We start from the raw sequence: 55,281 nt of genomic DNA on the forward strand, positions 1-55,281 counted from the left end.
CGGCGGCCAGCGGTTCGAGCCGGCCGTGGTGGGCCACCGCGTTCTGCGACACCTGGAGCACGGCGGGCGCCTCGGCCGCGGCGGCCCCGGCGGCGACCGCCTGGGCGTGCTCCAGGGTGATCACGTTGAACGCGGCGACCGCCCGGCCGCCGCCGTGCGCCTCGGCCAGCAGGTCGGCACAGCGCACCAGGGTCACGGGCGCACCAGCCAGTCGCCCTTGCGCATGACGCCCCTGACCTCGAAGTCGCGGTCGAGCACGACCAGATCCGCGTCCTTGCCCTCCTCGATGGACCCGACGCGGTCGTCGATGCCCAGCAGCCGCGCCGGGGTCGAGGACAGCGCCCGCGCCGCGTCGGCGACCGGCAGCCCGTCCACCGTGACCGCGCGCCGCAGGGCGCGGTCCTGGGTCAGCGTGGAACCGGCGATGGCGCCGCCCTCGGCCAGCCGCGCGACGCCGCCCGTCACCTCGACCTCCAGCGGGCCGAGCGGGTAGCGCCCGTCGCCCATGCCCGCCGCACCCATCGCGTCCGTGATGAACGCCACCCGGTCAGGGCCCGCCGTGCGGAAGGCGAGCCTGAGCACCGAGGGGTGCAGGTGGTGACCGTCGTTGACCAGTTCGACTGCGATCCGTTCGTCTTCGAGCAGCGCCGCGATCGGCCCGGGCGAGCGGTGCGCCAGCGGCGGCATCGCGTTGAACAGGTGGGTGGCGACGGTCGCGCCCGCGTCGATGGCGCGGCGCGTCGTCTCGTACGTCGCGTCGGTGTGCCCGACCGCGGCGATGACCCCGCTGTCGCGCAGCAGCCGCACCGCGTCGATGCCGCCGGGGCGTTCCGGCGCGAGCGTCAGCATCCGCGCGGTGCCGCGGGCCGCGTCGATCAGCTTGCGCACGTCCGCCGGGTCCGGGTCGCGCAGCAGGGTCGGGTCGTGCGCGCCGCAGCGGTTCTCGGCGATGAACGGGCCCTCGAAGTGGATGCCGGCCAGGTCGCCCTGTTCCACCAGCTCCGACAGCGCCGCCGCCTGCCTGGCCAGGTCGCCCAGGTCGCCGGTGACGGTGGAGGCGACCATGGTGGTGGTGCCGCGGGCGCGGTGGGTGGCGATGACGGCCAGCGCCTCCTCGGCGGTACCGGCGGAGAACGATGCCCCGCCGCCGCCGTGCAGGTGGAGGTCCACGAAGCCGGGCAGAATCCAGTGCCCCGGCAGGTCGGTCACCACCGCCCCGTCCGTCTCGCCCCTGCGGCCCGCGGCGAACCGCGTGCCCTCGACCGTGACGCGGCCGCTGTCGACGACCCCGGCGGGCCGCACCACCTTTGCTCCGGTGAGCACGGTGCACTTCATGATCGGGAAACCTCCGCAGACGTGGGGAGCTGGCAGTGGTCCCAGGCGAGCAGGCCCGCGCCCAGGCAGCTGGCGGCGTCTCCGAGCGCCGCCGGAAGGATCGGTGGGATGCGCTGGAAGGTGGCCTTCGCCGCGAGGGCGGCGCGCAGCGGGACGAGCAGCGTCTCGCCCGCCTCGGCCAGGCCGCCGCCCACGATGACGACGGCCGGGTCGAGCAGGCAGATGCCGGTGAGCAGGCCGTCGGCCAGGCCGGCCACCGCGTCCCGCCACAGCGATTCGGCCCGTGGGTCGCCCGCGGCCACGGCCCTGGCGGCGTCCGCGGCGGTCGCGCCCGGCAGGCCGGCCGCGGCGGCCCAGGCGCGGCCGACGGCGGCGGCCGAGGCGACCGTCTCCAGACAGCCGTACTGCCCGCAGCCGCACCGGGCGCCGCCGGGGCGCACGACGATGTGGCCGATCTCGCCCGCGCCGCCGTGCGCGCCGGGCTCCATGCGCCCGTCGATGCCGATGGCCCCGGCGATGCCGGTGCCGAGCGCGACGAAGAGGAACCGGCCGTGTCCCGCTCCGGCCCCGACGCGTCCCTCGGCCAGGCCGCCGGCGCGCACGTCGTGGCTGACGCCGACGGGGACGCCGCCGAGCCGATCGCTCAGCAGCCGCCGCAGCGGAACGTCGCGCCAGCCGAGGTTGGCCGACCAGACGGCCGTGCCCGTCCGTTCGTCCACGATGCCGGGCACGACGACGCCCGCGGCGGCGGGCGGGCCGCCGAAGCGGTCGATGCCGGTGGCCCGCAACTCCTCGGCGAAGTCCAGGATTCCGGCCACCACGGCATCGGGTCCGCCGGTGCCCGCGGTGGGCCGGCGTGCCTGGTGCAGCGGCTCGTTGTCCCGCCCCGTCAGTGCGGCTTTCAGCACGGTGCCGCCCACGTCGAGGGCGAGCACGTAATTCTCCTGGAGACTCACAGGCGCAAGTCTCGCCCGAGACGGGGGAAGAGGTCTAGTCCACTACTGGGGTCACTGTGAAAGGATGACCGAGCGGGTGAGGTTCCGCGGCCGGTCCGGGTCGAGGCCGCGGGCCCGCGCGACCGCCACCGCGAGGCGCTGCGCCCGCACCAGATCCGCCATCGGGTCCGTGCCCTCCGGGGTCGCCACCAGCAGCCCGCCCGCCGCCGCCACATCCGCCCGCAGGCCCTCCGGCGGCGCGCCGAACACCCATACCGCGCGCCCCGGTTCCGCGATGGACACCGGCCCGTGCCGGTACTCCATCGCCGGGTAGCCCTCCGTCCAGGCGCCGGCCGACTCCCGCAGCTTGAGCGCCGCTTCGAGCGCCAGGCCACAGGTCCAGCCCCGGCCGAGGAACGTCCACTGGCCGGCCCCCGTCACCTCCGCGGGCAGCGGGTCCGCCACCGCCGCCTCGGCGTCGTGCGCCGCCTCTGCCACCGTTCGCACGCCCGCGGGCAGCGGCCCCGCGGCTTCGAGCCCGGCCCGCAGGAACGCCAGCGCGCTGGTCGCGAACCGCGTCTGCACGACCGACTCCTCGTCCGCGTAGTCGAGCACCGCCACGTGCGCCGCGGCCCGGAGCACCGGCGCCGCCGGGTCCGCGGTGACCGCGAGCACCGGCACCTCCGGGCGGCCCGCCCGCAACGCGCCCAGCAGGTCCAGGACTTCCGTCGTCGTTCCCGACCTGGTGAGCGCCACGACCCGGTCGTAGCGCCGCCCGGCGGGGAACTCGGAGGCGGCGAACGCGTCCGTCTCGCCCTGCCCCGCGGCCTCGCGCAGCGCCGCGTACGCCTGCGCCATGAACCACGACGTGCCGCAGCCGGTCACGGCGACCCGCTCGCCTGGCCGCGGCAGCGCGCCGGCGAAGCCGGCCGGGCGCGTCCGGGCCACGTCCTGCGCGGCGCGCCGCCAGCACGCGGGCTGCGTGGCGATCTCCCGTGCGGTGCGGGAGGTTCCGGGGGTTTCGAGGCTTTCGAAGCGTTCGGAGGATTCGGGGGATTCAGGAGACATGGGGGCGACTCCTCGCTCGTCGAAGGGAGGCGGTGCTCGGATCGATACTCACCGAAGGCTGTCCGAGCCGGCGAATAAAATGTCCGGATGAACGGGGCGAGCGGTGAGCGGGGGCGGGCGGGCGAAATGAGCGGCGAGCCGGGCGTTCCCGGGCGGGCCGGTCTCTCCGACCGCGACCGCGCGGTCCTCGCCGTCGAGCGCAGGTCGTGGCCGGGGCCCGGCGCCAAGGAGCGCGCGATCCGCGAGCGCCTCGGCATGTCCCCCACGCGCTACTACCAGCTGCTCAACGCCCTGCTGGACGACCCGCAGGCCCTCGCCCACGACCCGGTGACCGTCAACCGCCTCAGGAGGCTGCGCGAGGCGCGCCGCGGGCGCCGGTAAAGTCATGTACATGGGCAGCCTTCCCGTACCCACGACGGACGCCGGCCGCGCCGGCCTCGCCACCCTCCTCGACCGCCCCGACCGGGCCCTGATCGCCGCCGACTTCGACGGCACCCTGGCCCCCATCGTCCCCGACCCCGAGCAGGCAAAGCCGCACCCCGACGCCCTGCCCGCGCTCGCCGCGCTCGCCGGGCGGGTCGCGGTCCTCGCCATCATCACCGGCCGCCCCGCGGACGTGGCCGTCCGCCTCGGCGGCTTCGCCGACCACCCCGGCCTCGCCGGGATGGTCGTCCTCGGCGCGTACGGCGCGGAGCGCTGGGAGGCCGCCACCGGCCGTCTGACCACGCCGCCCCCGCACGCGGGCGTCGCCGCCGCGCGCGCCGAGCTGCCGGGTCTTGTCGCGGAGAGCGGCGCGTTCATCGAGGACAAGGGCAACGCGCTGGCCGTCCACACCCGCCGCGCCGCCGACCCGGCCGGGGCGTTCGCCGCGCTGCGCGGGCCGGTCGGGGAGCTGGCCGCCCGGCACGGTCTTGCCCTGGAGCCGGGCCGCCTCGTGCTGGAGATGCGCCCGCCCGGTATGGACAAGGGCGCCGCGCTGACCGCCCTGGCCCGCGAGAAGGACGCCGCGTCCGTGCTGTACGCGGGGGACGACCTCGGCGACCTGGCCGCGTTCGGGGCGGTCGCGGAGCTGCGCGACTCGGGCGTCGCGGGGCTGCGGGTGTGCAGCGGCAGCGCGGAGGTCACCGAGCTGGCCGCGGCCACGGACCTCACGGTCGACGGGCCGCACGGCGTCGCGGCCCTGTTCGCGGAGCTGGCCGCCCGCCTGCCCGCTGCCTCCTGAACGGGCGCACGACGGCGCGGGGCCCGGCGGCTCAGGCCGGGTCGAGCGCCGCCAGCTGTTCGAGGAACCAGGTCTGCGGCGGCAGCGCGGTGGCCGCCGCGGACAGGCGCTTGGTGCGCCGGTCCCGTTCGTCCGCGTCCATCGACAGCGCCCGGTGCAGGGCCTCGGCGGTGCCCGCGATGTCGTACGGGTTGACCAGCAGGGCGTCCTCGCCCAGCTCGGCGGCGGCGCCCGCCTCCGTGGACAGCACCAGGGCGCAGCCCCGCTCGGAGACCACCGGGATCTCCTTGGCCACCAGATTCATCCCGTCCTTGATCGGGTTGACCAGGGCCACGTCCGCCATCCGGTAGGCGGCGAGTGAACGCGCGAAGTCGTCCTTGACGTGCAGCACCACGGGCGTCCAGCCGTCCGTCGCGAACGCCGCGTTGATCTCCTCGGCGACCCGGGAGACCTCGGCGGTGTAGTCGCGGTAGACGGCCAGGTCCTGCCGGGAGGGGTAGGCGAACGCCACGTGCGTGACCTGCCCGCGCCACTGCGGCCGGTCGGTCAGCAGGCGGCGGAAGGCGAACAGGCCGCGCACGATGTTTTTCGACAGCTCGGTGCGGTCCACCCGCACGATCGTCCGCGCGTCCCCGACCTGCGCACGCAGCGCCGCGAGCCGCTCGTCGACGTCAGGACGCGACGCCCGCTCGCGCAGGAACTCGGCATCGGCGCCGAGGCCGTGTACGCCCAGTCGGGTGATGCGGCCCTCGTGGTGGATGTCCTGCCCGTCGATCCGGGCGCCCAGCAGGTCGGCACAGCAGTCGGCGAACGCGCGCGCCCAGCGCGGGGTGTGGAACGCGGCCCGGTCGGCGCCCAGGATGCCGAGCAGCAGGCGGCGGGCGACGGCGTCGGGGAGCACGCGGAACAGGTCGGGCGGCGCCCACGGGGTGTGCGTGAAGTGCCCGATGCGCAGGTCGGGCCGCCGGTCCCGCAGCAGCGCGGGGACCAGCGACAGGTGGTAGTCCTGCACGAGGACGGCCGCGCCCGGCGCCGCCTCGGCGGCCAGCGCCTCGGCGAAGGCCGCGTTGTACGTCTCGTAGTCGGCCCACTGCGCCTCGAAGGCGGCGTCGAAGACCGGCTCGAACGGCGTCTGGTACAGCAGGTGATGGATGAACCACAGCACGGAGTTGGCGATGCCGTTGTACGCGGCGTCGAACGTGTCGGCCGGAATGTCCAGCATCCGCACCGCCTGGCCCCCGGTGTCCGCCGGGTCGAGGCGTGCGCCGGAGCGCGCCACGGCGGCGCGGTCGCCCTCGCCGAGCGCGGCGCACACCCACGTGCCCGTGCCCGGGGTGAGCGTGCTGAGCCCGGACACCAGGCCCCCGCCGCCGCGCTTCGCGGTCAGGGCGCCGTCGGCGCCGAGGCTGAAGCTCACCGGGCCGCGGTTGGACGCGACCAGGACCTGCCCCGGGCGGCCGGGGGACTGTGCTCGGTGCTCGTCGTGAGTCACGCGCGGTAACTAGCCATTCGGATCACTTCCCAAACGTGTGCCCTGCCACAGGAGTCCGGAGGCTATGCGGCCTGGCGGGCGGCGTACTCGGGGATGGTGGCCATCGGGGGGCGTTCCTCCGCGTTGATCGGGTGCGTCAGCGGCCTGAAGCCGCCGTCGTCGGTGCGTTCGAACTGGGTCAGGCCGAGACGGATCGGCATGACGGAGCCCGGCAGACGGCTCTGCGCCGTCCGCATGATCGCGGTGGCCATGCGGCCGAGCGCCTGCCCGTCCTGGTGCCGGTGCTTGCGCACGCCCACGTCGACCTGGCCGAGTGCGTCGAGGCCCGCCAGGTTCAGCGTGTCGATGAGCATGCCCAGCTCCACGCCGTACCCGACGGGGAACGGCAGCTGTTCGAGCAGGGAACGGCGCGCCGCGTACTCGCCGCCGAGCGGCTGGACCACGCCGGCCAGCAGGGGCCAGTGCAGGTTGAGCAGGGGGCGGGCGACCAGCTCGGTCACCCGGCCGCCCTGGCGGGCGCCGGACGGGTTGTCGCCGAGCGGGCGGTCGTACATGGCCTTGACCAGCTGGACGTCCGGCTCGGTGAGCAGGGGGCCGAGAATGCCGGAGACGAACCGGGAGTCGAAGTCCCGCAGGTCGGCATCGACGAAACAGATGATCTCGCCGCTGGCGGCCAGCAGGGACCGCCACAGCACCTCGCCCTTACCGGGAACGGTCGGGACCCGCGGCAGTATCTCGTCGCGGTGCACGACCTTCGCCCCGGCCGCCGCGGCGACCTCCGAGGTGCGGTCGGTGGACCCGGAGTCCACCACCATCAGCTCGTCGATCAGTGGCACGTCCTCCATCAGGTCGCGCCGGAGCGCCTCGACGATGGCCCCGACGGTCGCCTCCTCGTTCAGCGCGGGGAGTACCACGCTGATACTGCCTGCCGCCCCTGCTGCCCGCTTCGCGTGCAACAGCTGCGCCAGCGGGCGGTCAGCAGCGTCCCACGACCGGCGGGTCAGCCACTCCTCTGCCTCTTCCAGCACGAATGTCGCTCCTGTCGCGTTCGGCCACATTTAACCTGTATGGCCGTATCTGCCCCTTCCTGGCGGGGTCCGAACCCGCCGGAACAGGTTTCTTGGGAGATTCTCCCGGTCTCCCGTCGTGTCTCGCGGATCGGACGGCCCGGGCCATTGTCGGGGCCGTCCGTTACAGTCTCGAACAGCGCAGGTGTCCTCCGCATATCGGGAGCCTGTTGCCGACAACTGCATACCGCTCATCCAGAGGGGCAGAGGGAACGGCCCGTAGAAGCCCCGGCAACCCTTCCGCCGGTCTCGCGACGATGCGAGGACCCGGTGGGGAAGGTGCCAATTCCGGCCTGTGGCGAGAGGCGCCGCAGGGAAGATGAGGAGGAGGGCCTCGTACCCATGTCTGTGCCGACTGCAACCGGCTCCGCGCACCACGTCACCACGACCGCCGATCTCGGCCCCGCCGCCGCGCTCTCCTGCCGGGAGTGCGGAGAGCGTTTCCCGCTCACCCCGGCGTTCGCTTGTGCATCCTGTTTCGGTCCCCTGGAGATCGCCTACGATCTGCCGCTCGGCGACGCCGAAGGGCTGCGCCGCCGGATCGCCTCGGGGCCCGCGAGTATCTGGCGTTACGCCCCGCTGCTCCCCGTGCCCGCCGACGTGGCGGACAAGCCGAATCTGAATCCGGGCTGGACCCCGCTGGTCAGGGCCGACCGGCTCGCGGCCGAGCTGGGCGTCACCGGCGGCCTGTACGTGAAGGACGACTCGGGCAACCCGACCCACTCGTTCAAGGACCGGGTCGTCGCGAACGCCGTCGAGGCCGCGCGCGCCTTCGGCTTCACCACGCTCTCCTGCTCCTCCACCGGCAATCTGGCCGGTGCCGTCGGCGCCGCCGCCGCGCGCGCCGGGCTGCGTTCCTGCGTCTTCATCCCGCACGACCTGGAGCAGGGCAAAATCGTCATGGCCTCCGTCTACGGCGGCGACGTCGTCGGCATCGAGGGCACCTACGACGACGTGAACCGTTTCTGTAGCGAGCTGATCGGCGACCCGGCGGGCGAGGGCTGGGGATTTGTGAACGTGAACCTCCGCCCGTACTACGCGGAGGGCTCCAAGACCCTGGCCTATGAGATCTGCGAGCAGCTCGGCTGGCGGCTGCCGGACCAGCTGGTCGTCCCGATCGCCTCCGGCTCCCAGCTCACCAAGATCGACAAGGGTCTGAAGGAGCTGATCGCGACCGGCCTGGTCGAGGACCGGCCCTACCGGATCTTCGGCGCCCAGGCCACCGGCTGCTCGCCGGTCTCGCAGGCGTACAAGGCGGGCCACGACGTGGTCAGGCCGGTGCGCCCGGACACGATCGCCAAATCGCTGGCCATCGGAAACCCGGCGGACGGCCCGTATGTGCTGGACATCGCGCGGCGCACCGGCGGGGCGGTGGAGGACGTCTCCGACGAGCAGGTCGTCGACGCGATCAAGCTGCTGGCCCGCACGGAAGGGATCTTCGCCGAGACCGCGGGCGGGGTCACCGTGGGCGTGACCGGGAAGCTGATCGAGGCGGGCGTCCTCGACCCGTCGCTGACGACGGTCGTCCTGAACACGGGCGACGGCCTGAAGACCTTGGACGCGGTGGCGCCGACCACCGGTCCGTCCGCGATCATCCGTCCCAACCTGGACTCGTTCCGAGAGGCTGGCCTCGCATCATGAGCGTTACTGTCCGAATCCCGACCATCCTGCGCACGTACACCGGCGGTCAGGCCGAGGTCGCCGCCGAGGGCGGAACGCTCCAAGAGGTCCTGGACGACCTTGAGCGCAACCATCAGGGCATAGCCGCCCGGGTGCTCGACGACGACGGAAAGCTGCGCCGTTTCGTGAACGTCTACGTGAACGACGACGACGTCCGTTTCGCCGATGGCCTGGGCACGGCGACGCCCGACGGCGCGGGTATCTCGATCATTCCGGCCGTCGCCGGCGGCTGACGGCGCACCTCCGAGCTCCGTCCGCCGCGACCGCCCCGCGCCCTACGGGTTCGGGGCGGTCGCGTGTGTTCCTGGACGCTAAAGTGGCGGTGTCCCCCCGGTCGTCCATGCCACTCGCATGTGAATTCACGACACTTCGCGCAAACAATGTGCGAAAAATCGGTGCACCAATTGTCGGGTTGGCACTTTTGGCGCCGGATGAAACGTTCAACTTTCAAGCGGTATGCGGTATTTGCCCGTTCTGGGTTGCCGAGAAATCTCTGCCCAATGGCCTGTTGCACTGGGCGTCCGTCCAGATACATTCAGCGGCGGTCGACGCGTTCCGGCGCACACCCCCCGACCGCCCGGGGGTGGGGTCTGAGAGGTCTGACCCGGGTCCGTGAAGTGCGGTCTCGTGAAAGGGCCGGCAAAATGGGGAGTTAGGAATGGCTCAGGGCACCGTCAAGTGGTTCAACGCGGAGAAGGGCTACGGCTTCATCGCGGTAGACGGTGGTGCGGACGTGTTCGTCCACTACAGCGCGATCCAAATGGACGGCTACCGCACTCTGGAAGAGGGACAGCGGGTCGAGTTCGAGATCTCGCAGGGACAGAAAGGTCCACAGGCCGACATGGTCCGAGTGTCCGCCTGAACAGCCGACCGTACCGCGGCCTAGCGCAAGGGCCCGCACCCGATCCGGGTGCGGGCCCTTACTCGTGCCCGCTTCACGCTCCGCCCGCCCACCCGTCTCACGCCCGCCGCGCGTTCCGCGTGCCCGTTCCCCCGCCCGGTCCGTGACCGTCTCCGTGTCCGCTTCCGCGGCGCTCTGCGCCCGTCTCACGCCCGTATCGGGCGGTGCGCGCCCCATTCCCGCCCCGGCGCTCCGCGCGGCTCCTGTGCGCCTCTGTGGCGCGCCACCACCGGCGCGGCGCTGACCTGGTTCGCTCCCCTGTCTGCTTGCACTCTCATGGCCAGAGTGCTAATCATGGCGTTAGCACTCTGAAGGTGAGAGTGACAAGCAAGGACCGGTTCGGTGAGGTCCACGGGTCGGGCGGCGCAAGGAGCCGCCGGTCCCGAGGCCGTCCGTCGCGGGCGCCAGCGCGGTCCGGAGCAATCCACCCCAGTCCTGGGAGGACCACTTCACATGGCCAAGATCATCGCGTTCAACGAGGAGGCGCGGCGCGGCCTTGAGCGCGGGATGAACCAGCTCGCCGACGCCGTCAAGGTCACGCTCGGCCCCAAGGGCCGGAACGTCGTGCTGGAGAAGAAGTGGGGCGCCCCCACGATCACCAACGACGGTGTGTCGATCGCCAAGGAGATCGAGCTCGAGGACTCCTACGAGAAGATCGGCGCCGAGCTCGTCAAGGAAGTAGCCAAGAAGACGGACGACGTGGCCGGTGACGGCACGACCACGGCGACCGTGCTGGCCCAGGCGCTCGTGCGCGAGGGGCTGCGCAACGTGGCCGCCGGCGCCAACCCGATGGCCCTGAAGCGGGGCATCGAGGCGGCCGTCGAGAAGGTCTCCGAGGCCCTGCTGAACCAGGCCAAGGAGGTCGAGACCAAGGAGCAGATCGCCTCCACCGCCTCCATCTCGGCCGGGGACACCCAGATCGGCGAGCTGATCGCCGAGGCCATGGACAAGGTCGGCAAGGAAGGCGTCATCACCGTCGAGGAGTCGCAGACCTTCGGGCTCGAGCTCGAGCTGACCGAGGGCATGCGCTTCGACAAGGGCTACATCTCCGCCTACTTCGCCACCGACATGGAGCGCATGGAGGCGGAGCTCGAGGACCCCTACGTCCTCATCGTCAACTCCAAGATCAGCAACGTGAAGGACCTCCTTCCGCTGCTGGAGAAGGTCATGCAGTCCGGCAAGCCGCTGCTGATCATCGCCGAGGACGTGGAGGGCGAGGCGCTGTCCACCCTCGTCGTCAACAAGATCCGCGGCACCTTCAAGTCCGTCGCCGTCAAGGCTCCGGGCTTCGGGGACCGCCGCAAGGCCATGCTGGGCGACATCGCGATCCTCACCGGCGGCCAGGTCATCTCCGAGGAGGTCGGCCTCAAGCTGGAGAACGCGACCCTCGACCTGCTGGGCCGCGCCCGCAAGGTCGTCATCACCAAGGACGAGACGACCATCGTCGACGGTGCGGGCGACAGCGACCAGGTCCAGGGCCGGGTCAACCAGATCCGTGCCGAGATCGACGCCTCGGACTCGGACTACGACCGCGAGAAGCTCCAGGAGCGCCTGGCGAAGCTGGCCGGCGGCGTGGCCGTCATCAAGGCCGGTGCCGCCACCGAGGTGGAGCTGAAGGAGCGCAAGCACCGCATCGAGGACGCGGTGCGCAACGCCAAGGCCGCCGTCGAGGAGGGCATCGTCGCCGGTGGTGGCGTGGCCCTGCTCCAGGCCGGCTCGGCGCTGGAGAAGCTGGACCTGGAGGGTGACGAGGCCACCGGCGCTGCCGCGGTCCGTCTCGCCCTTGAGGCCCCGCTGAAGCAGATCGCGGTGAACGCCGGCCTCGAGGGCGGTGTCGTGGTGGAGAAGGTGCGCAACCTTCCCCAGGGCCACGGGCTGAACGCGGCGACCGGCGAGTACGTCGACCTGCTGGCCGCGGGCATCCCCGACCCGACCAAGGTCACCCGCTCCGCCCTGCAGAACGCGGCGTCCATCGCGGCGCTGTTCCTCACCACCGAGGCCGTCATCGCCGACAAGCCGGAGAAGGCTTCCGCCGGCGCCGGCGACGCGGCCGGTGGTATGGGCGGTGGCATGGACTTCTGAGCCGAGTGCTCAGAAGCCACTGCCGGGCGCACCACGCACGGCGCACAGGGCGGCTCCCTCCGGGGCGCCGCCCTTCGCCGTGCGTGCGCGTGGCACGGTCCGTCGCGGGTACTCCGGGGAGCGGAAGCGGAACGCGGAACGCGGGCGGATGGACGCGGGAGGAGCACCGATGCATGCACTCACCAAGGGGCTGCTGGCCGGGACGGCCGGCACGGTCGCGCTGAACGTCGCGACGTACGGCGACATGCTGATCCGCGGGCGGCCCGCGAGCAGCACGCCGGACCAGGTCGCCGATGAACTGGCCGTGCGGACCGGGGTGAACCCGGGCGACGAGGAGCATGCGCCGGCGCGCGAGCAGGCTGCGGGAGCCCTTCTCGGGTATGTGACGGGCCTCGGCGTGGGCGCGGCCTACGCGCTGTTCCGCTCGGCCGGCGGCCGGCTTCCCGGCTGGCTGTCGGGACCGGCGCTCGGCGCGGCGGCCATGGCGGGCAGCGATGTGCCCGCCACCGCGCTCGGCGTGACGAAGCCGGGCACGTGGCGCGCGCGGGACTGGGTCTCCGACGTGGTTCCGCACCTGGTCTACGGCGCCACGACGGCAACGGTCCACCGCGCCCTCCGACGGGCCTGACCCCGGGACCCGGACCGCCGGGACCCGGCGCGGAATCAGGGGGCGAGGCGGGCCAGGGCGGTGTGCAGGGCCGGTTTCACCCGGGCGTCGAGCATCGCGTGCCGGTCGGCGCCGTAGCCGCGGGGGGCCGCTTCGATCAGCATGATCAGGTACAGGTAGCAGCGGTAGAGCGCCATGCGCAGGTGCGCCGCCTCGTCGAACGCGGTCCTGCCGCCGCCCGCCGCGTAGCCGGCGAGCAGGGCCGCGTCGTCCTCGGGCCCGCCCAGCAGGTTCAGCGAGGTCAGCTCGGCCAGGGGGTCGCCCCACATCATGCGTTCGCCGTCGATCAGCGCGCTGATCTCCCCGCCGTCGATCAGCACGTTGCCATCCCACAGGTCGAAGTGCACCAGCACGGGGACCGTGACCTCATCAAGCGCGGGCGCCGCGGCCGAAGCCAGCGCGCGTATCCGTCCGGCCGGCACGGGCAGGGGGACGGCGTACCGTTCGGCGTCGTCCAGCAGGGCCGACAGCATCGCCAGGAACGTGCCGCGCCATCCGTCCGCGGCCGGGATCGCCCCGCTCGGGTAGCCGAACCGCGGGCCCGTCACCGTGTGCAGGCGCCCGGCCAGCTCGCCCAGTGCCCGGCGCAGCCGGTCGCGGTCCGCCGCGGGCGGCGGCGCCTCGTGCCAACCGGTGCCCGCGCACTCCGTCATCAGCACGAAGTCGTCGCCCGCGGCCACCACTTCGGGCACCGGCACGCCGACGCCCGCCGCCGCGCGGTAGAACGTGACCTCGCCGCGCAGCAGGTCCCGTTCGTAGGCGAGGGCGGGCACCTCGGAGGGCGGCGGCAGCTTGAGCACCAGGCGGGTGCCCGCCCGCAGCCGGACGCGCAGCAGCGTGTTGTACGTGCCGCCGGTCAGCGGCTCGCACCCGGCCAGCTCGGCGGCCGGTATCCCGGCCGCTTCGAGGAACGGCGTGACCGTGGCCGCGGCCGTCATCCGCGGGCCGCCGTCAGGGCCGCGCGCAGGTGGCCGTGCGACTGGCTCAGCAGCCGGCCGGCCGTCGGCGCGTCCACGCCGCCGAGGATCGTGAGGATCGCGTGCTTCACCTCGCCGCCGGTCGCCGTCAGCGCGGTCTCGATGACCTCGGCGGGCGCGCCGGTGGCGAGGTGGACGATGCGCCGCGACCTGGCGCGGAGCTTGTCGTTGGAGGCCCGGACGTCGACCATCAGGTTCCCGTAGGTCTTGCCGAGCCGGATCATGCTGATGGTCGAGATCATGTTGAGCACCAGCTTCTGCGCCGTGCCCGCCTTCAGCCGCGTGGAGCCGGTGATCAGCTCCGGGCCCACGACGACCTCGATGCCGTGCTCGGCCGCCGCCGCGAGCGGCGAGCCCGCGTTGCAGGACACCCCGATGGTGAGCGCGCCCCTGGCGCGGGCGTGCTCGACGGCGCCGACCGCGTACGGGGTGCGGCCGGAGGCCGAGATGCCGACGACCACGTCGTCGGCGGTGACGTGCCGCCCGTCGAGGTCGGCCGCGGCCAGCTGTTTGCTGTCCTCGGCGCCCTCCACGGCCGACACCAGCGCGTCGGGGCCGCCGGCGATGAGGCCGATCACCTCGTTCGGCCCGGTGTTGAACGTGGGCGGGCACTCGCTCGCGTCCAGCACGCCGAGCCGCCCCGCGGTCCCGGCGCCCAGGTAAAGCAGCCGCCCGCCGCGCGCCATGCGCGCCGCCGCCGCGTCGATGGCGGCGGCGATGCGCGGCAGCTCGGCGGCCACGGCGCCGGGGACGCCCGCGTCCTCGGCGTTCATGAGGCGGGCGATCTCCAGCGTGGGGCGTTGGTCGATCTCGGCAAGCTCGGGGCGGTACGCCTCGGTCGTCAGCGCATCGAACTCGGTGGCCATCGGGAGCGGCTCTCTCCGGTCTGGTGGTATCAGCGATCGCGTGGCGAATGGCGGTGGGCCAGCGCCTCGTAACTGGCGTGCAGCGCGGGCGCCGCCGACTCGTACGTGCGCTGTGCCACGCCGATGAACAGGCAGTCGACGACGAGCAGCTGGCTGGTCCTGCTGGACATGGCGGCCGGGCGCAGCTCGCTCTCCCGCGCGGTGGAGGTGGTCAGCACGTGGTCCGCGTACTGGGTGACCTCCCCGTCCGGGCGGCCCGTGACGGCTATCGTCGTCGCCCCGTGGTCGAACGCGGCCTGGAGCGGCTCGATCACATCCACGGTCCTGCCGGAGTGGGTGATGGCGATGGCGACGTCGCCGGTGCGCAGCTGCACGGCGTTGGTGACCGCGAGGTGCGGGTCGGCGTGGGCGTGCGCGACCAGGCCGATGCGCAGCAGTTTCTGGGCCAGGTCCTGCGCGACGAGGGAGGACGCGCCGATGCCGTACACGTCGATGCGGCGGGCCGAGGCCAGGGCGCCGACGGACGCCTCGAGCTGGGCCAGGTCGAGGGCCCCCGCGGTGTCGGTGAGGGTCTGCCGCTCGTCCGCCGTGAGCTTGGCGACCACCTCGCTCATCGGGTCGTCCACGGAGATGTCCGCCGTGACGGCGGGCGCGGCCCCCGATGCCTGCTGCGCGGCGAGCCCGGCCAGGGCGAGCCGCAGGTCGCGGTACCCGGGGTAGCCGAGCAGGCGCGCGGTGCGGACGACGGTGGCCTCACTGGTGCCGGTGCGCTCGGCGAGGCCGGTCACGGTGAGCGCGGCGCAGCCGGCCGGGTCCCCGGCGACGGTTTCCGCGACGCGCTGCATGGAACGGGTCATGGAGGGTGCCATGGTCCGCACCTTGGCGGCGAGCGCCCCCGGCTCCGGGGGTGCGGGGCGGGGAGCGACGGCGACGGGGCGGGGTCTTCCGGCCCGGCGGGCGAAATTTTCCTTCATCGCGTTCCTCACAGACGAAACGTATTTTCGGCGGAGATGGTCCGTCAAGCCCTCCGGGTCACGGGACGGGTCGGAAAATGGCCGGGACTCTGGTGCAATGGTCGGTATGGAACAGCCGACTTCGGAGGAGGCCCTGCACCGGGGCAGGGCCCTGGTGCTGGCCGATCTGGCGGCGGACGGGGTAGCCGGGCCGGCGGAAGTTTCCATGCTGGAGAAGGCAGTTTCCCACCGCCGCTGGTGGTGCGACCAGTGGCCGGCGGGGGCAGTTTTCGTCACCGGGCTGCTGGCACAGGACATTCAGGACGAGTTGCTTGAGCGGCACGGCCGGTGGCCGCTGTGCCCGCTGTGCGTGGAGCTGGAGCCGCACGCGCTGGACGTGGAGCCGGAGCTGGGCGAGCACCCGCACTGGGTGTGCGGGGTGACCGGCCGGCCGGTGGCGGCGGTGGGCTCCCTCGCGGGGGCGCGGCAGTGACCGTTTTCATCGATCCGCCCAGCTGGCCGGGACACGGCCGGATGTGGTCGCACCTGGTCAGCGACGAGTCCTTCGCCGAACTGCACGCCTTCGCCGCACGGCTCGGCTCGCCGCCCCGTGCGTTCGAACGTGACCACTACGACGTACCGGCGGAGCGGTACCGAGCGGCGGTGGCGCTCGGCGCGGTGGAAGTCGGCAGCAAGGAGCTGGTCCGCCGCCTCCACGAAGCCGGTCTCCGCCGCCGCAAACACGGCTGACGCCCGGACCCGGGCGCGCTTCCCGGCGGCCGGGTGTCGGTGGCCCGGGCCCGGCGGGTGGGCGCGGCATGCTGGGGGCATGACTGCACCCCCGCCCGCCTCGCCGCTGCCCCCGCACCATGCCGCCGCCCTGCTGCGCCATTTCGCCGACCTCCGGGAGGGAACGCACGGCGGCGCGGCGACGACGCGGGAGGCGAAGGAGGAACTGTTCGCCGAGGCCGCCGCGCTGCTCGATCCGCCCGCGCGGCAGGCACTCGGCGAGATCGACGCCCACCTGCTGCTCGGCACCGGCGACCTCGTCGCGACCGGCGTGCGGCAGACCCCGGACGGCGTCGAGGCGCGCTGGACGCTCACCTGGCCAGAGCAGCGCGAGGCCGATGTGCCGCCGCTCGCGCTGCTCGCGCACTACGGCACCGCGTTCCACCACCCGCACCTGCGGGGCGTCACGGTCGGCGAGTGGCCGCTCAACGTGTTCACCGCGGAGCAGGCCGCCGCCGAGCTCCCGACCCTGCGCGCCATCGTCGCGGCCGACCTGCACAACCTCGTCTTCCGCCGCGACTACCGCATCGTTCCGGCGAGCCGATAACCGGTTGGCGGCCGGAGACAGCGGCTGCCAGCATGCGCGGATGACCGGGACGACGGACGACGGCGAGGGCGACGGCAGGGACGGGATACTGCAAAACGATCCGCACCGGCGGGTCGTGCGGGTCGGGGACACCGTCCGCAGACCCGCCGCGCCGTGGACGCCGGCCGTGCACGCGCTGCTGGCCCACCTGGCCGCGGCCGGCTTCCCGTACGCCCCGCGGCCGCTCGGTTTCGACGAGCGGGGCCGCGAGGTCCTCACCCATATCGAGGGCGAGGCGGGACCGGCCGGGTGGGCGAGGATCGTCGACGACGCGGGCCTGGCCGCGTTCGCCCGGCTGCTGCGCGAGTACCACGAGGCGGTGGCGGATTTCACACCGCCGCCCGGCGCGGTGTGGTCCGCGGGGCCGCGGCCCCGCGCGGCCGGTGAGATCGTCTGCCACGGCGACTTCGGTCCCTGGAACGTGGTGTGGCGGGAAGGGCGTCCCGTCGGTCTCATCGACTGGGACCACGCCCGCCCCGCGCCGGCGCGCCATGACGTGGCGTACGCCTTGGAGTACGCCGCCCCGTTCCGCGACGACGCCGAGGCCGTGCGGTGGCTGGCCCACCCGGGCCCGCCCGACAGGCCCCGCCGCATCGCGCACTTCTGCGCCGCCTACGGCCTGCCCTCGGCCGACGGCATGGTGGACGCGGTCGCGCGCGCCCAGCGGGAGACGACCGAGGTGGTGCGGCGCCTCGCGGCGGCCGGCCACGAGCCGCAGGCCACGTGGGCGGCGGAGGGGCACCTGCGGGAACTGGACGACCGGGTCGCTTGGACGCTGGCCCACCGGCACCTGTGCGAGCCGGGTGACCGGGAATGAGGCCGGGCGCCGCGTCCGTTGTCCGACGCGTGTCCGCTCACCCCACGACCCCGACCGGGTCGACCGCACCGCCCGCCCGCCTGCCCCTCGCCGTGTACGTGATCGGCGCGGCGATCTTCGCGCTCGGGACCTCCGAATTCATGCTGTCGGGGCTGCTGCCCGAGGTCGCCGACGATCTGGACGTCTCCATACCCACCGCGGGGCTGCTGATATCGGCCTTCGCCATCGGCATGGTCGTCGGCGCCCCGGTGCTGGCCGCCGCGACGCAGCGGCTGCCGCGGCGCACGACGCTCGTCGGGCTGCTCGCCGTCTTCGCCCTGGGGCACGTGGTGGGGGCGCTCGCGCCCGGATACGCGGTGCTCTTCGTCTGCCGGGTGGTGAGCGCGCTGGCGTGCGCCGGATTCTGGGCCGTGGGCGCCGCCGTCGCAATCTCCCTGGTGCCTGCGCACGCCCGCGCGCGCACCATGGCGGTGATGATCGGCGGGCTGAGCATCGCGAACATCGCGGGCGTGCCAGGCGGCGCGGCGCTGGGGCAGAGCCTCGGCTGGCGGTCCGCGTTCTGGGCGGTGGCGCTGATGACCGCCGTCGGCCTGGTCGGCGTCCTGCTCTTCGTGCCCCGCACCTCGCCCAGGGACGACGCGTCCGAACGGCCCGCCCTGCGCACCGAGCTGCGCGTCTACCGCAACCCGCAGGTGTGGCTCGCGATGGCCACGACCGCGCTGTTCGCGGCCGGCACGTTCTGCTTCTTCTCCTACCTCGCGCCGCTCCTGACCGACGTCACCGGCCTCGGCGAGGGCTGGGTGCCCGTGGTGCTGGTGCTCTACGGCGTCGGCGCGCTCATCGGAACGGCGCTCGGCGGCCGGCTCGCCGACGCGCACATGTTCGGCACGCTCTACAGCGGGCTCACCGCGGCCGTCGTGGTGCTCGCGCTGGTCGCCATGACCGCGCAGTACGCGGTCGCCGTCGTCCTGCTGTCGGCGCTGCTCGGCCTGGCCGCGTTCCTGTGCGCGCCCGGCCTGAACGCCCGCATCTTCGATGTCGCGTCCGGCGCCCCGACCCTGGCCGGGGCCACCGCCACCTCCTCGTTCAACGCCGGGAACACCGTGGGTCCCTGGGCCGGTGGGCTGGTCATCAGCGGCGGGCTCGGCTACGCCTGGACCGCGTGGCTCGGCGCGCTGCTCGTGCTCGGGGCGCTGGCCGGCGCCTGGCTCCAGTCGCGCGGCACGCGCCCCGCCCGCGTGATCGCGACCGGCGAGCGGCGCGCCGCGGCACCGAGCACCGTCGAGGCTGCCCACAAGCCGTAGGGGTCAGGTGGTCAGCTGGTCAGGTGGTCAGCAGGTCGAGTTCGGTGTGCAGGTTGAATCGGGCCGTGGCCTCCCAGTGCGCCCGGCCGTGCGGGGTGCGGAACAGGCGGGGCAGCGCCAGCAGGCGGCGCAGCACGTCGGCGCGGCCCGCACGGAACGCGTCGTCGGCCACGAAGCCGTACTCCTGCCGTACGGCCGCGGCGTACGCCGCGTACGCGGCCGGCGCGCCGGCCAGGACGCCGAGGTCGGCGTCGCACAGCGCGGCGCCGTTCGCGTCGCCGTCCGCCGGATCGTGGTCCGCGGTCAGCCGCACCAGCCTGGCCACCTCGCCGCCGCGCGGGTCGCCGGCCAGCAGCCGTTCCGCGAGGCGCGCCGACTGCTCCTCGTTGTCCGCCGCCCGCGGGTCGTACACCGCGTCGTGGAACCAGGCCGCGAGCACCACGGCCGCCGGATCGTCCGCGTACTCCCGCAGCGGCGTCAGCCGTTCCAGCACGTCCCGCAGGTGTGTCGTCGTGTGGTAGTGCCGGTGCGGCTCGTCCCAGCGCGCCAGCAGCTCCTCCTGCACCCGCGGCGCGAGCAGCGGCTCGCGCCCGGTCGGTTCCGATGCCATGCCGCCATTGTCACCAGGAGCGCAGCGGTGCGCGCAGCGGCTCGGGCAGCTCGGCCGCGTGCACGATCGCCAGGCCGGAGACCGCCCTGGTCAGGGCCACGTACAGGCGGCGCAGGCCGGTGCGTTCGTCCGGCTCGCCGTCCACCACGGCCGCCGGTTCGTCCAGCACCACGTAGTCGTATTCGAGGCCCTTGGCGAGCGAGGCGGGCACCAGCGTCAGCCGGGCCCCGGCGGAGGTCTCCTCGCCGGGCGTCAGGTGGGCGAGACCGGCGTCGGCCAGTGCCCGCGCCAGCACGGGAACGCGGGCGTCGGCCGCGATCAGGCCGACCGAGCCCTCGTGCTCCAGGGCCTGCGCGCAGGCCGCGGCCACCGCGCCGGCCAGCTCCCCGGCCGGAACGTTCCGCACGTCGAGCGAGCCGGGGGAGTCGCGGATCGAGGTGGCCTCGGACAGTTCCGGCGCGATGGCGGGCAGCAGCCGCGAGGCGTACGCGATGACCTTCCGCGGCACGCGGAAGCCCTGCGTCAGCTCCTCCACGGCCGCCTCCGGCTTGCCGAGGTGCGCGAGCGCCGCCGCCCAGCTCGGCGTGGCCCACGGGGTGGTGCCCTGCGCGATGTCGCCCAGGATCGTCACGGAACCGGTGCTGCACCGGCGGCCGACCGCCCGGTACTGCATCGGCGAGAGGTCCTGCGCCTCGTCCAGCACGACGTGCCCGAGCGAGCCGGTGCGCTCCACCAGGTCCCGCGCCTCGTCGATCAGCACGGCGTCGGCCGGGGACCAGCGCGCCGACTTCACGCCGCGCGGCGGCTTCGACCACAGCACGGCCTTCTGCTCCTCGGGGTCGAGGATTCCGTCGGCCTGCTCGGCGAGGAAGTCCGCGTCGGACAGGAGCCGCAGCACCAGCTTGGCCGGGTCGACCTGCGGCCAGCACTCCTTCACGGCCGCCTTGACCGCGGGGGTGCGGGCCACCGCGTTCTGCACCCGGTCGTCCGGCGCCTCGCCCGCCCGTTCCATCTGCACCAGCACCGCGTGCGCGATGCGCTGCGGCAGCGCCTCGCGGGCCGAGCCGTACCGCATGTCGCGGGACTGCAACTCGCGGATGATCTCCTCCAGCTCGTACACCGGAACGCGCCAGCGCCGCGAGCCGCGCACCACGACGACCGGCTCGGACGGCATCCGCAGCCCGGACCGCACGGCCCGCCGCAGCACCTCGGCCATCCGCGCGTCGCCCTTGATGCCCGCCGCCGTCGCCGGGTCGGTGCCGCGCACCTCCACGTGCGCGACCAGCTCGTCCACGGTGGCCTGCTTCACCTCCATCTCGCCGAGCGCGGGCAGCACCTGCTCGATGTAGCGCAGGAACGACCGGTTCGGACCGACCACGAGCGTGCCGCTGCGCGCGAGCCGTTCCCGGTGGCTGTACAGGAGGTACGCCACCCGGTGCAGCCCGACGGCCGTCTTCCCGGTGCCGGGCGCGCCCTGCACGCAGACGGACCCGGACAGCGGAGCGCGGACGATCTCGTCCTGCTCCGGCTGGATGGTCGCGACGATGTCCCGCATCGGTCCGACGCGCGGCCGTTCGATCTCACGCTGGAGCAGTGCGCTGCTCTTCTCGGCCTCCTCCCGGTCGGACAGGTGCTCGTCCTCGTAGGCGGTCAGCTCCCCGCCGTCGTAGCCGAACCGGCGCCGCAGCTCGATGTCCTGCGGGTCCCGTTTGGTCGCGCGGTAGAACGGCTGCGACACCGGTGCCCGCCAGTCGATGACCATGGGGTCGCCGTCCGCGTCGTGCACGTGGCGGCGCCCGATGTAGAAGCGGTTGCCGCTCTCGTCGTCCTCGTCGAGCGCATGCAGGTAGTCGAGCCGCCCGAAGAAGAGCGGGGTGTGCGCCAGGTCGGCCAGGGACTTGATGCGCACCGCGATGTCGCCGCGCAGCACCTCGGCGCTGACCCAGTTCGGCGCGACGTCGGTCAGGTCGAGCGACTCGGCGTCGGCCCGCATGGCGCGCAGCGCGGCACGTGAAGCGGCGAGGTGGTCACGTTCGGTATCCAGCGGGGAACGGGCGGGCACGGCGAAGCCTCCGGTGGGTGGTGCGAGTCGGCGGAGAGGTCTCGCCGGCCGGTTGCCGTCCGGCCGGCTCCCACCGGGCGCTGGCCCGGTGGGAGGGGGAAGCACGGGAGCCTAGGCCGGTCCCCGCGGCGGGGGCAAATCATTAACGGACCTGACGGACCGGCGTTCCGTTCAACTGCTGCCGCTTCCGCCGCGCCTCCCGGCCGGTGCGCGCGACGCCGCTCGCGCCCCCGCCGCACCGCGCGTTCCGGCGTACGCCTCCGGCGCGAAAAGCGGCCCCCGACCAGCCGTTCGCCGCCGTCACCGGCCCGTGCGCACCCCGCGCCGCGAACGGGCGCGGCCGGGGCGCCGGGGCCTGGCCGCCGGCCGCGGCGGACCCCAACGCCCTTGAACGCGTCCCTGGTTGACCGAACGGTGCCCGCATAGCATGACGCCTCATCGCTCAGGTGTGCGAGCCCCGGTGACCGCGGGGTTCCTGAGCGATGGCCGACCGACCCGTGAGCCGCGGGGCGCCGCCGGTGCCCCGCGTACGCCCGGCCAACCGTACGGGGGAACCATGCCTGTGTCCGAGCCTTCGACCGTACCCGTGGCGCCCGGCGCCGTACCCGTGCTGGGCCACACCGCCGGGCTCTGGCGGGACCCGCTCGGCTTCCTGCGGCAGTGCACCGGACGCGCGGGCGTGCTGGAACTCAAGCTGCGGGGCCGCCGCGGCTATCTGGTCGCCGATCCGAAGCTGGCGCACTCCGTCCTGACCAACGTCCAGGACTTCGACAAGGGCGGCCAGGTGGCCGAGCAGGCCCGCGCGGTGCTGGGGAACGGGCTGCTCACCTGCCCCGTCTCCGAGCACCGCAGGCAGCGCCGGCTGATGCAGTCCGCGTTCACGCGGGAGCGGATCGGCGAGGCCGACCGGGTGATGGCCGAGGAGGCCGAACGGCTGACGCGGTCCTGGCACGACGGCGAGACGGTGGACTTCGTCCCCGCGATGAACGAGCTGACCCAGCGCGTGACCATCCGCTCCCTGCTGACCAGCTTCGACCTCGCCAGCGTCGACGAGATGATCAGCGTGTTCAACGGCCTGCTGGACGGCGAGGTGTTCCGGCACATGGTGCTGCCCGAGTGGGCGCGGAACCTCCCGCTCCCCTCGGCCCGCCGCTTCGCCGCCGCGGTGGCGGCGGCGGACGCCACCTGCGCGCACGCGGTGGCGGCGGCCCGCGCCGACCCCGGCGGCGGCGGGCTGCTGAACGCGCTGATGGCGGGCGGCGACAGCGGGGAGGCGCCGTTCACCGACGAGGAACTCCGCCACCAGGTGGTCACCTTCCTCGCCGCCGGCACGGAGACCACGGCCAGCGTGCTGGCGTGGTTCTTCCACCGCGTGGCCGAGGAGCCCGCGCTGCGAAGACGTCTGCACGAGGAGCTGGACGCCGTCCTGGGCGGCAGGACCGCCACCGCGGAGGACGTGCCCCGGCTCCCGTTCACCCAGGCGATGTTCGCCGAGACGCTGCGTCACCACTCGCCGACCTGGATCATCGCCAGGAGCGCCACCCGGGAGCTGGAACTCGGCGGCCACCGCTTCCCGGCGGGCACGGAGTTCTACGTCAGCCCCTACCAGCTCCACCACGATCCGGCGGTCTTCCCCGAGCCGGAACGGTTCGACCCCGACCGCTGGACCGAGCGCTCGGCTCTCGTGCCCTACCCCGGCTACGTGCCGTTCGGCGCCGGGGCCCGCATCTGTATCGGCGCGCGCTTCGCCGTGCAGGAGGCCGTCATCGCCGTCTCCGCCCTCGCCGGCCGCTGGGACCTGCGGCCGGTGCCGGGCAGCGGGGTGCGGCCCCGGCCGCGCATCGTGATGGCGCCGCACGGTCTCCACCTGCGGACCCACGCCCGCTGACCGGCCCGCCGCCGCCCGCGACACACCCCGCGACACACCCCGCGGCATCCGTGCCCCGGGGTGTGTTAGGCTGGGTGCAGTTGCAGTTTTGGTACCCATGAAATTCTTATGTGCGCCTGGCGGTAGTGACCGACGGGCGCTTTTGTATTTTTTACCGGTCTTTTCCGGATGGGCTCATTTCCGTAACCACGGAGTCCGCACCGTGCAGATTCCGTTTCTCTCGTCCCATCGAAGGAGATCGACATGGCCAGTGGCACCGTGAAGTGGTTCAACGCGGAGAAGGGCTTCGGCTTCATCCAGCAGGATGGTGGCGGCGCCGATGTCTTCGCCCACTACTCGAACATTGCCACGCAGGGCTTCCGCGAGCTTCAGGAAGGCCAGCGGGTGACCTTCGACGTCACCCAGGGTCAGAAGGGCCCCCAGGCCGAGAACATCGTTCCCGCCTGATCACCGGGCAGCGCTCGTGCCCGGCCCCGCACCCGCCCGGTGCGGAGCTGGGCCCGCGCCGCCCCGGCAGGGAACGACAGCACAGCTCGGAGTCCGCGGGACCGTGCACCGTTCCTCACCACCGGCCGGCGGAATGTCCGCCGGTCCCCCCGAGGAAGGCACCCCCCGTGGTCGCTCACGCACAAGCGCGCTCGCGCCGTCGGCCCGCCGCCGCACACCGCAGCGCTCCCGCCCCCACAACCGCGCCCGCACCCGCATCCCAGCCCCCCGCCGCCGCGCCGTCGTTCGAGGCCATCGGCCTTCCGGCGGTCCTGTGCGCCGAGCTGGCGCACCAGCGCATCACCGTTCCGTTCCCCGTCCAGGCCGCCGCCGTTCCCGACGCGCTGGCCGGGCGCGACATACTCGGCCGCGGCAGGACCGGCTCCGGCAAGACCCTCGCCTTCGGCCTCCCCCTCCTGGCCAACACGGCGGGCAGCAAGGCGGAGGCCCGCCGGCCGCTCGCCCTCGTCCTCGTTCCCACCCGGGAGCTGGCCCAGCAGGTCACCGAGGCGCTGCGGCCCTACGCCCGCGCCGTGCACCTGCGGATGGCCACCGTCGTCGGCGGTCTGGCGATCGGCCGGCAGGCCAGGGCGCTGCGCGACGGTGCCGACGTGCTCGTCGCCACCCCGGGACGGCTCAACGACCTGATCGAACGCGGGGACTGCGCGCTCGACCGGGTGCGCATCACCGTGCTCGACGAGGCGGACCAGATGTCCGACATGGGCTTCCTGCCGCAGGTCACCCGGCTGCTGCGCCAGGTGCCCGGCGACGGTCAGCGCATGCTGTTCTCCGCGACTCTCGACCGCAACGTGGAACGGCTGACGCGCCAGTTCCTCGACGAGCCGGTCCTGCACTCCGTCGACCCGGCCGCGGCGGCCGTCACCACGCTGGAACACCACCTGCTGCACATCGCGGAGGGCGACAAGGCCGCCCTCGTGCTGCGGATCGCCGCCCGCCGCGGCCGGGTCATCATGTTTCTCCGCACCAAGCACGCCGCCAACCGCCTCGCCAAGAACCTGCTCGCGGGCGGGGTCCGCGCGGCGGCCCTGCACGGCGGCAAGTCGCAGGCGCAGCGCACCCGTTCGCTGGACGCGTTCAAGGCGGGTGACCTCACCGTGCTGGTGGCCACCAACGTCGCCGCCCGCGGCATCCACGTCGACGACGTCGACCTCGTCGTCAACGTCGACCCGCCCACCGACCCCAAGGACTACCTGCACCGCGGCGGCCGGACCGCGCGCGCCGGCGCCTCGGGTCGCGTCGTCACCCTCGTCGTGCCCAGCCAGCGCGGCGACACGGTACGGCTGATGCGGGACGCGGGCGTCACCCCGCACAGCAGCAAGGTGCGCGGACCCGAGGACGCCGAGCTGGCCCGCATCACCGGGGCCCGCGCCCCGTCCGGCGTGCCGGTCACCCCCGAAGCACCGCGGCCCGCCGCGCAGCCGCGTACCACCGGGCGCGCGGCTCACCGCTCGCCGGGCGGCGGCGCCCCGCGCCGCCGCCGCCCACGCCCGCGCCGCGCCGCCTGACCCCGGTCAGGCCCGCGCGGTGAGCAGGTCCATGTCCGCGCCGGTCAGGCGCAGGGCGCCCGCGGCGACGTTGTCCTCCAGGTGGGCGGGGTTGCCCGTGCCCGGGATCGCCAGCACGTGCGGGCCCAGTTGCAGCGTCCACGCCAGTCGCACCTGGGCCGCGGACGCGCCGTGCGCCGCGGCGACGGCCAGCACCTGGGCGTTCTCCGCCGTCCTGGCGGCGGCGCCCTGCTCACGGCCCGTGCCGGCGATGGCGAAGTAGGGCACGAACGCGATGCCCTGCTCGCGGCAGAGCTCCAGCACGTCGTCGCCGGCCCCGGCGTCGACGTGGAACTGGTTCTGCACGCACACCACAGGGGCGACGGCCCGCGCCTCCGCCAGCTGCGCTGCCGTGACGTTGGAAACCCCCAGGTGCCGGATCAGCCCGGCGTCGCGCAGCTCGGCGAGGGCGCCGAAGTGTTCGGCGATCGACGACTGGGACGGCATCCTGCGCAGGTTGACGACGTCGAGGTGGTCGCGGCCGAGCTGGCGCAGATTCTCCTCCACCTGGCCGCGCAGCTGCTCCGGCCGGGCCGTGTACCACTGCCCCGACGGGTCCCTGCCGGGCCCGACCTTGGTGACGATCACCAGGTCCGCCGGGTACGGGGACAGCGCCGAGTTGATCAGCTCGTTGGCCGAGCGCAGCCGGGAGAAGTGGAACGACGCGGTGTCGATGTGGTTGACGCCGAGTTCGAGCGCGCGGCGCAGCACCCGGCGGGACACGTCCCGGTCGCTCGGCGCGCCCTGGTCGAACGCGGCGCTGCCGGTGAGGCGCATCGCCCCGAGCCCGATCCGGTTCACGGTCAGCCCACCGAGCCGCCAGGTACCGGCGGCCGATGCGGTGACGGGGTCGTTCATGGTGCGGATCTCCTCTGGTGTGACCGCTGTCGCGGCGAAGTACGCATGATGAAGCACCGGCGGGCCGGAGGAAAGGCCGCACACGTCCGGCACCGTGACGCGGCCTGTCCCGGCTCCGATAGCATCGGCGGCATGTCTGCTGCTTCGTGCGCGGCCGCTGCTGCCGCGGTGACGAGGACGCTCCGCTAGCGGCGGGGCGTTCGTCTCACCTTTGTTGAACGTTTCGTCGCTTCCCGGTTGAACCGGAGCGGCACGTTCGTGCTGCTCGGAACTCGTTCTGAGCAACGGAGCACTTGGTGTTTTCAGGCATTGTTTCTGCGCGCCGGGAGGAATCGTCCCCGGTGCGTGCGTGGCTGGTGCTGTGCAGCATGGCCATGCTGCAGTTCTTCATCGCGGTCGACGTGACCGTGGTCAATATCGCGCTGCCTTCGATCGGCGCCGACTTCGGCGTCGGCGGTCACGCGCTGACCTGGGTCGTGGTCGGGTACACGATCACCGGTGGCGGGCTGCTGATGCTCGGCGGCCGGCTGGGCGACGTGCTCGGCAGGCGCCGCATCCTGCTGCTCGGCACGGCCCTCTTCGGCGCCGCGTCGCTGCTGGCCGGGCTCGCCCCGTCGTTCCCCCTGCTGGTGGCGGCGCGGCTGCTGCAAGGTGCCGGTGAGGCGATCGCGCTGCCGGCGGCGATGGCGGTGATCGTGCTCATGTTTCCCGAGGGGCCGCGCAGGTCGCGGGCGCTCAGCGTGTGGGCGGCCGTCGCGAGTTGCGGCCTCGTCCTCGGGTTCGTGTTCTCCGGGATCATCACCGAGCTGTTCGGATGGCGGTGGATCTTCCTGGTGTCCGTGCCTTTCATCCTGGCCGTGCTCGCCGCGGTGGTCTTCCTCGTGCCGAGCGTTCGGCCCGCCGGGCGAACGCCGCTTGATCTGCCCGGTTCGTTCCTGCTGATCGCGGCTCCGCTGCTGTTCACCCTCGGGGTCGTCGAGGCGGGGGAGAAGGACAGCACGCTGCCGTGGCTCCCGCCGGTGGCGCTGGTCGGCGCGATAGCGGCCGCGGCCCTGTTCATCAGGGCCGAGCGCCGTTCGCGGAACCCGCTCGTGCCGCTCCGGTTCTTCCGCAACCGACCGCGCGTCCTGGCCAACCTTGCCACCGCTCTGCTGAGCGCGGCACTGTCCACCTCGTTCCTGCTGTTCACCTACTACCTCCAGGACCGGCGGGGCGCAGGCCCGCTCGAAGCCGGCCTGACGATGCTGCCGTTGGCGGTGTCCCTGGTCGCGGCCTCCGTGCTGGTGCCCCGGCTGCTCGGCCGGTGGGGAGCGCGGGTCTGTGTCCTGATCGGCATCGGCTTCACCGTGCTGGCGATGGCCGCCATCGCGCTGGTCTCCGCCCTCGGCGCGGCCGGTCCTGCGATGATCCCCGCGATGATTCTCACCGCCGCGGGGATGGGCTTCGGCATCGTCGGGCTCCAGTACGTCGCCGTGTCCGGCGTGACGGAGGACGACGCCGGCATCGCCTCCGGCGTCCAGCGAGCCGCCGACCAGCTGGGCGGTGCCACCGGAATCACGCTCTACGTCGGCATCGGATTCACGCCCGCATGGGGCGGCGTCGACCCGTTTCTCGCCAGCAGCCTGCTGGCCATCGCCGGGCTCACCGCGGCCGGGTTCGTCGCCCGGCAGCTGTCCGCGGGCGCCGCGGCGCCGGAGGCAGAGCCCGGCTGACCCCTGGCGGGCGCCTATGCCTGCGGGGCCGTGTCCGTGCCGGTCGTGCCGCTGACGCGCTCCTGGGAGTGGTGAACGGTCGGGCCGTGGCCGCTTGGCAGGTGCTCGACCGTGCCGAGGAAATCGCGGAGGGCCCGGTCGGTGCGGGCGGTGTCGCCGGTGGCGTCGAGGTCCATGAGGAGTCCACGGATGACAGCGAGGACGAGCGTCGCGAGGTCCGGTCGGCCGATGCTGCGCAGGCCGTCCTCCAGCGGCCCGAGCCAGTCGGTCGTCGCGGTACGCCGGAAGTCGGGCCAGAGCTGCTGCTCCGCGCTCTCGCGCAGCTGACCGAACATCCGCAGGTAGGGCCGCCCGTCCGGGCCGGTGATGGAGGTCCAGGCGCGGTGAAGGGTGGCCGGGTAGGGCTCGCCCGGCCGCACCCGCAGCAGCTCGCCGAAGGCGTCGAGCTGGCGTTGCCGGGCGCGCCCGAGGACGGCCCGCAGCAGGGCGTCGCGGGTGCCGAAGTGATAGATCAGCATGCGGGCCGAGGTGCCGGTGGCGGCGGCCAGCGGCCCGAGCCGGTCGGGGAGGCCGTGCGCGAGAGCGTGGTCGGTGCAGGCGTCGAGCAGCCTCTCCTTGATGCGCGGTTGCGGTCGTCTGCCCACGACCCGACTTTTTCACGTAACAGTCACTACGTCTACCGTTGATCGAAAGGCCGTCGAGGCAGTCGGCGCAGACGAGGCAGACGTGGAGGCAGTCGTGAGGGTCGTGTTCGTGCACGGGGCGTGCGTGCGGGACGGGGCGTGGTGGTGGCACCGCACCGCCGCGCTGCTGCGGGAGCGGGGGGTGCCCAGCGTGGCTCCGGCGCTGCCGAGCTGCGGCGAGGCGGGCGCGCCCGGCGGCGCCGGCGGTCCCGGGCTGTCCGAGGACGTGGCCGCGGTGCGGCAGGTGCTGCGGGCCGACGACGAACCGACCGTCGTGGTCGCCCACAGCTACGGCGGCATCGTCACGGCCGAAGCCGCCGCGGGCATCGGGTCGGTACGCCACCTGCTGCTGGTCTCCAGCTACCTGCCCGAGGCCGGGCAGAGCCTGTCGGACTTCGGGGACGGCGGCCCCGCCCCGTTCCTCGACATCGACCCGGACGCCGGCACCTTCGAAGTCCGTCCCGAGCTGCTCGCGGACACCTTCCTGCAGGACTGCGACCGCGAGGTGCAGGCGCGGGCGGCGGATCACCTCGCCCGGCAGAGCGTGCGGGTGACCGGGCAGCCGGTCGGGGCGGCCGCGTGGCGGCAGATTCCCTCGACGTACCTCGTCTGCGCCCAGGACCGGGGCACCCCGCCGCGGCTACAGCGCGAGTTCGCCCGCCGGGCCGGCAGCGTCGTCGAACTCGACGCCGGCCACCACCCGTTCCTGTCCCGGCCCGCCGCGGTCCGTGACCTGCTGCTGAGCCTGTGACGGACCCGGCAATCCGGTGGTCCGGCGCGGAGAAGGGTAATCCCATGGACATGGACGCTTTCGTGCCGAAATTCATCAGAACGGTAGTGGACGTCGACATGAACAAGTGGCTCGGGACCGAGATCGTGAACTTCCCGCCTGACCGGGTCGACCGGGCCGGGGATCTTGTGGTGGTCGGCAACAAGGTCGTCTGGCTCACGCCTGAACTCGGCTGCGAAGGAGGTTTTCGCCATCTGGTGCCGGACGGAACATATCCCGTTTATGCGGCCGGCTACTTGTCCGGCGCTTATGGCGATGAGCCGGAGCGGTATTGCGTGAACGTGCTTTTCATCCCTCTGGTGGAACGGGCACGCCTGACCGCGCCGAGCTGGAACTGGGGATACGGGGGCGTCTCCCAGGAACTCGGGGAGTACGCGTGCCTGATGAGTTGGCGCGCGAGTCAAGTGACGCGGGAGGACCCGCGGAACGAAGCGATAGCCAGGGCGAGGAATGCGCTGCTGGCCGACCAGGCGCGTACCAGAAACGATAACTGGGCCAATGAAATCGTCGATCCGAAGACCGGCGCCAATGTACTGGCGTTCCCGGTGCAGGATGACGGCAGCGTGTGCGGTTTCGAGGCCCGGAGCACAGACGGCGAGATCCTCGCTGTTCTCCTCGTCAACTACCCTCACTGATTTCGGACCATCGTGGAGCCTGCCCGGTCACGCCGCCAGTAGTTGATCCGGGGCCGGCGGCGATGAGCTGCCTCACGTGCGGGGTGCCGGCTTGTTGCCGCGCACGTCGTCCATCAGCCGGCGTCCGTCCCGGACGGCAAGGCCACCGGTCACTGACGCGGGGAATCACTCCGAAGGTCCGTTCTTCCGACCAGTGACGAGCGCGAAAGTCAGAAGTTCGCCACGGTCGGTGTCGAGCATGGGGATCGTGGCACGAGATCCTTGTCTGACGACCTCGTCGGGGGAATGCTCGGCGCAGACCTCGCACCACAGCTTCCAGTCGAGCCAACCATCGGGTTGCGCCCGGCTTGCGGTGACCTGGAACAGCCCGGTCTGTTCCCACTGGAAGCGCCACCACTCGGGCGTGTGAAAGGACAGGACCTCCCACCCCGCCCCGGATCGCAGATGCGCCGGGGCACCACCGAGTTCGCGCAATTCGCGGTGCAGTGACGGCACGGCGATCGACAGTTGACCGCCTGTCTTGAGGAACTTGCCGATGTAGCCGACGTAGAGGTCATCAGTGCCGAAATAGTGATAGCTGCCCACAGCCAGGATCGCATCGAATTGTTCCGATGCGAACGGCAGGTCATGGGCTTCGGCGCGCACGGCGTGGACCTGGTCGCCGACGCCTGCCTGATCGAATCGCGCGGCGTTGTCCTCGGCCGGGACCCACAACTCCGAGGCCCACACTTCGACGCCGTACTCGCGCGCTAGGAAGATCGAGGTCATACCCAGTCCGCACCCGAGATCGAGAATCTTCATTCCGGGCCGGAAGGTACAGTCCCGGCTGAGGTCTTCGAGCAGCCATAGTGGGTTTGGACCCATGCAGTTGTCGACCATCCACTGCGGGTCGTACGTCGCCGCACGCGGGTACTTATCAGGCCTGACGAGTGCATCCAGTGAAGTCATTGCACCTTCGTATCAGCCCGCCTCACGCCCCACAACGGACTTTCCTGGCCAGGGCATGTCCACTTCTCGGCTCAACGACCCGCGGTACGCCCGCAAGATGTTTACCGTCCGCAGGAAACTCTCACTGAACTGTTCCCAGTAATGGTTCATAACGGTGTGTGATCGCCCGGTGCGGATCCGCGGTCAGCTGGGCCTTGACCCGATTTATGGGCAGTAGTGTGTCCGTCGTGGATGCGAAGCCTATGCCAGAGTCGACACTGTCATGACGTCCACCTCCCGCCCGTCGCGCGGCCCGCGTCAACGCCTCAGCGAAGATCAACGACGGAAGCAGATCATGGCGGCGGCGATCCGGGAGGTCGCCGACCGCGGCTACGAGGGCGCGTCGTTGACCCGGATCGCCGCACGCGCCGATGTCGCCAAGGGACTGGTCTGGCGCTACTTCACCGGCAAGGACGACCTGATGGAGTCCACAGCGAAGGTGACGATGAAGACCATGCGGCGGCAGATCGTCGACGCGCTCGACCTGGACCAGTCGGTGCCGGACATCATCCGCGCCGCCCTGCCCCTGGCCGCCTTGCAGATTCTGACCCATCGGGACGAACTGATCGCGCTGAACCGCATCATGCACAACCTTCGCCGGCCCGAGGGCGCCGAACGGGTGGTCACCGACTTCTACGAGGAGACTCACCGCAGGCAGGAGGAGCTGTTCCGCCGCGGCCAGGCCGAGGGCAGCCTGCGTGACTTCGACACCAGGGTCATGGCGGTCACCTACCAGGGCTCGATCGACATCATGCTCGCCTACCTCGGCGACCATCCCGACGTCGATCCCCGCGACTACGCGTCTCAGCTCGCGGAAATCCTGCTCAGCGGCATGCGAGCCGGGAGTTGACGCCGGGCCGGACCCTGCCATTGGACTAATGATCAAACGGTCATTAGTATTGACCATATGGTCATTAGCGCACGTTCCCAGCGGTCCGGCGGGCGACGGTGAACGCGGCGGCCGCCGGCGAGCCCAGCCCGCAACGTGAGCTGGTCATGAGCATGCTGATCAACGCGGTGGCGCCGATCGCGCTGTTCTACGGCTTGCGCGCGGCTGGGGTCGACCAGTGGACGGCCCTGATGCTGGGCCTGGTCGCACCGGCGGTCGCAGTTGTTCACTCAGTGATCACGAAACGGCGTATCGACATGCTCGCCGGCCTCATCGTGACCGTCCTGCTCCTCAGCGTCGCGTTGTCGTTCCTGAGCGGCAGTCCGAGAACCCTGCTGGCGCGCGACGGCTGGATCACCGCCGTGGCGGGCATCTGGATTCTGCTGACGATTCCACGGATCCCGTACTACCTGTACGCGTTGCGAACCTTCACCGGTGCCACCTTGCGCGAGCGCATCAACGCCGCGTGGCGTGACACGCCTGCCTTCCGGCGGGTGATGCACGCGGGCACGGTGATCTGGGGTTCCGCGTTGCTGCTGGACGCCGTGAGCACGGTGATACTGGCCTACACGATGCCGGTCGACAGCGTCCCGCTGATCGGTGCGCTCAAGCTCGTGACGCTGATCATTCTCGCCGAGGTGATCAGTCAGGTGATTTTCAGGCGCAAGGGCGTACCGCTCCTACCAGCCGAACCTGCCGAACCTGCCGAACCTGCCGACGCCAACTCCGGCCAGGACGGCCGATGAGCGGGCGCAGGTACGTCGTCACCGGCTCGGCTTCCTGAATCGGCGCTGCCACCGCGTCGATCCTTCGTGCCCAAGGTGCCAGGGTCATCGGCTGCGACCTGAGCGACGCCGACATCCCGACGAGGCAGCCGCACCGCAACCTCTCGGCGGCTTTCCGGGCCGACCGGTGGGCCGGCCACCTCATCAGTTGGCTGGCGAGCCCGGAGAACCGCTTCGTCACCGGTCAGGTGATCTTCGCCGACGGCGGCGCCGAAGCAATATTGGCCGGTGACCGTCAGTGGCGAGCGTGACACCCAGCGGGTGATTGCCGGTCATGACCACGCCGCTGCCCTCGTACTTGCCCCGGCGCCGGAGGCCTACCAGCGTTCCCGGACCGTGCACTGCTCATCGACCTCATGGTGATGGTGCGCGTGGTGACCTGGTCCGTGAGTGCACCCGTTCCGCTCCGTGCCCCACACGGTGGCACACTCACCGCACGGTCACCGGCGACCACCCGGGACCCGAACCCGGCGCGGCGCAGCGCGGTTCCGGCGCGCGCCGCCACTTGCGGGTCGATCTCCACCGTGGTGAGCGCGCGGCTGTGGGGTCTGTCATGCGATGCGCACATTCGGTTGGGCCTTGTCGGTCGAGAATTTTGGGCATGGATCTCATTCAAGGCAGACGATTCCGCCGGTGCCTGCTGGTCGCGGCCGTGCTGGTCGGCACGAGTGCCGGTGCCGGTGTTTCCGGCGCGGTGGCGAGCGGCGGGGACCTCGATGTCACCGACTACGACGTCACGGTGGACTATCGGCCGGACACCCAACTGCTTAGGGGCGTCACGGTGGTCACCGCCACGGCGACGGAGGAGCTGGACCGTTTCACGCTGCACCTCAGCGAGTTGACGGCCCGTTCGGTCACGGTCGATGGGGAGGCGGTGACGTCCTTCGCCCAGGACGGCGCGAAGGATCTCGTCATCGTGCCGGCGACGGCGATCGGGCGCGGCGCCGAGTTCGAGGTGCGGGTCGAGTACGACGGGACGCCCGGCGCCGGGTGGCACCCCACCGCGTCGGGCGGGGCCACCGCGTTCCTGGGCAGCTCCAGCGCGTGGTTCGCGGCCCACGAGGACGCCCACGACAAGGCCGCCTTCCACCTGACGGCGACCGTGCCGGACGGCTGGAGCGTCGTTTCGATCGGCCGGGAGGGACCGGTGCGGCGCGAGTCCGGCACGGCCACGTTCCAGTGGACGGAGCCCGCGGTCGACCCCGCCCGCATCGCCGTGTCGATCGACCGGTTCACCATCGAACGTTCGGCGCTCGCCGACGGGACCCCGGTCGTCAACGCGTACGCGCCGGAACTGATGGAGACCACCAAACCGCTGGCGGACCGGTTGCCGGAGATACTCGACTTCCTCTCCGGCACGTTCGGCCCGTATCCGCAGCAGGCGGCAGGCAACGTCTTCGTCCACGTGAACGACGACGCGCCGGCGACCGCGCCGCAGACCCGGCCGGTGTATCTCGGCGCCGGAAACCAGCAGTTCATGAACCTCAGCACCGTCGTCCACGAGCAGGCCCACCAGTGGTACGGGAACGCGGTCGCGGGTCGCGGGTCCGCGGACAACTGTCTGGCCGAGTGCTTCGCCTCCTACGCCACCTGGCTGTGGGACGAGGCCAAGGACGGCGCCGACCTCGACGCCCGCTACCGCGAGCAGGTCATCGCCAACCAGGACAACGCCGGCTTCTGGGCGGAGCTTTACCGCCCCGGCGAGACGCCGGGCATGGGCATGTACACCAAGGGCCCGCTCGCCCTGCACGCGCTCCGCGCGCAGGTCGGCGACGAGGCGTTCCACCAGTTGATCAGGCAGTGGCCGCAGGAACGGCGCGGCGACTACGCCGACTGGCCGGAGTTCGAGGCGTTCGCCGAGACGGTCACCGGACAGGACCTCACCGGCTTCTTCCAGGCGTGGTTCCGCGACGGAACGGTGCCCGCGGACGAGTACCTCTGGCCCGGCGGGGTCACCTCCGGCTGAGGTGACCCGGATGGGGGCGGGCCGGACTCCGGTGCCGCGGCGTGGAGTTCGCCGCATGCCCGCACTACACGGCCGTGACGGGAACGGGCCGGTCGGGGGAATCCAGCCAGGGCGTGGTGCGTTCACGGGTGACGGTCAGCCCGAAACGCCCGACTCCCGGCCTGCCCTGCCGGTCCCACCACCGCCAGGCCGCCGCCACCTCGTCCCAGAGCCGCCGCGGTCCGTACTGGTACACGAGGCCGGTCCCGTCGTCCCCGGCGAACCGTACCGCTGCCCAGGAACTGTCCGACAGGCTGTAGAACCACGCCGCCGTCTCGCCGTTCCGCTCGCCCGCGACGTGAGCGCATCGCGGTACAGCCATACCGAGAACGAACGGGGCCGCGTCGTACGGTCCGTGGGCCACGACTTCGGTACCGAGATCCGTCGTGCTCTCCACCGCCCCGTGCGGCCACGCACCGGACACGTACGCATCGTGCCGCGGCCATGCCAGGCGGTGCGCGCGGAGTTTCATGAACTGGGTGAGCCGGGTGAAACGACCGGCGGCACTCCGCCCGTCCGCCGCGACCACGAGCCCGGCCACGCCGTCGGCCGTGCAGTAGTCCGTGCCCCAGGGGACGAGGATGACGCCGCCCGGCCGGGTCTGCTCGATCCAGGCGTGGGGAACGCCACGCATCCCGCACGTGACGATCAGGCGGTCATAAGGCGCGCCATCGGAACAGCCCGCCGAACCGTCCCCCGTGACGACGCGCGGGGTGAGGCCGGTGTCTTTCAGCGCCCGCCGCGCCCGTTCGGCGACGCCCGCGTCGACCTCCACGGTCGTGACGGCGTCACTGCCGAGCCGGTGGGCCAGCAGCCCGGCGTTCCACCCGGTCCCGGTGCCGATCTCCAGCGCGGTCATGCCCGGCCGGACGTCGAGGTCGGCCAGCATCTCCAGCACCAGGCTCGGCATGGACGCGGAGGAGGACGGCACCACGCCGCCGTCCTCACCGTCGTGCCGACCATCGTCCCACTGCACTGTGACCGGCACATTCGCCTCCGCCGCCCGCTGCCAGCGCACCGGGTCGACATCACGGTCGACGAACACGTGCCGCCCGGAGGCTGTGTCGAACGGCCATATCCGCGACGGCAGGAACCGCGCACGCGGCACGGCCCGGACCGCCTCGACCCACTCCGGAGCGACGCTCTCCGCCGTGAACGCCGTCACGAGCCCGGCTTGCGGTGACCCCCGTCCCCCGGCGGTGTGCTGCCATCGGGGTGGGGCGGCGGAGGAGCGGGAAAGGGTGCGAGCGGCGCGCGGGGGCCTTGGTGCTTCCCGTCGTCCTTCTTGTCATCCTCGGGCATGTGCAACCTCCTTGCTGCACCGAAAGTATCAGCAGTCTCGCGCTGAGTGAACGGCGCACGGTTGCGCGTCAGCCCGCCCCCGCGCCGCTTCGCAACGGCCCGAGGGTCAGCCGGCGTCCAGCCGACCGGACTTGGTGGCCTCGATGAACGGCCGCCAGGCGGTGCCGGGCACGAACAGCGCCGGGCCGGAGCGGGCCTTCGTGTCGCGGACCGGGATGGTGTGGGGGATGCCGTCCGCGACCTCGACGCAGGAGCCGCCGTCACTGTTGCTGTAGCTGGAGGTGCGCCAGGCGGCGGTGCGCAGATCAGGCTTGGTCATTGGTCCTCGTACTCCTTGATTACCGACTCGATCAGGGCGAGGGACGCCTCGGGGGAGAGGGCCGCTGCCCGGAGCCAATCGTAGGACCGGCGGTAACGGGCGTGCACCTCCGGATCATCGATCAGGCGACCCGAGAATTCGTTCTCGATGTACACCATGGGTGGGGCGTCCTCGAAGGTCAGGAACGTGATCATGTGGTTCAGCGGGGGCGGCAGAGCGGAGGCCATCGGGAAGATCTGGATGACCGCCTTCTTCTCCCGCACCGCGGTGGCAAGCCGCTTCAGTTGTTCGTGCGCCGCTGCGGGGCCCCCTGTCCCGGCGCGGATCAGCGTCTCGTGCAGCACGACCCAGAAACGCGGCCCCCCTGTCTCGAAAAACTGACGGGAACGCTCCAGCCGGGCGGCCACCATCTCTTCCACCTTCTCCGGCGGGCGGAGCGGGTCGCCCGCCTCCATGAGGGCCCGGGCGTACGCCTCGGTCTGGAGCAGCCCCGGGATCAGCGTCGGGGCGTATTCGAGGATGGCGATCGCGACTCTCTCCAACTCCGCCGTGTCGACGAAGTATTCGGCAAGCCGCGATGCCTTCTTGATGGCCGTGGCCAGGTCCTTGAAGAAGCTGTCCGTGCCGAACTCGCGGTCGAGCAACTGCGCCAGGTCCGGCTGGAGCTTCCGCTCCGCCCGTTCGATCTGCGCCAGGTACCCGGCGCCCGTGAACACCCGCGTCCCCAACTGCTCAAGGCTCAGCCCGGCTTCCTCGCGCTTGGCGCGCATGTGCGCGCCGCAGAACGCGGCCGGTGACTCGCCGGGATTCAGTGGCTTCTTGTTGACCACGGCCTCACTGCCCCTCCGTGCGCCAGCGCAGGTGCGCTGTTCAAAGGCTGTCCACGGTAGCGCCTCCCGCGCCACGCTGTGAGCGAGTCATCACAGATAGGCACGGAAGAGGGATGTGAGGCAGTGTCGATCCTCCATGGACGCGCGGACGCCGAGAGCGCCGCGCACGAACTGCGGGAGGCGCTGGCGGGCAGCGGGATCACGTTGCCCTCGCTCGGCATCGACCCGCTGTACCCGCTGGTGGAGCTGGGGCGTTGCAATGCGGAGACCGCGCTGCGGCTGGCTGCCGTGCTGCGGAGGTGCGGGCGGTGAAGGGGGAGAGGGAGGAGAAGGAGCCGCAGGAGGCACCTGAGGCGCCGGAGCCGGAGGAGGCGGTGCCGTTCGACGACACGACGGAGGCGCTGCGGCTGCGGCTGGCCGAACTTTCCGAGCGGGTGCGGCTGCACCTGGAAGGGCGGTGAGGTGATGGTGGTCGGGGTGCTGGTGGCCGTGGAGATCGACGCGCGTTCGGTGCTGCGCGGGGATCAGGTCATGGTCGGCGGGCAGGCGTTCACGGTCAGCGACATGGTGACGGTGCCGGGCGGCAAGCGGCTGGAGTTCGTCTCGGGCGAGACGTTGACACTGCGCGCCCACACGGTGCTGTGGGCCAGCCGCCGGATCACCCCCCGGCGCCGCCCCTGAGGTTATCCGGGGGCCGGTGCCCGTTCGGGTTGGAGGGCCTCGCCCGTGTGGGCGTCGAGGGGGGCGCGTTCCGCGAGGGGGCGTTCCAGGTCCACCGTCTTCCGCACCGTGCGCTCCTCTTCTGTGCACCTCGTGCCCGGCGGCGGCCCGCCGACGACCGACGCGGCGAGGACGACGCTCTCGTCCGTCTCCAGCACGTCGACGGCCAAGTCGTCGCAGGAGCCCATCAGCAGGGTGACGGTGACCTGCCGGCCGTCCTCGCTGACCGGCCCCAGTGCCTCCAGCCCCACCGGCCGGTGCTCGCCGTCCGCCGCCACCGGGCCGACGGGGGCGGCCGGCGGCTCGGGGACGGCGACGGCGGCGTGCCGCAGCGGGGTGTCGTAGCCGTCGAGCGTGAAGAGCCAGGCCGGGACCTCGGCCGGTCCCCGGCTGGTGCGCAGCCGCATCTCGCCCGGCTCCACGTCGGTTACCCGCAACGCGTGGAAGTCCGGGGAATGGTCGTCGATCCCGCTGTCCATCTCTCCGAAGACGTCGGCGGCCGACCGCAGTGGCACCGGCCCGTTCTCCCCGGCCTCTCCGTTCTCCCCGTTCTCCCACCGGATCGAGCCGTCCGCCGACTCGTCGGGCAGGGAGGTCAGCGCCTTGAAGCTGCCGTTCTCGAACGCCCGCGTGTCCGACTCGTCGCGCAGTCCGCCCTCGGGCAGTTCGACAAGGGGGGCGAGCGGGTGGAACTCCGCCGCCCACCGGCCCGCCGCGTCCGACGCCTCCCACGCGTCGGCCACCGCGCACATGCGCGGCAACCGCTCGCGCTCGGGGTCGGGCCCGGCCCCGGGCAGGCACGGGTCGTCGGCGGGTGCCGTACTCGGGTCCGGCGCCGGGTCCGGCCCGGGGTCCCGCCCCTGCTCCGCTTCCGCGCCGCAGCCGAGGACGCCCGCGGCGAGCGCGACGAGCGCGGCGAGGAGGCCCCCCGTCAGCGGGCGCGTTCCGCGACCGCTCCAAGTGGTCCACGCATCACGGTGATTCATGACCTTCCGACGGGGGCACGGCCCGACCGGTTCCGGGGGAACGGCTGGGCAGGGCGGGTGCCGTGGTGTGTAATCCCGTGGGGGGACGAGCGCGAGGGGAGAACCTTGGTGGACGGACTGCATCCGGCCGATCCGCGGCAGGTGGGGCGGTATCGACTCGCCGGGCGACTCGGGGCCGGCGGAATGGGCCGGGTGTACCTGGGGCGTTCACCCAGCGGGCGGCTGGTGGCGGTGAAGCTGGTACGGCCGGAGCTGGCCGAGGACCCGGGCTTCAGGGCCCGGTTCGCGCGGGAGGTGGCGGCGGCCCGGCGGGTCACCGGTTTCTTCACCGCCGCCGTGGTCGACGCCGACCCCGACGGCCCGTCCCCGTGGCTGGCCACCGCCTACGTACCCGGCCTGCCCCTGGACGAGGCCGTCGCTGCCCACGGGCCCTGGCCGGTGCGTTCGGTGCGGGCGCTGGGCGCGGGCCTGGCCGAGGCGCTGGAGGCGATCCACGAGGCCGGTCTCGTCCACCGCGACCTGAAGCCCTCGAACGTGCTGATCGCCCCGGACGGCCCGCGCGTCGTCGACTTCGGGATCTCCGTGGCGGCCGAGGCCACCGCGCTGACCCGCACCGGCATGGTCGTGGGAACGCCGGGGTTCATGGCCCCCGAGCAGCTCACCGGGGCGCCCGTCACCCCGGCCACCGACGTGTTCGCGCTGGGCGCGGTGCTGACGTACGCGGCCACGGGCACGGGACCGTTCGGCACGGGCTCGGCGCAGGCGCTCAACTTCCGTATCGCGTACGAGGAACCGGACCTCGGCGGCCTGCCCCCGTCGGGCCTGGAGATCGTCGCCGACTGCCTGGCCAAGGACCCCGCCCGGCGCCCGGCGGTGTCCGCGCTCGTCGAGGAACTCGCCGTCGTTTCGGTCGGCGACCACCCGCCGACCGAGATCGTTCCGGCGGCTGTGACGGCGACCGCGGATTGGCTGCCGGGGCCGGTCGCCCAGGCGCTGCCCGGCACCATGACCGTCACCGCCCCGGTGGCCGCGCCCGCGGCCCCGGCCCGTTCCGCGCCCCCAGCACCTGCCCCGGTGGCCGCGCCCGCCGCGCCCCCCGCACCTGCCCGTTCCGCGGCCCCGCCGGGCGCGTCCGCCGCACCGGGCGGCCTGGTGCTGCGCCGGACGTTCGCCTACTGGTGTGCCATCGCGGTGCTCGTGCTCGCCGTGGTCCTGCCATCCCGCAACGGGCACGCAGCCCTGACCGGCATAAACGATGGCACCGGGCCGTGGCCGTTCGTCCTCATCGCCGCGCTCAACGCGGCGACCTGCGGCCTGGTGCTCGCCGTGCTGTACCGCGCCCCCGCCGCTCCCGTTCCGCTCTGGGCCAGAATCCCGCACACACTCATGAGCGTTTTCACCACCGGCCTGTTCGCGTACTTCCTGTACTGGCACATCGAGGACGGGGAGGTCGACCGACTGGGCCCGGGCGCGTGGCTGTTCGGCCTCGGGTGCCCGGTGCTGATCTACAGCGTCTTCCGGTTCCGGGCCCCCGGCCGCCGACCCTGAGGGGTGGTGCCCGGGTCCCTAGGGGGCGCTCGCCCGCGAGGGGGAGGGGAGCGGGGGAGCCGTTCCGACCGGGGGGCGATGTGGGGCGGGGGTGGGCGGCGGCAGGGTGGAGGTCATGAGTACCGCGACTGTGCGGCCCGCCGCCGCCACCCCTCTGGTCCGTGCCCCGCGCCTGCTGGGCACCGCGCTGCGCGCCGTCGGCGTGGTGGCGGGTGCCGCGTTCGAGGTGGTCGTCCTCGGGCGGGTGGCGGAGGAGGCGCTGCGTTACACGCCGCCCAGCTCCTCCTCGCCGCCCGCGGCGAGCACGTCGCCCGCGTCCATGATCCGGTAGGCGTAGCCCTGTTCGGCCAGGAAGCGCTGCCGGTGCGCGGCGAACTCCTGGTCGATGGTGTCCCGCGCGACGACGGAGTAGAAGCGCGCCTCGTGCCCGTCCGCCTTGGGGCGCAGCACCCGGCCGAGCCGCTGCGCCTCCTCCTGCCGGGAGCCGAACGTGCCGGACACCTGGATGGCGACGGTCGCCTCGGGGAGGTCGATCGAGAAGTTGGCCACCTTGGACACCACCAGAACGGACAGCTCCCCGGCGCGGAACGCGTCGAACAGCCTCTCCCGCTGCGCGTTGCTGGTCTCGCCCTTGATGACGGGCGCGCCGAGCTGCTCGCCCAGCTCGTCCAGCTGGTCGATGTACTGGCCGATGATCAGCGTCTGTTCGCCCGCGTGCCGGTGCACCAGGGATTCGGTGATGCGGCGCTTGGAGTCGGTCGTCGCGCAGAAGCGGTAGCGCTCCTCCGGCTCGGCCATGGCGTACGCGAGCCGTTCGGCATCGGTGAGGTCGACGCGCACCTCCACGCAGTCGGCGGGCGCGATGTAGCCCTGGGCCTCGATCTCCTTCCAGGGCGCGTCGAACCGCTTGGGACCGATCAGCGAGAACACGTCGGACTCGCGGCCGTCCTCCCTGACCAGCGTCGCCGTCAGGCCGAGCCGGCGGCGGGCCTGGAGGTCGGCGGTGAACTTGAAGACCGGCGCGGGCAGCAGGTGCACCTCGTCGTAGACGATCAGGCCCCAGTCGCGGGAGTCGAACAGCTCCAGGTGCGGGTACACGCCCTTCCGCCGCGTGGTCAGCACCTGGTACGTGGCGATGGTGACCGGCCTGATCTCCTTGCGGGTGCCGCTGTATTCGCCGATCTCGTGCTCGGACAGCGAGGTGCGGCGCATCAGCTCGGCCTTCCACTGGCGGGCCGAGACGGTGTTCGTGACGAGGATCAGCGTGGTGGCCTGCGCCTTGGCCATGGCGCCGGCGCCGACCAGTGTCTTGCCCGCGCCGCAGGGCAGCACGACGACGCCGGAGCCGCCGTGCCAGAAGCCGTCGATGGCGTGCTCCTGGTAGGGGCGCAGGTGCCAGCCCTCCTGGTGCAGCTCGATGGGGTGGGCCTCGCCGTCGACGTACCCGGCGAGGTCTTCCGCGGGCCAGCCGAGCTTGAGCAGCGCCTGCTTGATCTGGCCGCGCTCGGAGGGGTGGACGATCACGTTGTCCGGGTCGATGCGGGCGCCGACCAGCGGCTGGATGCGCTTGGAGCGCAGCACCTCCTCGAGTACCGGCCGGTCGGTGGTCTGGAGGACCAGGCCGTGCGCGGGGTGCTTGAGCAGGCTGAGCCGCCCGTACCTGGCCATCGTCTCGGCGACGTCGACGAGCAGCGCCTGCGGCACCGGGTAGCGCGAGAACGACACGAGCGCGTCGACGACCTGCTCGGCGTCGTGGCCCGCGGCCCGCGCGTTCCACAGGCCGAGCGGGGTCACGCGGTAGGTGTGGATGTGCTCGGGCGCCCGCTCCAGCTCGGCGAACGGCGCGATGGCCCGCCGGCAGTCAGCGGCCTTCTCGTGGTCGACTTCGAGCAGCAGCGTCTTGTCGCTCTGCACGATGAGTGGCCCAGTCACGCTCGTTTCTCTCCTCCGGCGCCGGGATCTGGCCAAGGGTCCAGTGTCGCACTGTTGGCCGCGGGACCGGCCGCGCTCAGTCATCGGGGGCGGCACAGAAACTCGTGGAGACGCATGCCGCCTGCGGTTACCGCGCGGACCGCGAGCACCTTGACTGCGCGCCGTTACGGCTGCCGCATCCGGCGGCTGTCGAGCGGTCCGAAGCGCTGTGCGCTGCCGTCCCTCCGGGCCGCGCAGGGCACCAGGCCAACCCGTGGACAGACGTGGACGTGCTCGTCGAACGGCTGCTGGCGCAGCGACGCCAGGCCCGGAGGTGAACGGAGACCAGCTCAACGGTGGGTCATGAGGGTGGTGGCGATGGTGGTCTGGTCGGGGGGCAGGGTGGGGTCGCCGTCCTCGATCGACCACAGGCCGTTCTGGAGGACGCGGGCCAGTGTCCAGCCCTTCGCGCGGTCGCGGTCGCGGTCCAGCGACAGGGCCTCGGTCATGAGGTCGAAGCGCGGCAGGATCTCGTCCGGGTCGAAGCGGTTGTCGAGGGCGGGCAGCAGGTCGAAGCCGACGTCGCCGACCAGCGGCTCCGGGTCGATCGCGAGCCAGGGCTCGCCGCGGTCCGCGTCCGGGCGGGGGGCGAGGACGTTCTCGTAGTGCAGGTCCCAGTGCAGCAGCGCGCCGCCCGGCTCGTCGAGGAGCTCGCGCGTGGCCGCGGCGCAGTCGGCCAGCAGGCGCCGGTCGTCGTCGCGGGTGAGGCGGGGGAGCGCCGCGGGGGCCTCGGCGACCATGGCGCCGGCGATGTCGCGCAGGTGGCGGGTGCCGGGCGGCGGCGGGACGGCGGTGAGGCGGCCGAGTAGCCCGGTCAGCAGGCGGCAGGCGGTGTGGCTGTCCGGCACCCCGTTCAGGGAACGGGCCGGGTCGAGGGCTTCGAGCAGCAGCGATCCGGTGTCCTCGTCGTGCGCGAGCAGCCGCACCGCGCCGTTGCCGTCCCAGGCCCGCAGGGCGGGGGCCTCGCCCGCGTTCTCCGGCGTCCGGGGGCGGATCTTGAGGGCGGCGGGGGAGCCGTCGGCCCGCTCGACGGGCAGGACGAGCGCGAGCATGCCGTGCCGGGCGGGCCCGGTGGGGCGCAGCCGCCAGTGGTCGAGCATGCGGGCGGCGAGGCCGGGCAGGGCGGCCGTCCAGGCCCGGCCGGCGTCGCCGTTGAACTTGGCGTGGTACCCGGCGAGTCCGTCCGGAACCGTGATCATCTGTCGCTGCCCTCCCGGCCGCAAGCGTAACGGCCGGGGGTCGCCGGGGGCGGGGAGAGGGCCGGGCCTACTGGCCGGCGTCGGCGCTGCCGGTGATCCGGTGCAGTGGGTACGTCCGCACCTCGTCCGCGGTGTGGTCGAACGCGGTGACGAAACCGCCCTCGACGCGCACCGGGGACAGGACCCGGTGGGCCGCGAGTCCGTCGGCCCCCACGTAGCCGATCCGCACGAGGGCGCCGGAACGGGCCGCCGCCTGGAGCGTCCGCAACGTGGTGGCGGCCGGGGTGCGCGGCGGCGGGCCGGCCGCGTCGGGCACGCGCCCGCCGGGCGTGCGCCCGCCGGGCGCACGGGGCGTGTCCAGCGCAGCGTGGTCGCCGGCGCGAATCGCGCGCACGGCGGCGCTCAGCAGCGTCTCGTCCGCTCCGGGCGGGGCGTCGGGCGCCGGCTCGGGAGCCGTGCGCGGGGGCGTGCGGTGCGGCTCCGCGCGCAGGGTGAGTACCGCCCCCTCGGTGGACTCGGCCGCGGGCGCGAGGCCGAACTCGCGCAGCCGCGCCAGCAGCGTGTCGGGCGGGGAGGCCGAGACCACGATGGTCGGCGCGATACGGCGCAGGCGCAGGCCGTCGGTGCGACGGTCGGCGAGCACCTCGTCGAGCAGCGCCTCGTCCTCGCAGCGCAGGTAGCTGCCCGCGGCGCCGACGCGCAGCCGGCCGTACCGCCTGGCCACGTCGTCGACGAGGTACGTCAGCGGCTGCGGCACGGGCGTGCGGGAGCGGGCGGCGAGGAAGGCGTGCAGCTCGGCCGCCGTCCACCCGGCGTCCAGCGCGCGGCGGACCGAGCCGGGCGTGAACCGGTAGACGGTGGCCGCGCCCTTGGACTCGACGTCCGCGGCCAGCGCCATCGCCTGCCGCAGCTCCGGCAGCAGCGGCCCCGGCGCGACGGCCGTCAGATCGGCCTGCACCAGCACGTGATCCACCGGCCGGGGAAGGAGCGGCGCGAGCCGCGCCGCGGCCTCCCCCTCCCTGTCCCTGTCGTCCTGCGCCCTGTCGTCCTGTGCCCTGTCGTCCTGCGCCCCGCCGTCGAGCAGCGGGCGGACGAAGGAGGCCAGCGCCCCGCGGCCGGTGAACCCCAGCAGCTCCGCCTCGGCCAGCGTCGCCGCACACATCCGGGCCCGCGGCTCCTCGGGGAGACGGCGCGGCAGCTCCCAGCGGATGCGCCGCGCAACGGCCTCGGGATCGGGCGCGTGCCCCGGCTCGGTGCCGGCCAGCAGCCGCAGCGTCGCCAGGCGCAGCTCCGCGGCCGGGCCGCGGTCGAGGCCAGGACCGAGCGCGGCGAGCAGCCGTCCCTTCGCGTCGCGCGAGCCCACCAGGCCCGGTACGCGGGTCGCGGCCAGCCAGGCGGTCGCCAGGCGCACCCAGCGCCGCCCGGGCGGCTGCTCGCGCCAGACGTCGTAGTCCGGCGTCGGCGCGAACCGTTCGTCGGCCTCGCCGTCCGCGGCCACCAGCCCTGCGCTGTACGCGAGTTCGAGCCAGAACGCGGCGTCAGGCTCCGACACGTCCAGGGTGACCGCGAGGCGCTTGAGGTCCCGCACCCCGAGCCCGCCCGAGCGCAGCACGGCGGGGGTCTCCCGTTCCCACGCGCCGAGCATCTCCTCCACCACCGCGAGCGCCGCGCCCGCGGCGCCCGCCGCGGCGATGTCCACGGCGGCCGGCTCGTAGACGGCGCGGGCCGTCGGCTCAGGCGGCACCGGGTGCAGCTCGCGGTGCGCCCGGCCGCCGCGCAGGTGCAGCGCGACCTCGCGCGGCAGGACGACGGTGCCGGGCGCGGTGGGCATCAGCAGGGCGCGGTCGAGGAGCCAGCGCAGGTGCGGCCCCGGCCGGGCGGTGATCTCGCCGTAGGGCGGGCCCCAGGCCAGCCGGTCGAGGACGGAGAGGGACTGCTCCGGCGCCCCGGCGAGCAGGTCGCCCAGCCGTGCCGGGTCGGTGAACAGCGCGGCCAGCGCGGCCAGGGCGCTGACCGGGTCGTGCGTGGGCGGCAGTCCGGTGCGGGCGAGCAGGTCCTGCATGCGGCTGGGCGAGATCCCCGAGGCGGTCTCGGCGAGCGTCGGGCCGAGGCCCGTGCCGCTGGGCCGGGCGGCGCTCGGGGCGAGCAGCTCCTGCGCGGTGCGGACCAGGCGCAGGCCCTCCGGTCTGCCCCAGAGCAGCGCCCGGGCGCGCAAGGTGGCGAGTGCGCCGGGCAGTTGCTCCTCACCGCCGGGCAGCAGGGCGGCGAGAACGGGGTACTGGCAGGGCTGCGGGGCGGCGGCCAGCGCCTCCGCGGTCTGGAGGGTGAACGTGTCGAGCCGTTCGAGGGCGCGCAGCACGGAGGCGCGGGTGCCCGCGCGGGTGGCCAGCTGGGACAGGTCGCCGGGCAGCGGGGACAGCAGGTCGGCCCTGGCGCGCAGCAGCCCGGCCAGCTCCGCGTCGGAGCGGGATCGCAGCTCGTCGGCGAGGGTACGGGGGCTGGTGGCGGTCATCCGACCAACGGTAGCGGCAGGAGTGTGTGCCGCGCACGGGACGCCGCGGTACGGCGCGCTGAACTCCTCGCCACGACTCGCCACGACTCGCCAACGATCGGAAGTCCGCCAGGGGCAACATTGCACCGTGGCAATCGTGCGTTCGGGTGAGTGCGTAGGCGAGTGGACTCGGGGGGTGAGGGGGCGGCAGACTCAGCAGCCAGCCAAAGGAAGGACCAAAGACACGATGCCGCCGAGGGAGAATCCGACCGCCCGACAGGCGCGCCTGGGTGCGGAGTTGAGGAAGCTGCGCGAGCGGGCGGGCCGGACGGCCCGGGAAGCCGCGGGCATGCTCGGCACCGACCAGGGCAAGATCAGCCACATAGAGTCCGGCCGCATCGGCGTCAGCGAGGAGCGCATCAGAAAGCTGGCGACCTTCTACTCGTGTGCGGACCACGCCCTTCTCGATGCCCTCTGCGAGATCGCCCGTGAGCACCGCGGACAGTTCTGGTGGGACGAGTATCGTGGCATGGTTGCCCCGGGTCCGTTGAATGTCGCCGAGCTGGAGCACCACCTCGTCGGCATGCAGATCATGCAGACCGTGACCGTACCCGGCCTCCTTCAGATCGAGGACTACGCGCGTGCCCTCTTCCGCGGCAACGTCACCGAGCTGCCGCCGGAAGAGGTCGAGACGCGCACCGAGTTCCGGATGCGGCGCAAGGTCGTACTGGAACGCGAGAACCCGCCGCCGTTCGACGTCTTCATCCATGAGGCGGCGCTGCGGATGCGGTTCGGCGGGCGCGCCGTCGTGCGGCGGCAGCTCCGATACCTCATGGCCTCCTCCGAGCGGCCCGGCATCACGGTGCGCGTCGTGCCGTTCACCAACGAGGACTTCTTCGAGGCCGTGCAGCCCGTCCTCTACGCCACCGGCGTCGTCCCGCAGCTGGACACCATCCAGATCGACACCCCCTTCGGCGGCGGCTTCCTCGACGCCGAGGCCGACGTGCTGGCCTACCGGGCGTTCTTCGCCCGCGCCCGCAAGGTGTCGCTGAACGGGGACGAGTCCCGGCAGCTCATCCACCACATCGCGCGAGAACTCTGAGAGGCGACGATGCCCACCCCGACCCTCGCCGCCACGCGGTGGCAGCGTTCCTCCTACTCGGGGGGCACCGGGGACAACTGCCTGGAGCTGGGGCGGCCGGCCCCCCACGGCGGCCGGGTGCTGCTGCGGGAGTCCGACGCGCCGCGCTCCGTGCTGACCACGAGCGCGGCACGGCTCGCCGCGCTGCTGCGCGGGGTGAAGGCCGGGCGGTTCGACCGGCTGGCCCGGCCCGCGGCGGGTCAGCCGTAACGGGCCGTGATGCGGCGCAGGTGCGCCAGGGCGCCCGCGCAGTCGTCCTCGTGCGCGACCGTGCTCAGCAACTCGCGCAGGAACAGCACCTCCATGCGGTCCCGCCAGCCGTCGCCGAGCGGCCGCAGCTCGGCGTAGGCGCCGAAGAAGCGGTCCGCGTCCGCGGGCGCCGCGGAGGCGTGGAACATGCTCAGGTCCACGTCCGGCCAGGTGAACGAGACGGCGGGGTCGATGAACGCGGGCGCGCCTTCCGCGGTGGCCACCATGTTGGCGTGCCACAGGTCGCCGTGCGTCAGCACGGCAGGCGTCGGCGGCACGAACGCGGGCAGCCGCTCGCAGATCCGCTCGATGGCGGCCCGGTCGGCGGCCGTGAGCGCGGCCACGGCACGCGGTTCCGGTAGGTACCGCAGGATGCGGCGGGTGGCGTAGAACTCGTAGCCGTCGTCCGCCCAGGCGTTCCGCTGCGGCAGCAGCCCGAGCCAGCCGTCCCGGTACCAGCCGTGGCGCGGCCCCCGGACGGTGTGCAGCCGGGCCAGGGCGCGTCCGGCCTCGGCCCAGAAGGCGGGGCGCCGGGCGGGGTCCTTCGCCGCCATGGCCTGCATCAGCAGCAGCCGGTCGCCCGCGTGCCGCACCTCGGGGACGGTGAGGCCGCCGTCGTCCGCGAGCGCGCGCAGGCCCGCCGCCTCCGCCGGGTACAGTCCCGGCGGCGCGCCCGCCGCGTGCTTGGCGACCAGGCGGGCTCCGTCGGGCCAGGTCAGCAGCCACACCTCGCTCACCACCCCGCCGGTCAGCGGCCGGGCGTCCGCCCCCGAGGCGTCGACGCCCGCCGCGCGCAGTGCCGCGCGCAGGGCGGGGCCGGCTCCGGTCATGCGTCGGCCGGCGGGCGGTTGCGGCGGGCGCGGTGCAGGAGGAAGGCGGCGCTGGCCAGGGCGGCGCCGCGCAGCAGCCACGGCCAGTGGTCGGCGAACGCGCCGTCCGCTTCGCCCTCGGCGAGCGTCGGGCCCCAGTAGCCCGCCGTGCGGCCCAGCAGCCACAGCAGGTAGCCGCCGCCCACCAGGGCGGGCATGCCGAACGTCGCCCACTGCGCGGCGCGGCGGCTCAGCCGCGGCGACCAGTAGGCGACCAGCCAGCCCAGGCCGAGCACGACGATCGACCCGGCCAGCGTGCCCGCGACCAGCAGCAGCACGCCCAGGTACTCCACCGGGCCGCCGACGCGCCGCCCGCTCAGCGCCGCCCGTGCCCAGCGGCGCCCGCGCGGCGCGTGCGCCGCGCGCTCCGGCTCGGTGGGCCGGACCGCCTCCTCGGCCTCCGCGGCCGTCTCGGGATCAAGGGCCGCGTCGAGGGCCGCGTCGGGGTCCGCCTCGGCCGGGGCGGGCGAGGCGCGCAGCATTTCGGGGATCTCGATGCCGCCGAAGAACCGGCCGATCTGGCCGTCCGGCCAGGGCTCCGCGTCCCGCTGCGGCCCGCCGAGCGGCACTTCCGGCCAGGCGGGCGCGTCGGGCCCGCCCGGGGGACCGGCGGGCGCGGACTCGACCGGGGGCGGCGACTCGACCGGCGCGCGTTCCTTGGCGGCACGCTCCTTGGCCCGGCGCTCCCGGCGCGGGCGCTCCTTCCGCGGGGGCTCGGCGACCGGGCGGGGCGCCGGAACGGGCGCGGGCGCGGGAACTGGCGCGGGCGCCGTTCCGGGCGCCGACCCGTGCTCCGCGGCGGCGGCCACGACGTCCTCGGGGCGCCCCATCTTGCCCAGAATCCGCTTCACCGAGGCCCGGCTGTCCGCCCCGCCCGCCTCGGCGCGGCGCCTGCCGATCTCGTCCCGCAGCCCGTTCACGAGCGTCGCCCGCTGCGTGGCGGACATGCGCGTTCCATGGGCCAGGTCGCCGACCCGGCTCAGATAGTCAAGTACGAGCTGCTCGCCTTCGATTCCCACGCCACTGCCCCTGCGTCGCGCCGACCGGAACCCGAACGATGCTAGTCAACTTCTCGCTTCCTCACAGGACTCACCGGGACGGCCGACGCGGAACCTGAGAGAACGCCGTTGTTCATCGCAGGTTCACCGAACGCCGTACAACCCGCTACCCACGGCTCGTTACATGGTGAACGTCCCCGCCGGACACCGACATCACGCACCCCGGGAGCCGGGCCCCGGCACCTGGCCTTGACGCCGAGCACCACGGCCCGACGCGGCGCGCGCACCGCCACGGACCGGGGCTGAAGACCGCATCGCGTTCTTCACTGCCGACATCGACAGCGAGGGAGAGCGCCATGGGCGCCTGGTTGAGCACGACGCAACCGAGACGGCCGTCGAGCGGTGCGGACGACGACCTCGGCGGGCCGGCGGCAGGCGGCGACCTGCCGGAGCCCGCGGTGCCCGCGCAGGCGCGTATACCGCTGGGGTCCAACCCGGTGGTGCTGCTCGCGGACGCCGACGAGCGCATCCGGCAGGGCCTGACGGCCCAGCTCGCCAAATACCAGGTGTCGGTGGTGCACTGCGCGGACGGCGCCGCCGCACTGCTGGAGGCCGGGCTGCGCAAGCCGGACGTGCTGCTCGTCTCCGCCGACCTGCCCGTGATCGACGGCCCGACCGTGCTGCGCCTCGTGCGCCGCCGGCTCTCGATCCCCGTGGTGCTCGGCGTCGGTCCGGACGACACCGCGCAGGTCGCCCCCGCGCTCGCCGCCGGCGCCAGCGCGTGCGTCGCGCGCCCCTACCGGCCGCGGGAGGTCGCGCAGCTGCTGAGCCTGGCCGACCGCGGGAACCGCGGCTGGGACCAGCCGCTGGTCTGCGGGCCGCTGACGCTGGACCCGAGCACGTACGAGGTGCGGATGCACGGGGTGCCGACGGCGCGGCTACCCCTGCGCGAGTTCCAGCTGCTGCACCTGCTTATGCTGAACGCCGAAAAGGTGATCACGCGGGACCGGATCCGCGCCGAGCTGTGGGGCGAGGGCGCGCGCCGTTCCAACACCATCACCGTTCACATTAGGCGCCTGCGGGAGCGGCTCGGGGACGATCCGCACCACCCCGAGATCATCCAGACCGTCCGGGGCGTCGGCTACCGCCTGGTGCCCCCGGCGAGCTGACCGGACGCCGCGCGGCACCGGCCCGGCACCCCCGGGCCGCGGCCGTCGTGCCGGTGCCCTGCGGGTCTCCCGTGGGAGGCCGTTTCCTTAACGATTCCAACTCTTTTTGTGAAACTACCGGTTCCGTTGAACCTATCTTTCTGTTCACCTTCTGGCCCTCGCTCCTTCGCTGGCCGCTCCTACGTTCTCTTTGACACCACAACGTCATTGACTACCCGGCCGGCCCGGCTGGGCATGAACAAGGAGCAACGTCCATGCGCAACTGGCGCGCCAAGAGCGCTGCGATAGCCGCGGTCTCCGCCCTGGCCCTGGTCACGGCCTGTAGCAGCGACAACGAAGACGACAATGGCAACGGCAACGGCGGCAGCGACGGGGGCGGCGAGGAGTCGACGCTCTCCGGCACCATCTCCGGTGCGGGCGCCAGCTCGCAGGAGGCCGCGCAGGCCGCCTGGCAGGCCGGGTTCAACGAGCTGCACCCCGACGTCACGGTCAACTACGACCCGAGCGGCTCCGGCGCCGGGCGCGAGCAGTTCACCGCGGGCGGCACCGACTTCGGCGGCACCGACGCCTACCTCTCCGAGGAGGAGGGCGAGCTGGCCGCCGCGCAGGAGCAGTGCGGCGAGGTCGTCGAGATCCCGGTGTACGTCTCGCCGATCGCGGTGGTCTTCAACCTGGAGGGCGTGGACTCGCTCAACCTGAGCCCCGCCACCATCGCCCAGATCTTCAACCAGCAGATCACCAACTGGAACGACGAGGCGATCGCGGCCGACAACCCGGACGCCGAGCTGCCCGACCTCCCGATCACCCCGGTCAACCGCTCCGACGACTCCGGCACCACGGAGAACTTCGTCGAGTACCTGTCGGTGACCGCGGCCGAGGACTGGCCGCACGAGGTCAGCGACGTGTGGCCGGTCAGCGGCGGCGAGGCAGGCCAGGGCACCGCCGGTGTCGTCCAGGCCGTCGCCGGCGGCGAGGGCACCATCGGCTACGCCGACGCCAGCCAGGTGGACGACCTCGGCACCGTCGCGGTCGGCGTGGGCGAGGAGTTCGTTCCCTACTCGCCCGAGGCCGCCGCCGCCGCGCTCGAGGTCTCCGAGCGCGTCGAGGGCCGCGGCGAGTACGACTTCGCCTACGACCTGGCCCGCGACACCACCGAGAGCGGCGCCTACCCGATCGTCCTCGTCTCCTACGCGATGGCCTGCGCCACCTACGACGACGAGGCCAAGGCCGAGCTGGTCCGCGAGTACCTGTCCTACATGATCAGCCCCGAGGGCCAGGACGCCGCGGCCGCGACCGCCGGCTCCGCCCCGCTGTCCGACGCGCTGCGCACCGAGTACCAGGCCGCGGTGGACGCGATCTCCGCCGGCTGACCTCGCCCCGGCACCCACGGTCCGGGCGGCCCCTGCCACGGGTGGCCGCCCGGACCTAGGCCCTGTCGTTCGGATCTTCGTGGATCAGGTCGCGTTGTCAGATGCGGTGCTCTCCCAGGCCCTCGGGGGCCTGGGAGGTGCCCCCAAGGCGGAGGATCGCAGCTCGTACGTGGGGGTACCTCCCGGACGAAGTCTGGGGTGGGGGCACCTCCCAGCCGCCAGGCTGGGGGAGTGCCGTAGCCGGCAGCGCGGCCCCGCGAAGATCCGAACGACAGGGCCTGAGGGCTTCCCGCCCTGTCCTTGACGTCCCAGTCGCTCGCAATTGAGTCTTCAGCAGCAGAAAGGGAGAGACAGTGCCTCCCACCACCACGAGCACGCGCACCCGGGGAGCGCCGCAACGGCTGGGGGACCGTGTCTTCTCCGGCGCCTCCACCGGGGCGGGCGTGCTGATCCTCGTCATCCTCGCCGGCGTCGCGGCCTTCCTGGTCGCGGAGGCGTGGCCCGCCCTGTGGGCCGACTCCTCGGAGATCCCGGGCGGCGACGGGATCATCCTCTACATCTGGCCGGTGCTGTTCGGCACGCTGCTCTCGGCCTTCTTCGCGCTCGTCATCGCCACCCCGCTGGCCGTCGCGATCGCGCTGTTCATCACGCACTACGCGCCGCGCCGCATCGCCTCCCTGCTGGGTTACCTCATCGACCTGCTGGCCGCCGTGCCCAGCATCATCTTCGGCCTGTGGGGCGCGTTCGAGCTCGCCCCGATGACGGTCGAGCCCACCCGGTGGCTGGAGGACAACCTCGGCTTCATCCCGCTCTTCGACGGGCCCGCCTCGCCCACCGGCCGCACCATGCTGGTCGCCACGATCGTCCTCGCCGTGATGATCCTGCCGATCGCCACCGCCGTGATCCGGGAGGCGTTCCTCCAGACGCCGCGGCTGCACGAGGAGGCGTCCCTCGCGCTCGGCGCGACCCGCTGGGAGATGATCCGCATGGCGGTGCTCCCGTTCGGCAGGTCGAGCATCATCGGCGGCCTGATGCTCGGGCTCGGCCGCGCGCTCGGCGAGACCATGGCCGTCGCCATCGTGCTGTCGGCCAGCCGCGACGTGGTCTCCTTCAACCTCATCAGCAGCGAGAACCCCTCGACCATCGCCGCGAACATCGCACTGTCCTTCCCCGAGGCGTCCGGCCTCGACGTGAACACGCTGATCGCCTCGGGTCTCGTCCTCTTCGCCGTGACGCTCCTCGTCAACATGGGGGCCCGCGCGGTGATCAACCGGCGTCGCGACTTCTCGGGAGCCAACTGATGTCCACTCCGACGACCTCCCTGGACAAGGGCGACAGGAACGACAAGGGCAGGGCCCGCGAGGAGGCCGCCGCGCTGCTGGCCGACATGCCGCTGACGCACGGTTCGCTGCCGCGCCGCGCGGCGCCGCTCACGCTGCTGGCGTTCGTGCTGGCCGGCATCGCCGCGTGGCAGACGGGGCTGCTCGGCGCGGCGTTCGCGGGCATCCTGACCGCGGTCGGCTACACGGCCGTCATCTACCTCTGGGCCCGCCGGGTCGAAGGCCCGCGGGGCGCGTTCGACCGGCTGGTGACGGCCGTGGTGTCCTCCGCGTTCGCGCTGGCGCTGCTCCCGCTCATCTCGGTGATCACCACCGTCGTGTCGAACGGCGCCGCCCGGTTCGACGCCGACTTCTTCAACAACTCGATGCTGGGCGTCGTCGACGAGGGCGGCGGCGCGCACCACGCCCTCATGGGCACCCTGATCATCACCGGCATCGCCGCGCTGATGTCCGTGCCGGTCGGCCTCATGACGGCGATCTACCTGATCGAGTACGGCCGCGGGCGCCTGGCCCGCTGGATCACCTTCTTCGTCGACGTGATGACCGGCATCCCCTCGATCGTGGCCGGCCTCTTCGTCTACGCGCTGTTCGAGCTGTTCTACGGTCCCGGCATCCGCATGGGCTTCATGGGCTCCGTCGCGCTGAGCGTGCTGATGATCCCCGTCGTCATCCGATCCGCCGAGGAAATGCTCAAGCTGGTGCCGAACGAGCTGCGTGAAGCCTCGTACGCGCTGGCCGTGCCCAAGTGGCGCACCATCCTCAAGGTGGTGCTGCCGACCGCGCTGGCCGGCATCGCCACCGGCGTGACGCTGGCCATCGCCCGCGTCATCGGGGAGACCGCACCGCTGCTGATCACCGTCGGCATCACCAGGGGCGACAACTTCGACCCGTTCAACGAGCGGATGGCGACCCTCTCGGTCTTCTCCTACAACCAGTACGCCTACGCGCCGGGCCACGCCCGCGACTTGTTCTACGAACGGGCCTGGTCCGCGGCGCTCACGCTCATCCTCATCGTGATGACCCTGAACCTGCTGGCCCGGCTGATCGCCAAGCTGTTCGCCCCCAAGACCCGCGCCTGAACCCGCGCCCGAAGACCGAAGAAGAAAGCGAAGCACTGTGGCCAAGCGCATCGAGGTCAAGGGCCTCGACATCTACTACGACAAGTTCCTCGCCGTCCAGGGCGTCTCCATGACGATCGAGCCGCGGTCCGTGACCGCGCTCATCGGCCCGTCCGGCTGCGGCAAGTCGACCTTCCTGCGCACCCTCAACCGCATGCACGAGCTGGTGCCGAAGGCGCGGGTCGAGGGCAAGGTCCTGATGGACAACCAGGACCTGTACGGCGCGAACGTCGACCCCGTCGGCGTCCGCCGCCACATCGGCATGGTGTTCCAGCGGCCGAACCCGTTCCCCACCATGTCCATCTACGACAACGTGGCGGCCGGCCTGAAGCTCAACAACAAGCGGATGAAGCGCAAGGACCTCGACGACCTCGTCGAGCGTTCGCTGCGCTCGGCCAACCTGTGGGAAGAGGTCAAGGACCGGCTGAACCGCCCGGGCTCCGGCCTCTCCGGCGGCCAGCAGCAGCGCCTGTGCATCGCCCGCGCCATCGCGGTGGCGCCGGACGTGCTGCTGATGGACGAGCCGTGCTCCGCGCTCGACCCGATCTCCACACAGGCCATCGAGGACCTGATCACGGAGCTGAAGGAGCAGTACACCATCGTGATCGTGACGCACAACATGCAGCAGGCGCAGCGCATCAGCGACACGACGGGCTTCTTCAACCTCCAGGCGATCGGCGAGCCCGGCGGCCTGGTCGAGCTCGACACCACCACCAAGATCTTCACCAACCCGGCCAACAGTGACACCGAGCGCTACGTGTCCGGCCGCTTCGGGTGAGGAACGGGGGCAGCGTCCCATGCGGAAGCGGCTCGCCAGGGCCGCCGCGCCCGCGGCGGCCCTCCTGCTGATCGCCGGCTGTGCCGGGGACGACGCCGCCACGGTCACCCGCGGCAGCCTCACCGGGCGGCTGGCCGGCTCGGGCGCGACGTTCCCCGAGCCGCTGTTCGAACGATGGATGTCCCAC

The 55,281-nt window shown here is 72.8% G+C and carries 57 protein-coding genes and 1 riboswitch (2 of these 58 only partly in view); of the genes, 34 read left to right on the forward strand and 23 right to left on the reverse strand.

Going from position 1 to position 55,281, the window contains the following annotated elements; translation table 11 throughout:
- The 4 genes in view from STBA_RS21150 to STBA_RS21165 are tightly spaced (at most 51 nt apart) and all read right to left on the reverse strand, a layout consistent with a single transcriptional unit that may run on beyond the window.
- Nucleotides 1-196, reverse strand: the 5' end (the start) of a protein-coding gene (locus STBA_RS21150) for a ketose-bisphosphate aldolase (protein ID WP_077060760.1). 674 nt of this gene lie to the left of the window's left edge; only the first 196 of its 870 coding nucleotides appear in the window; its start codon is at nt 194-196; its stop codon lies beyond the left edge, outside the window.
- Complete coding sequence (nagA, locus tag STBA_RS21155) at nt 193-1,338, reverse strand: N-acetylglucosamine-6-phosphate deacetylase (RefSeq protein WP_077063472.1); 1,146 nt, start codon at nt 1,336-1,338, stop codon at nt 193-195. Before nagA ends, STBA_RS21150 begins: the two co-directional genes overlap by 4 nt.
- Nucleotides 1,332-2,291, reverse strand: coding sequence for an ROK family protein (locus tag STBA_RS21160; RefSeq protein WP_077060761.1), 960 nt, complete (start codon nt 2,289-2,291; stop codon nt 1,332-1,334). The genes nagA and STBA_RS21160 overlap by 7 nt, the downstream gene beginning before the upstream one ends.
- Nucleotides 2,292-2,342: 51 nt before the next feature.
- Nucleotides 2,343-3,338, reverse strand: a complete 996-nt coding sequence (locus STBA_RS21165) for a sugar isomerase (protein ID WP_077060762.1) — start codon at nt 3,336-3,338, stop codon at nt 2,343-2,345.
- Between the two features lie 126 nt (nt 3,339-3,464).
- Between STBA_RS21165 and STBA_RS21170 the strand changes: the two genes are divergently transcribed.
- Nucleotides 3,465-3,719, forward strand: a complete 255-nt coding sequence (locus STBA_RS21170; RefSeq protein ID WP_077060763.1) for a DUF3263 domain-containing protein — start codon at nt 3,465-3,467, stop codon at nt 3,717-3,719.
- Nucleotides 3,720-3,729: 10 nt separating this feature from the next.
- Nucleotides 3,730-4,560, forward strand: a complete 831-nt coding sequence (otsB, locus tag STBA_RS21175) for a trehalose-phosphatase (RefSeq protein ID WP_079252440.1) — start codon at nt 3,730-3,732, stop codon at nt 4,558-4,560.
- 31 nt (nt 4,561-4,591) lie between these two features.
- Here otsB and STBA_RS21180 read toward each other — a convergent pair whose 3' ends face one another.
- Together STBA_RS21180 and STBA_RS21185 are read right to left on the reverse strand one after the other, a co-directional pair.
- Complete coding sequence (locus STBA_RS21180) at nt 4,592-6,052, reverse strand: trehalose-6-phosphate synthase (protein WP_077060765.1); 1,461 nt, start codon at nt 6,050-6,052, stop codon at nt 4,592-4,594.
- 62 nt (nt 6,053-6,114) lie between these two features.
- Complete coding sequence (locus STBA_RS21185) at nt 6,115-7,080, reverse strand: glucosyl-3-phosphoglycerate synthase (RefSeq protein WP_077060766.1); 966 nt, start codon at nt 7,078-7,080, stop codon at nt 6,115-6,117.
- A 227-nt stretch (nt 7,081-7,307) separates the two neighbouring features.
- Nucleotides 7,308-7,445: riboswitch (SAM riboswitch) on the forward strand.
- Nucleotides 7,446-7,461: 16 nt separating this feature from the next.
- Here STBA_RS21185 and thrC point away from each other — a divergent pair.
- From thrC to STBA_RS21210, 5 genes are all read left to right on the forward strand, one after another.
- Nucleotides 7,462-8,760: a threonine synthase gene (gene thrC / locus STBA_RS21190; RefSeq protein WP_077060767.1), complete on the forward strand. Its 1,299-nt coding sequence runs from the start codon at nt 7,462-7,464 to the stop codon at nt 8,758-8,760.
- Nucleotides 8,757-9,032, forward strand: coding sequence for a MoaD/ThiS family protein (locus STBA_RS21195; RefSeq protein WP_077060768.1), 276 nt, complete (start codon nt 8,757-8,759; stop codon nt 9,030-9,032). The genes thrC and STBA_RS21195 overlap by 4 nt, the downstream gene beginning before the upstream one ends.
- Before the next feature lie 425 nt (nt 9,033-9,457).
- Nucleotides 9,458-9,661, forward strand: a complete 204-nt coding sequence (locus STBA_RS21200; protein ID WP_010035953.1) for a cold-shock protein — start codon at nt 9,458-9,460, stop codon at nt 9,659-9,661.
- A gap of 492 nt (nt 9,662-10,153) precedes the next feature.
- Complete coding sequence (gene groL, locus STBA_RS21205) at nt 10,154-11,782, forward strand: chaperonin GroEL (RefSeq protein WP_077060769.1); 1,629 nt, start codon at nt 10,154-10,156, stop codon at nt 11,780-11,782.
- A gap of 169 nt (nt 11,783-11,951) precedes the next feature.
- Nucleotides 11,952-12,410 (forward strand): hypothetical protein, encoded by a 459-nt coding sequence (locus STBA_RS21210; RefSeq protein WP_077060770.1) that lies wholly within the window; start codon nt 11,952-11,954, stop codon nt 12,408-12,410.
- 35 nt (nt 12,411-12,445) lie between these two features.
- Here STBA_RS21210 and STBA_RS21215 read toward each other — a convergent pair whose 3' ends face one another.
- Genes STBA_RS21215 through STBA_RS21225 form a run of 3 tightly spaced genes read right to left on the reverse strand, consistent with a single transcriptional unit; the run spans nt 12,446 to nt 15,161 of the window.
- Nucleotides 12,446-13,387, reverse strand: a complete 942-nt coding sequence (locus STBA_RS21215; protein ID WP_077060771.1) for an aminoglycoside phosphotransferase family protein — start codon at nt 13,385-13,387, stop codon at nt 12,446-12,448.
- On the reverse strand, nt 13,384-14,292 hold the full coding sequence (gene murQ, locus STBA_RS21220; protein WP_077060772.1) for an N-acetylmuramic acid 6-phosphate etherase: 909 nt from the start codon (nt 14,290-14,292) through the stop codon (nt 13,384-13,386). Before murQ ends, STBA_RS21215 begins: the two co-directional genes overlap by 4 nt.
- 29 nt (nt 14,293-14,321) lie before the next feature.
- Nucleotides 14,322-15,161, reverse strand: a complete 840-nt coding sequence (locus STBA_RS21225) for a MurR/RpiR family transcriptional regulator (RefSeq protein ID WP_253194884.1) — start codon at nt 15,159-15,161, stop codon at nt 14,322-14,324.
- Between the two features lie 202 nt (nt 15,162-15,363).
- Between STBA_RS21225 and STBA_RS21230 the strand changes: the two genes are divergently transcribed.
- From STBA_RS21230 to STBA_RS21250, 5 genes are all read left to right on the forward strand, one after another.
- A complete protein-coding gene (locus STBA_RS21230; protein WP_077060773.1) occupies nt 15,364-15,738 on the forward strand; it encodes a hypothetical protein in 375 nt (124 codons plus the stop codon).
- The gene (locus STBA_RS21235) at nt 15,735-15,995 is read left to right on the forward strand and encodes a DUF4031 domain-containing protein (RefSeq protein ID WP_077060774.1); all 261 of its coding nucleotides are present in this window, start codon (nt 15,735-15,737) and stop codon (nt 15,993-15,995) included. Before STBA_RS21230 ends, STBA_RS21235 begins: the two co-directional genes overlap by 4 nt.
- Nucleotides 15,996-16,074: 79 nt before the next feature.
- Nucleotides 16,075-16,581 carry a hypothetical protein gene (locus tag STBA_RS21240; RefSeq protein WP_077060775.1) on the forward strand — a complete coding sequence of 169 codons (507 nt, stop codon included), beginning with the start codon at nt 16,075-16,077 and terminating at the stop codon, nt 16,579-16,581.
- Nucleotides 16,582-16,621: 40 nt separating this feature from the next.
- On the forward strand, nt 16,622-17,437 hold the full coding sequence (locus tag STBA_RS21245; RefSeq protein ID WP_077060776.1) for an aminoglycoside phosphotransferase family protein: 816 nt from the start codon (nt 16,622-16,624) through the stop codon (nt 17,435-17,437).
- Nucleotides 17,438-17,466: 29 nt separating this feature from the next.
- Entirely contained in the window at nt 17,467-18,741 is a 1,275-nt protein-coding gene (locus STBA_RS21250; RefSeq protein ID WP_290443902.1) for a Cmx/CmrA family chloramphenicol efflux MFS transporter, read from the forward strand.
- Nucleotides 18,742-18,760: 19 nt separating this feature from the next.
- Here STBA_RS21250 and STBA_RS21255 read toward each other — a convergent pair whose 3' ends face one another.
- Both STBA_RS21255 and STBA_RS21260 read right to left on the reverse strand, forming a co-directional pair.
- On the reverse strand, nt 18,761-19,351 hold the full coding sequence (locus STBA_RS21255) for a metal-dependent phosphohydrolase (RefSeq protein WP_077060777.1): 591 nt from the start codon (nt 19,349-19,351) through the stop codon (nt 18,761-18,763).
- Nucleotides 19,352-19,361: 10 nt separating this feature from the next.
- Nucleotides 19,362-21,413 carry an ATP-binding domain-containing protein gene (locus STBA_RS21260; RefSeq protein ID WP_077060778.1) on the reverse strand — a complete coding sequence of 684 codons (2,052 nt, stop codon included), beginning with the start codon at nt 21,411-21,413 and terminating at the stop codon, nt 19,362-19,364.
- 562 nt (nt 21,414-21,975) lie between these two features.
- On the opposite strand from STBA_RS21260, the gene STBA_RS21265 reads away from it, so the two are divergent.
- The 3 genes from STBA_RS21265 (at nt 21,976) to STBA_RS21275 (ending at nt 25,313) form a co-directional block, all read left to right on the forward strand.
- Nucleotides 21,976-23,301 carry a cytochrome P450 gene (locus STBA_RS21265; RefSeq protein ID WP_171987751.1) on the forward strand — a complete coding sequence of 442 codons (1,326 nt, stop codon included), beginning with the start codon at nt 21,976-21,978 and terminating at the stop codon, nt 23,299-23,301.
- 243 nt (nt 23,302-23,544) lie between these two features.
- Nucleotides 23,545-23,748 carry a cold-shock protein gene (locus STBA_RS21270; protein WP_077060780.1) on the forward strand — a complete coding sequence of 68 codons (204 nt, stop codon included), beginning with the start codon at nt 23,545-23,547 and terminating at the stop codon, nt 23,746-23,748.
- A 293-nt stretch (nt 23,749-24,041) separates the two neighbouring features.
- Complete coding sequence (locus tag STBA_RS21275) at nt 24,042-25,313, forward strand: DEAD/DEAH box helicase (protein WP_253195255.1); 1,272 nt, start codon at nt 24,042-24,044, stop codon at nt 25,311-25,313.
- A 6-nt stretch (nt 25,314-25,319) separates the two neighbouring features.
- Here the strand turns inward: STBA_RS21275 and STBA_RS21280 are convergent, their stop codons facing one another.
- Nucleotides 25,320-26,210 carry an aldo/keto reductase gene (locus STBA_RS21280; protein ID WP_077060782.1) on the reverse strand — a complete coding sequence of 297 codons (891 nt, stop codon included), beginning with the start codon at nt 26,208-26,210 and terminating at the stop codon, nt 25,320-25,322.
- 368 nt (nt 26,211-26,578) lie between these two features.
- Between STBA_RS21280 and STBA_RS21285 the strand changes: the two genes are divergently transcribed.
- The gene (locus STBA_RS21285) at nt 26,579-27,922 is read left to right on the forward strand and encodes an MFS transporter (protein ID WP_077063475.1); all 1,344 of its coding nucleotides are present in this window, start codon (nt 26,579-26,581) and stop codon (nt 27,920-27,922) included.
- Between the two features lie 14 nt (nt 27,923-27,936).
- Here the strand turns inward: STBA_RS21285 and STBA_RS21290 are convergent, their stop codons facing one another.
- On the reverse strand, nt 27,937-28,566 hold the full coding sequence (locus tag STBA_RS21290) for a TetR/AcrR family transcriptional regulator (RefSeq protein ID WP_077060783.1): 630 nt from the start codon (nt 28,564-28,566) through the stop codon (nt 27,937-27,939).
- 94 nt (nt 28,567-28,660) lie between these two features.
- Here STBA_RS21290 and STBA_RS21295 point away from each other — a divergent pair, with 94 nt between their 5' ends.
- Both STBA_RS21295 and STBA_RS21300 read left to right on the forward strand, forming a co-directional pair.
- Entirely contained in the window at nt 28,661-29,356 is a 696-nt protein-coding gene (locus STBA_RS21295; RefSeq protein ID WP_077060784.1) for an alpha/beta hydrolase, read from the forward strand.
- A 44-nt stretch (nt 29,357-29,400) separates the two neighbouring features.
- A complete protein-coding gene (locus STBA_RS21300; RefSeq protein ID WP_077060785.1) occupies nt 29,401-30,030 on the forward strand; it encodes a hypothetical protein in 630 nt (209 codons plus the stop codon).
- A 165-nt stretch (nt 30,031-30,195) separates the two neighbouring features.
- Here STBA_RS21300 and STBA_RS21305 read toward each other — a convergent pair whose 3' ends face one another.
- A complete protein-coding gene (locus tag STBA_RS21305) occupies nt 30,196-30,978 on the reverse strand; it encodes a methyltransferase domain-containing protein (RefSeq protein ID WP_077060786.1) in 783 nt (260 codons plus the stop codon).
- Nucleotides 30,979-31,312: 334 nt separating this feature from the next.
- On the opposite strand from STBA_RS21305, the gene STBA_RS21310 reads away from it, so the two are divergent.
- From STBA_RS21310 to STBA_RS21320, 3 genes are all read left to right on the forward strand, one after another.
- Complete coding sequence (locus tag STBA_RS21310) at nt 31,313-31,867, forward strand: TetR/AcrR family transcriptional regulator (protein ID WP_077060787.1); 555 nt, start codon at nt 31,313-31,315, stop codon at nt 31,865-31,867.
- 146 nt (nt 31,868-32,013) lie between these two features.
- Nucleotides 32,014-32,652 carry a VC0807 family protein gene (locus tag STBA_RS21315; RefSeq protein WP_077063476.1) on the forward strand — a complete coding sequence of 213 codons (639 nt, stop codon included), beginning with the start codon at nt 32,014-32,016 and terminating at the stop codon, nt 32,650-32,652.
- A gap of 640 nt (nt 32,653-33,292) precedes the next feature.
- The gene (locus STBA_RS21320; RefSeq protein WP_077060788.1) at nt 33,293-34,657 is read left to right on the forward strand and encodes a M1 family metallopeptidase; all 1,365 of its coding nucleotides are present in this window, start codon (nt 33,293-33,295) and stop codon (nt 34,655-34,657) included.
- 64 nt (nt 34,658-34,721) lie between these two features.
- Here the strand turns inward: STBA_RS21320 and STBA_RS21325 are convergent, their stop codons facing one another.
- The 3 genes from STBA_RS21325 to STBA_RS21335 all read right to left on the reverse strand — a co-directional run bounded on the left by STBA_RS21325 (nt 34,722) and on the right by STBA_RS21335 (nt 37,147).
- On the reverse strand, nt 34,722-35,861 hold the full coding sequence (locus tag STBA_RS21325; protein WP_077060789.1) for a methyltransferase domain-containing protein: 1,140 nt from the start codon (nt 35,859-35,861) through the stop codon (nt 34,722-34,724).
- A 243-nt stretch (nt 35,862-36,104) separates the two neighbouring features.
- Nucleotides 36,105-36,317 carry a DUF397 domain-containing protein gene (locus tag STBA_RS21330; protein WP_077060790.1) on the reverse strand — a complete coding sequence of 71 codons (213 nt, stop codon included), beginning with the start codon at nt 36,315-36,317 and terminating at the stop codon, nt 36,105-36,107.
- Nucleotides 36,314-37,147 (reverse strand): helix-turn-helix transcriptional regulator, encoded by an 834-nt coding sequence (locus STBA_RS21335; protein ID WP_079252073.1) that lies wholly within the window; start codon nt 37,145-37,147, stop codon nt 36,314-36,316. The genes STBA_RS21330 and STBA_RS21335 overlap by 4 nt, the downstream gene beginning before the upstream one ends.
- A gap of 123 nt (nt 37,148-37,270) precedes the next feature.
- On the opposite strand from STBA_RS21335, the gene STBA_RS21340 reads away from it, so the two are divergent.
- The 3 genes from STBA_RS21340 to STBA_RS21345 are packed head-to-tail and all read left to right on the forward strand — an operon-like array spanning nt 37,271 to nt 37,828.
- On the forward strand, nt 37,271-37,459 hold the full coding sequence (locus STBA_RS21340; RefSeq protein WP_077060791.1) for a hypothetical protein: 189 nt from the start codon (nt 37,271-37,273) through the stop codon (nt 37,457-37,459).
- Nucleotides 37,456-37,608 carry a hypothetical protein gene (locus STBA_RS37890; protein WP_171987752.1) on the forward strand — a complete coding sequence of 51 codons (153 nt, stop codon included), beginning with the start codon at nt 37,456-37,458 and terminating at the stop codon, nt 37,606-37,608. The genes STBA_RS21340 and STBA_RS37890 overlap by 4 nt, the downstream gene beginning before the upstream one ends.
- A 4-nt stretch (nt 37,609-37,612) precedes the next feature.
- Nucleotides 37,613-37,828 carry a hypothetical protein gene (locus STBA_RS21345; protein ID WP_077063478.1) on the forward strand — a complete coding sequence of 72 codons (216 nt, stop codon included), beginning with the start codon at nt 37,613-37,615 and terminating at the stop codon, nt 37,826-37,828.
- 2 nt (nt 37,829-37,830) lie between these two features.
- Here STBA_RS21345 and STBA_RS38900 read toward each other — a convergent pair whose 3' ends face one another.
- Complete coding sequence (locus tag STBA_RS38900) at nt 37,831-38,853, reverse strand: hypothetical protein (protein ID WP_079252074.1); 1,023 nt, start codon at nt 38,851-38,853, stop codon at nt 37,831-37,833.
- A 108-nt stretch (nt 38,854-38,961) separates the two neighbouring features.
- Here STBA_RS38900 and STBA_RS36685 point away from each other — a divergent pair, with 108 nt between their 5' ends.
- Both STBA_RS36685 and STBA_RS21360 read left to right on the forward strand, forming a co-directional pair.
- On the forward strand, nt 38,962-40,401 hold the full coding sequence (locus STBA_RS36685; RefSeq protein WP_253194886.1) for a serine/threonine-protein kinase: 1,440 nt from the start codon (nt 38,962-38,964) through the stop codon (nt 40,399-40,401).
- A 115-nt stretch (nt 40,402-40,516) separates the two neighbouring features.
- On the forward strand, nt 40,517-40,732 hold the full coding sequence (locus STBA_RS21360) for a hypothetical protein (RefSeq protein ID WP_143659543.1): 216 nt from the start codon (nt 40,517-40,519) through the stop codon (nt 40,730-40,732).
- Here STBA_RS21360 and STBA_RS21365 read toward each other — a convergent pair.
- From STBA_RS21365 to STBA_RS21375, 3 genes are all read right to left on the reverse strand, one after another.
- Nucleotides 40,666-42,333, reverse strand: coding sequence for a DNA repair helicase XPB (locus STBA_RS21365; protein WP_077060794.1), 1,668 nt, complete (start codon nt 42,331-42,333; stop codon nt 40,666-40,668). The genes STBA_RS21360 and STBA_RS21365 overlap by 67 nt on opposite strands.
- 329 nt (nt 42,334-42,662) lie before the next feature.
- A complete protein-coding gene (locus STBA_RS21370) occupies nt 42,663-43,571 on the reverse strand; it encodes an aminoglycoside phosphotransferase family protein (RefSeq protein ID WP_077060795.1) in 909 nt (302 codons plus the stop codon).
- Nucleotides 43,572-43,638: 67 nt separating this feature from the next.
- Complete coding sequence (locus STBA_RS21375) at nt 43,639-46,083, reverse strand: helicase-associated domain-containing protein (RefSeq protein ID WP_077060796.1); 2,445 nt, start codon at nt 46,081-46,083, stop codon at nt 43,639-43,641.
- A 226-nt stretch (nt 46,084-46,309) separates the two neighbouring features.
- Here STBA_RS21375 and STBA_RS21380 point away from each other — a divergent pair, with 226 nt between their 5' ends.
- Both STBA_RS21380 and STBA_RS21385 read left to right on the forward strand, forming a co-directional pair.
- Nucleotides 46,310-47,164, forward strand: coding sequence for a helix-turn-helix transcriptional regulator (locus STBA_RS21380; protein WP_077060797.1), 855 nt, complete (start codon nt 46,310-46,312; stop codon nt 47,162-47,164).
- Nucleotides 47,165-47,173: 9 nt separating this feature from the next.
- Complete coding sequence (locus STBA_RS21385) at nt 47,174-47,413, forward strand: DUF397 domain-containing protein (RefSeq protein ID WP_077060798.1); 240 nt, start codon at nt 47,174-47,176, stop codon at nt 47,411-47,413.
- On the opposite strand, the gene STBA_RS21390 is transcribed toward STBA_RS21385, so the two are convergent.
- Entirely contained in the window at nt 47,404-48,282 is an 879-nt protein-coding gene (locus STBA_RS21390) for a fructosamine kinase family protein (RefSeq protein ID WP_077060799.1), read from the reverse strand. The genes STBA_RS21385 and STBA_RS21390 overlap by 10 nt on opposite strands.
- On the reverse strand, nt 48,279-49,340 hold the full coding sequence (locus STBA_RS21395) for a hypothetical protein (protein WP_077060800.1): 1,062 nt from the start codon (nt 49,338-49,340) through the stop codon (nt 48,279-48,281). Before STBA_RS21395 ends, STBA_RS21390 begins: the two co-directional genes overlap by 4 nt.
- Nucleotides 49,341-49,675: 335 nt before the next feature.
- Between STBA_RS21395 and STBA_RS21400 the strand changes: the two genes are divergently transcribed.
- The 6 genes from STBA_RS21400 to pstS (STBA_RS21425) form a co-directional block, all read left to right on the forward strand.
- Nucleotides 49,676-50,488 carry a response regulator transcription factor gene (locus tag STBA_RS21400; RefSeq protein WP_253194889.1) on the forward strand — a complete coding sequence of 271 codons (813 nt, stop codon included), beginning with the start codon at nt 49,676-49,678 and terminating at the stop codon, nt 50,486-50,488.
- A gap of 254 nt (nt 50,489-50,742) precedes the next feature.
- The gene (pstS, locus tag STBA_RS21405; RefSeq protein WP_077060801.1) at nt 50,743-51,858 is read left to right on the forward strand and encodes a phosphate ABC transporter substrate-binding protein PstS; all 1,116 of its coding nucleotides are present in this window, start codon (nt 50,743-50,745) and stop codon (nt 51,856-51,858) included.
- Nucleotides 51,859-52,211: 353 nt separating this feature from the next.
- The gene (pstC, locus tag STBA_RS21410; RefSeq protein WP_077060802.1) at nt 52,212-53,159 is read left to right on the forward strand and encodes a phosphate ABC transporter permease subunit PstC; all 948 of its coding nucleotides are present in this window, start codon (nt 52,212-52,214) and stop codon (nt 53,157-53,159) included.
- A complete protein-coding gene (gene pstA / locus STBA_RS21415; RefSeq protein WP_077060803.1) occupies nt 53,159-54,277 on the forward strand; it encodes a phosphate ABC transporter permease PstA in 1,119 nt (372 codons plus the stop codon). Before pstC ends, pstA begins: the two co-directional genes overlap by 1 nt.
- Before the next feature lie 37 nt (nt 54,278-54,314).
- On the forward strand, nt 54,315-55,094 hold the full coding sequence (pstB, locus tag STBA_RS21420; RefSeq protein ID WP_077060804.1) for a phosphate ABC transporter ATP-binding protein PstB: 780 nt from the start codon (nt 54,315-54,317) through the stop codon (nt 55,092-55,094).
- A 19-nt stretch (nt 55,095-55,113) separates the two neighbouring features.
- Nucleotides 55,114-55,281 carry the 5' portion of a phosphate ABC transporter substrate-binding protein PstS gene (gene pstS, locus STBA_RS21425; RefSeq protein ID WP_077060805.1) on the forward strand. 906 nt of this gene lie beyond the right edge of the window, so the window shows 168 of its 1,074 coding nt (coding positions 1-168); its start codon is at nt 55,114-55,116; the stop codon falls past the right edge of the window.

Source organism: Streptomyces sp. MP131-18 (assembly GCF_001984575.1).
Lineage (GTDB): Bacteria > Actinomycetota > Actinomycetes > Streptomycetales > Streptomycetaceae > Streptomyces > Streptomyces johnsoniae.

Bases quoted from the DNA above. Each gene is read 5' to 3' on its own strand.
- STBA_RS21280 (WP_077060782.1), bottom strand. From the start codon at position 26,210: ATGAACGACCCCGTCACCGCATCGGCCGCCGGTACCTGGCGGCTCGGT.
- STBA_RS21255 (WP_077060777.1), bottom strand. From the start codon at position 19,351: ATGGCATCGGAACCGACCGGGCGCGAGCCGCTGCTCGCGCCGCGGGTG.
- STBA_RS21345 (WP_077063478.1), top strand. From the start codon at position 37,613: ATGGTGGTCGGGGTGCTGGTGGCCGTGGAGATCGACGCGCGTTCGGTG.
- otsB (WP_079252440.1), top strand. From the start codon at position 3,730: ATGGGCAGCCTTCCCGTACCCACGACGGACGCCGGCCGCGCCGGCCTC.
- STBA_RS21390 (WP_077060799.1), bottom strand. From the start codon at position 48,282: ATGACCGGAGCCGGCCCCGCCCTGCGCGCGGCACTGCGCGCGGCGGGC.
- STBA_RS21170 (WP_077060763.1), top strand. From the start codon at position 3,465: ATGAGCGGCGAGCCGGGCGTTCCCGGGCGGGCCGGTCTCTCCGACCGC.
- pstA (WP_077060803.1), top strand. From the start codon at position 53,159: ATGTCCACTCCGACGACCTCCCTGGACAAGGGCGACAGGAACGACAAG.
- pstS (WP_077060801.1), top strand. From the start codon at position 50,743: ATGCGCAACTGGCGCGCCAAGAGCGCTGCGATAGCCGCGGTCTCCGCC.
- STBA_RS21380 (WP_077060797.1), top strand. From the start codon at position 46,310: ATGCCGCCGAGGGAGAATCCGACCGCCCGACAGGCGCGCCTGGGTGCG.
- STBA_RS21270 (WP_077060780.1), top strand. From the start codon at position 23,545: ATGGCCAGTGGCACCGTGAAGTGGTTCAACGCGGAGAAGGGCTTCGGC.
- STBA_RS21360 (WP_143659543.1), top strand. From the start codon at position 40,517: ATGAGTACCGCGACTGTGCGGCCCGCCGCCGCCACCCCTCTGGTCCGT.
- STBA_RS21165 (WP_077060762.1), bottom strand. From the start codon at position 3,338: ATGTCTCCTGAATCCCCCGAATCCTCCGAACGCTTCGAAAGCCTCGAA.
- STBA_RS21375 (WP_077060796.1), bottom strand. From the start codon at position 46,083: ATGACCGCCACCAGCCCCCGTACCCTCGCCGACGAGCTGCGATCCCGC.
- STBA_RS21305 (WP_077060786.1), bottom strand. From the start codon at position 30,978: ATGACTTCACTGGATGCACTCGTCAGGCCTGATAAGTACCCGCGTGCG.
- STBA_RS21310 (WP_077060787.1), top strand. From the start codon at position 31,313: ATGGCGGCGGCGATCCGGGAGGTCGCCGACCGCGGCTACGAGGGCGCG.
- STBA_RS21215 (WP_077060771.1), bottom strand. From the start codon at position 13,387: ATGACGGCCGCGGCCACGGTCACGCCGTTCCTCGAAGCGGCCGGGATA.
- STBA_RS21330 (WP_077060790.1), bottom strand. From the start codon at position 36,317: ATGACCAAGCCTGATCTGCGCACCGCCGCCTGGCGCACCTCCAGCTAC.
- thrC (WP_077060767.1), top strand. From the start codon at position 7,462: ATGTCTGTGCCGACTGCAACCGGCTCCGCGCACCACGTCACCACGACC.
- STBA_RS21315 (WP_077063476.1), top strand. From the start codon at position 32,014: ATGAGCATGCTGATCAACGCGGTGGCGCCGATCGCGCTGTTCTACGGC.
- STBA_RS21385 (WP_077060798.1), top strand. From the start codon at position 47,174: ATGCCCACCCCGACCCTCGCCGCCACGCGGTGGCAGCGTTCCTCCTAC.
- STBA_RS21245 (WP_077060776.1), top strand. From the start codon at position 16,622: ATGACCGGGACGACGGACGACGGCGAGGGCGACGGCAGGGACGGGATA.
- STBA_RS21370 (WP_077060795.1), bottom strand. From the start codon at position 43,571: ATGATCACGGTTCCGGACGGACTCGCCGGGTACCACGCCAAGTTCAAC.
- STBA_RS21225 (WP_253194884.1), bottom strand. From the start codon at position 15,161: ATGGCACCCTCCATGACCCGTTCCATGCAGCGCGTCGCGGAAACCGTC.
- STBA_RS21200 (WP_010035953.1), top strand. From the start codon at position 9,458: ATGGCTCAGGGCACCGTCAAGTGGTTCAACGCGGAGAAGGGCTACGGC.
- STBA_RS21210 (WP_077060770.1), top strand. From the start codon at position 11,952: ATGCATGCACTCACCAAGGGGCTGCTGGCCGGGACGGCCGGCACGGTC.
- STBA_RS21230 (WP_077060773.1), top strand. From the start codon at position 15,364: ATGGTCGGTATGGAACAGCCGACTTCGGAGGAGGCCCTGCACCGGGGC.
- STBA_RS21195 (WP_077060768.1), top strand. From the start codon at position 8,757: ATGAGCGTTACTGTCCGAATCCCGACCATCCTGCGCACGTACACCGGC.
- groL (WP_077060769.1), top strand. From the start codon at position 10,154: ATGGCCAAGATCATCGCGTTCAACGAGGAGGCGCGGCGCGGCCTTGAG.
- STBA_RS21400 (WP_253194889.1), top strand. From the start codon at position 49,676: ATGGGCGCCTGGTTGAGCACGACGCAACCGAGACGGCCGTCGAGCGGT.
- STBA_RS21320 (WP_077060788.1), top strand. From the start codon at position 33,293: ATGGATCTCATTCAAGGCAGACGATTCCGCCGGTGCCTGCTGGTCGCG.
- STBA_RS21300 (WP_077060785.1), top strand. From the start codon at position 29,401: ATGGACATGGACGCTTTCGTGCCGAAATTCATCAGAACGGTAGTGGAC.
- STBA_RS21285 (WP_077063475.1), top strand. From the start codon at position 26,579: ATGGCCATGCTGCAGTTCTTCATCGCGGTCGACGTGACCGTGGTCAAT.
- murQ (WP_077060772.1), bottom strand. From the start codon at position 14,292: ATGGCCACCGAGTTCGATGCGCTGACGACCGAGGCGTACCGCCCCGAG.
- STBA_RS21240 (WP_077060775.1), top strand. From the start codon at position 16,075: ATGACTGCACCCCCGCCCGCCTCGCCGCTGCCCCCGCACCATGCCGCC.
- STBA_RS38900 (WP_079252074.1), bottom strand. From the start codon at position 38,853: ATGAATCACCGTGATGCGTGGACCACTTGGAGCGGTCGCGGAACGCGC.